The 40,402-nt window shown below is 43.4% G+C and carries 37 protein-coding genes and 3 pseudogenes; 33 read left to right on the forward strand and 7 right to left on the reverse strand.

Features of this window, described 5'->3' with window-relative positions; translation table 11 throughout:
• The first annotated feature begins 93 nt into the window (after nt 1-93).
• Entirely contained in the window at nt 94-1,956 is a 1,863-nt protein-coding gene (glmS, locus tag ACY2VT_RS09585; RefSeq protein ID WP_461879757.1) for a glutamine--fructose-6-phosphate transaminase (isomerizing), read from the forward strand.
• A gap of 77 nt (nt 1,957-2,033) precedes the next feature.
• Here the strand turns inward: glmS and ACY2VT_RS09590 are convergent, their stop codons facing one another.
• Complete coding sequence (locus ACY2VT_RS09590; protein ID WP_461879726.1) at nt 2,034-3,431, reverse strand: ATP-binding protein; 1,398 nt, start codon at nt 3,429-3,431, stop codon at nt 2,034-2,036.
• A 385-nt stretch (nt 3,432-3,816) separates the two neighbouring features.
• On the opposite strand from ACY2VT_RS09590, the gene ACY2VT_RS09595 reads away from it, so the two are divergent.
• The gene (locus ACY2VT_RS09595; protein WP_461879727.1) at nt 3,817-5,403 is read left to right on the forward strand and encodes an AAA family ATPase; all 1,587 of its coding nucleotides are present in this window, start codon (nt 3,817-3,819) and stop codon (nt 5,401-5,403) included.
• A 51-nt stretch (nt 5,404-5,454) separates the two neighbouring features.
• Here the strand turns inward: ACY2VT_RS09595 and glf are convergent, their stop codons facing one another.
• Complete coding sequence (glf, locus tag ACY2VT_RS09600; RefSeq protein ID WP_461879728.1) at nt 5,455-6,567, reverse strand: UDP-galactopyranose mutase; 1,113 nt, start codon at nt 6,565-6,567, stop codon at nt 5,455-5,457.
• Nucleotides 6,568-7,014: 447 nt separating this feature from the next.
• Between glf and ACY2VT_RS09605 the strand changes: the two genes are divergently transcribed.
• The 5 genes from ACY2VT_RS09605 (at nt 7,015) to ACY2VT_RS09625 (ending at nt 12,295) form a co-directional block, all read left to right on the forward strand.
• Nucleotides 7,015-8,601, forward strand: a complete 1,587-nt coding sequence (locus ACY2VT_RS09605) for an AAA family ATPase (RefSeq protein WP_461879729.1) — start codon at nt 7,015-7,017, stop codon at nt 8,599-8,601.
• A 79-nt stretch (nt 8,602-8,680) separates the two neighbouring features.
• Nucleotides 8,681-10,117, forward strand: coding sequence for a lipopolysaccharide biosynthesis protein (locus ACY2VT_RS09610; protein ID WP_461879730.1), 1,437 nt, complete (start codon nt 8,681-8,683; stop codon nt 10,115-10,117).
• A gap of 137 nt (nt 10,118-10,254) precedes the next feature.
• Entirely contained in the window at nt 10,255-11,436 is a 1,182-nt protein-coding gene (locus ACY2VT_RS09615; protein ID WP_461879731.1) for an ATP-binding protein, read from the forward strand.
• A 14-nt stretch (nt 11,437-11,450) separates the two neighbouring features.
• Nucleotides 11,451-11,705: a helix-turn-helix domain-containing protein gene (locus tag ACY2VT_RS09620; protein ID WP_117804762.1), complete on the forward strand. Its 255-nt coding sequence runs from the start codon at nt 11,451-11,453 to the stop codon at nt 11,703-11,705.
• A 5-nt stretch (nt 11,706-11,710) separates the two neighbouring features.
• On the forward strand, nt 11,711-12,295 hold the full coding sequence (locus tag ACY2VT_RS09625) for a VanZ family protein (protein WP_461879732.1): 585 nt from the start codon (nt 11,711-11,713) through the stop codon (nt 12,293-12,295).
• A 77-nt stretch (nt 12,296-12,372) separates the two neighbouring features.
• Here the strand turns inward: ACY2VT_RS09625 and ACY2VT_RS09630 are convergent, their stop codons facing one another.
• Nucleotides 12,373-13,260, reverse strand: a complete 888-nt coding sequence (locus ACY2VT_RS09630; protein WP_461879733.1) for a DegV family protein — start codon at nt 13,258-13,260, stop codon at nt 12,373-12,375.
• A 214-nt stretch (nt 13,261-13,474) separates the two neighbouring features.
• On the opposite strand from ACY2VT_RS09630, the gene udp reads away from it, so the two are divergent.
• Nucleotides 13,475-14,251: a uridine phosphorylase gene (gene udp / locus ACY2VT_RS09635; protein ID WP_055220432.1), complete on the forward strand. Its 777-nt coding sequence runs from the start codon at nt 13,475-13,477 to the stop codon at nt 14,249-14,251.
• Between the two features lie 41 nt (nt 14,252-14,292).
• Nucleotides 14,293-14,724: a cytidine deaminase gene (locus tag ACY2VT_RS09640; protein ID WP_461873361.1), complete on the forward strand. Its 432-nt coding sequence runs from the start codon at nt 14,293-14,295 to the stop codon at nt 14,722-14,724.
• Between the two features lie 85 nt (nt 14,725-14,809).
• On the opposite strand, the gene ACY2VT_RS09645 is transcribed toward ACY2VT_RS09640, so the two are convergent.
• A complete protein-coding gene (locus ACY2VT_RS09645; RefSeq protein WP_461879734.1) occupies nt 14,810-16,270 on the reverse strand; it encodes a DUF1846 domain-containing protein in 1,461 nt (486 codons plus the stop codon).
• Between the two features lie 578 nt (nt 16,271-16,848).
• Here ACY2VT_RS09645 and ACY2VT_RS09650 point away from each other — a divergent pair.
• From ACY2VT_RS09650 to ACY2VT_RS09675, 6 genes and pseudogenes are all read left to right on the forward strand, one after another.
• Complete coding sequence (locus ACY2VT_RS09650; RefSeq protein WP_461879735.1) at nt 16,849-17,460, forward strand: DedA family protein; 612 nt, start codon at nt 16,849-16,851, stop codon at nt 17,458-17,460.
• A gap of 319 nt (nt 17,461-17,779) precedes the next feature.
• On the forward strand, nt 17,780-18,199 hold the full coding sequence (locus ACY2VT_RS09655; protein ID WP_461879736.1) for a hypothetical protein: 420 nt from the start codon (nt 17,780-17,782) through the stop codon (nt 18,197-18,199).
• A 206-nt stretch (nt 18,200-18,405) separates the two neighbouring features.
• Complete coding sequence (gene tsaA, locus ACY2VT_RS09660) at nt 18,406-19,101, forward strand: tRNA (N6-threonylcarbamoyladenosine(37)-N6)-methyltransferase TrmO (RefSeq protein ID WP_461879737.1); 696 nt, start codon at nt 18,406-18,408, stop codon at nt 19,099-19,101.
• A 188-nt stretch (nt 19,102-19,289) separates the two neighbouring features.
• Nucleotides 19,290-19,358: pseudogene (locus ACY2VT_RS09665) on the forward strand (hypothetical protein); the annotation flags it as partial.
• A 58-nt stretch (nt 19,359-19,416) separates the two neighbouring features.
• Nucleotides 19,417-19,566: pseudogene (locus tag ACY2VT_RS09670) on the forward strand (glycoside hydrolase family 2 TIM barrel-domain containing protein); the annotation flags it as partial.
• A 20-nt stretch (nt 19,567-19,586) separates the two neighbouring features.
• Entirely contained in the window at nt 19,587-20,246 is a 660-nt protein-coding gene (locus ACY2VT_RS09675; protein ID WP_461873367.1) for a YkgJ family cysteine cluster protein, read from the forward strand.
• A 104-nt stretch (nt 20,247-20,350) separates the two neighbouring features.
• Here ACY2VT_RS09675 and ACY2VT_RS09680 read toward each other — a convergent pair whose 3' ends face one another.
• Entirely contained in the window at nt 20,351-20,749 is a 399-nt protein-coding gene (locus ACY2VT_RS09680; RefSeq protein ID WP_461879738.1) for a LytTR family DNA-binding domain-containing protein, read from the reverse strand.
• 375 nt (nt 20,750-21,124) lie between these two features.
• Here ACY2VT_RS09680 and ACY2VT_RS09685 point away from each other — a divergent pair, with 375 nt between their 5' ends.
• The 7 genes and pseudogenes from ACY2VT_RS09685 (at nt 21,125) to ACY2VT_RS09715 (ending at nt 28,000) form a co-directional block, all read left to right on the forward strand.
• Nucleotides 21,125-21,577 carry a hypothetical protein gene (locus ACY2VT_RS09685; protein ID WP_461879739.1) on the forward strand — a complete coding sequence of 151 codons (453 nt, stop codon included), beginning with the start codon at nt 21,125-21,127 and terminating at the stop codon, nt 21,575-21,577.
• Nucleotides 21,578-21,639: 62 nt separating this feature from the next.
• Nucleotides 21,640-22,719, forward strand: a pseudogene (locus ACY2VT_RS09690) (UDP-N-acetylglucosamine 4,6-dehydratase family protein); the annotation flags it as partial.
• Nucleotides 22,716-23,504 (forward strand): tyrosine-protein phosphatase, encoded by a 789-nt coding sequence (locus ACY2VT_RS09695; protein ID WP_461879740.1) that lies wholly within the window; start codon nt 22,716-22,718, stop codon nt 23,502-23,504. The pseudogene ACY2VT_RS09690 and the gene ACY2VT_RS09695, both read left to right, overlap by 4 nt.
• A 45-nt stretch (nt 23,505-23,549) precedes the next feature.
• Complete coding sequence (locus tag ACY2VT_RS09700; RefSeq protein ID WP_461873370.1) at nt 23,550-24,425, forward strand: hypothetical protein; 876 nt, start codon at nt 23,550-23,552, stop codon at nt 24,423-24,425.
• Nucleotides 24,426-24,436: 11 nt separating this feature from the next.
• On the forward strand, nt 24,437-25,840 hold the full coding sequence (locus ACY2VT_RS09705) for a polysaccharide biosynthesis tyrosine autokinase (RefSeq protein WP_461873371.1): 1,404 nt from the start codon (nt 24,437-24,439) through the stop codon (nt 25,838-25,840).
• A 15-nt stretch (nt 25,841-25,855) separates the two neighbouring features.
• Nucleotides 25,856-27,337: a polysaccharide biosynthesis tyrosine autokinase gene (locus tag ACY2VT_RS09710; protein ID WP_461879741.1), complete on the forward strand. Its 1,482-nt coding sequence runs from the start codon at nt 25,856-25,858 to the stop codon at nt 27,335-27,337.
• A 12-nt stretch (nt 27,338-27,349) separates the two neighbouring features.
• Nucleotides 27,350-28,000 carry a sugar transferase gene (locus ACY2VT_RS09715; protein ID WP_461879742.1) on the forward strand — a complete coding sequence of 217 codons (651 nt, stop codon included), beginning with the start codon at nt 27,350-27,352 and terminating at the stop codon, nt 27,998-28,000.
• Nucleotides 28,001-28,202: 202 nt separating this feature from the next.
• Here the strand turns inward: ACY2VT_RS09715 and ACY2VT_RS09720 are convergent, their stop codons facing one another.
• Both ACY2VT_RS09720 and ACY2VT_RS09725 read right to left on the reverse strand, forming a co-directional pair.
• Complete coding sequence (locus ACY2VT_RS09720) at nt 28,203-28,733, reverse strand: IS630 family transposase (RefSeq protein ID WP_461879743.1); 531 nt, start codon at nt 28,731-28,733, stop codon at nt 28,203-28,205.
• Nucleotides 28,714-29,130: a helix-turn-helix domain-containing protein gene (locus tag ACY2VT_RS09725; RefSeq protein ID WP_461879744.1), complete on the reverse strand. Its 417-nt coding sequence runs from the start codon at nt 29,128-29,130 to the stop codon at nt 28,714-28,716. Before ACY2VT_RS09725 ends, ACY2VT_RS09720 begins: the two co-directional genes overlap by 20 nt.
• 189 nt (nt 29,131-29,319) lie before the next feature.
• Between ACY2VT_RS09725 and ACY2VT_RS09730 the strand changes: the two genes are divergently transcribed.
• From ACY2VT_RS09730 to ACY2VT_RS09780, 11 genes are all read left to right on the forward strand, one after another.
• Entirely contained in the window at nt 29,320-30,465 is a 1,146-nt protein-coding gene (locus ACY2VT_RS09730) for an EpsG family protein (protein WP_461879745.1), read from the forward strand.
• Complete coding sequence (locus tag ACY2VT_RS09735; RefSeq protein ID WP_461879746.1) at nt 30,462-31,301, forward strand: glycosyltransferase; 840 nt, start codon at nt 30,462-30,464, stop codon at nt 31,299-31,301. Before ACY2VT_RS09730 ends, ACY2VT_RS09735 begins: the two co-directional genes overlap by 4 nt.
• Nucleotides 31,294-32,436 carry a glycosyltransferase gene (locus ACY2VT_RS09740; protein WP_461879747.1) on the forward strand — a complete coding sequence of 381 codons (1,143 nt, stop codon included), beginning with the start codon at nt 31,294-31,296 and terminating at the stop codon, nt 32,434-32,436. The genes ACY2VT_RS09735 and ACY2VT_RS09740 overlap by 8 nt, the downstream gene beginning before the upstream one ends.
• Nucleotides 32,429-33,541 (forward strand): glycosyltransferase, encoded by a 1,113-nt coding sequence (locus ACY2VT_RS09745; RefSeq protein ID WP_461879748.1) that lies wholly within the window; start codon nt 32,429-32,431, stop codon nt 33,539-33,541. The genes ACY2VT_RS09740 and ACY2VT_RS09745 overlap by 8 nt, the downstream gene beginning before the upstream one ends.
• A gap of 104 nt (nt 33,542-33,645) precedes the next feature.
• Nucleotides 33,646-34,629 carry a glycosyltransferase family 2 protein gene (locus tag ACY2VT_RS09750; RefSeq protein WP_461879749.1) on the forward strand — a complete coding sequence of 328 codons (984 nt, stop codon included), beginning with the start codon at nt 33,646-33,648 and terminating at the stop codon, nt 34,627-34,629.
• 12 nt (nt 34,630-34,641) lie between these two features.
• The gene (locus ACY2VT_RS09755) at nt 34,642-34,827 is read left to right on the forward strand and encodes a hypothetical protein (protein WP_461879750.1); all 186 of its coding nucleotides are present in this window, start codon (nt 34,642-34,644) and stop codon (nt 34,825-34,827) included.
• Nucleotides 34,809-35,783, forward strand: a complete 975-nt coding sequence (locus tag ACY2VT_RS09760) for a glycosyltransferase (RefSeq protein WP_461879752.1) — start codon at nt 34,809-34,811, stop codon at nt 35,781-35,783. Before ACY2VT_RS09755 ends, ACY2VT_RS09760 begins: the two co-directional genes overlap by 19 nt.
• Nucleotides 35,784-35,929: 146 nt before the next feature.
• Nucleotides 35,930-36,898 carry a glycosyltransferase family 2 protein gene (locus ACY2VT_RS09765; RefSeq protein ID WP_461879753.1) on the forward strand — a complete coding sequence of 323 codons (969 nt, stop codon included), beginning with the start codon at nt 35,930-35,932 and terminating at the stop codon, nt 36,896-36,898.
• Nucleotides 36,898-37,914 (forward strand): glycosyltransferase family 2 protein, encoded by a 1,017-nt coding sequence (locus tag ACY2VT_RS09770; protein ID WP_461879754.1) that lies wholly within the window; start codon nt 36,898-36,900, stop codon nt 37,912-37,914. Before ACY2VT_RS09765 ends, ACY2VT_RS09770 begins: the two co-directional genes overlap by 1 nt.
• Nucleotides 37,899-38,537 carry a DUF1919 domain-containing protein gene (locus tag ACY2VT_RS09775; RefSeq protein WP_461879755.1) on the forward strand — a complete coding sequence of 213 codons (639 nt, stop codon included), beginning with the start codon at nt 37,899-37,901 and terminating at the stop codon, nt 38,535-38,537. Before ACY2VT_RS09770 ends, ACY2VT_RS09775 begins: the two co-directional genes overlap by 16 nt.
• A gap of 21 nt (nt 38,538-38,558) precedes the next feature.
• Nucleotides 38,559-40,160 carry an asparagine synthase-related protein gene (locus tag ACY2VT_RS09780; protein ID WP_461879756.1) on the forward strand — a complete coding sequence of 534 codons (1,602 nt, stop codon included), beginning with the start codon at nt 38,559-38,561 and terminating at the stop codon, nt 40,158-40,160.
• Nucleotides 40,161-40,402 lie beyond the last annotated feature (242 nt).

A 40,402-nucleotide genomic window follows, 5' to 3' on the forward strand; every position in this document is an offset into this window, starting at 1 on the left:
TGCAAGCTTAACCGCCTGTACTTTGTACTCGTGATCGTATTTACGTTGACTTCGTGCCATAGTTGGGCACCTCCTTATTCTCTTGATTATACTATGAAATCCTTGAGAATAGGCTGTCAACTTTATTTATACACCATCATGGATGGATTGGCTAAACTGGAATACAGAGGATATGATTCGGCAGGCCTTGCTGTCCGTGATGGAGAAAAGCTTGCTGAAGTTGTAAAATCCAAGGGACGGCTGAGCAATTTAATTGAAAAAACGGATTCGGGAAAAGCTTTAAAGGGAACCTGCGGTATTGGACATACCCGCTGGGCAACGCATGGTGAGCCAAGCCAGACAAATGCACATCCGCATGTCTCCGGAAATTGCAGCAGATCCGGATCTGGTGCTGTAGAGTCCGAAGTGGTCGGTGTACATAATGGTATCATTGAAAACTATACAGAGCTGAAAGAAAAGCTTTTAAAACATGGATATACATTTTACAGTCAGACAGATACTGAGGTTGTCATTAAGCTGGTAGATTATTATTACAAAAAATATAAACTTGGACCGATCGATGCGATTGCAAAAACAATGGTGCGTGTCCGTGGATCGTATGCTCTGGAACTGATGTTCCGTGATTATCCGGGTGAAATCTGGGTGGCACGAAAAGACAGTCCAATGATTATTGGTATCGCAGATGGTGAAACTTATGTAGCATCCGATGTACCGGCAATTCTGAAGTATACAAGAAATGTATATTATATTGGAAATCTGGAATTTGCCAAATTAACACCGGGGGAAGCACATTTCTACAATCTTGATGGTGATGAAATTGAAAAACAGACTACTGAGATTAAATGGGATGCAGAGGCTGCAGAAAAAGCTGGTTTTGAGCATTTCATGATGAAAGAAATCCATGAACAGCCAAAAGCAGTTCAGGATACTCTGAATTCTGTGATTAAAGACGGAGCAATTGATCTTTCAGCAGTAGAAATTACAGAGGAAGAGATTCAGAATTTTGAGCAGATTTATATTGTGGCCTGTGGTTCCGCATGGCATGTAGGGATGGCTGCGCAGTATGTTCTGGAAGATCTGGCAGATATTCCGGTAAGGGTAGCGCTGGCATCGGAATTCCGTTATCGAAAAATGCCATTGAATCAGAAAGCTCTTGTCATTGTAGTAAGCCAGTCGGGTGAAACGGCAGATACTTTAGCTGCGCTGCGTCTTGCGAAAGAAAAGAATATTACTACGATGGCGATTGTAAACGTGGTGGGAAGCAGTATTGCCCGCGAAGCGGATAAAGTATTCTACACCCTTGCCGGACCGGAAATTTCTGTTGCTACGACAAAAGCATACAGCGCACAGCTTGTTGCTATGTACTGCATTGCAGTTCAGTTTGCAAAGGTGAGAGAAAAAATTACAGAGGAACAATACCATTACTATATTTCTGAAATGCTGACACTTCCGGAAAAAATTCAGAAAATCCTGGAGGATAAAGAACGGATCCAGTGGTTTGCAGCAAAATATGCGAATGCACATGATGTGTTCTTTGTAGGACGCGGAATCGACTACGCTGTCTGCCTGGAAGGAAGTCTGAAACTGAAAGAAATTTCTTATATCCATTCCGAGGCGTATGCAGCCGGAGAACTGAAACACGGCACGATCAGTCTGATTGAGCAGGGAACACTTGTGATCGGATCCCTTACGCAGAGTGAGCTTTACGAAAAAACAGTCAGCAACATGCTCGAGTGCAAGAGCCGTGGAGCGTATCTGATGGGCCTGACGACGTATGGAAATTATGAGATTGAAGATCAGGTGAATTTCGCAGTGTATGTGCCGAAGGTCGATGAATATTTTGTCGGAAGCCTTGCGGTGATTCCGCTGCAACTGATGGGTTATTATGTTTCTGTAGCAAAAGGTCTGGACGTGGACAAACCGAGAAATCTGGCAAAGAGTGTTACGGTAGAATAAAAAATATCGGAGAATGCCGTTTCAAAACGGACGGCATTCTCCGAACACTTTAATTGCCTGTTCAGGCAGTTCATGATTTAGCAGTAGAGCTCCTCCAAAGTGATCAGATGAACCTCTCCCTGCTCCTGTGCCTGAAGAAGTCCTTCTGTAAATCCACCTTTGGAAAAGATATAGTAGTGATAACGATTTCCATTTCCAAACACGGATGCATAATTTTTAATCAGCTCAAGCTCGTCCACGCCAATCTTCTCATTTCTATATTTGCACGAACCAATGATATATTCCTTTCCCTCTACCGGTGTTCCGACAATATCTATCTGTATCTGCTTTTTCTCTTTTGGATCGGTGCCCCACCACTGCCCGATCTCACTCAGCTCAATCGGTAAATCATCACAATAATAAAGCAGGTAATCCTGACACATCTTTTCAAAAATAAGTCCCATATAATCATGCAGATGCTGCTTCACAGCATGCGGATACGTCTTTGCAATTCTGCCGGAATCGATCGCACTTACGTTAGCTGGTACAAAGCGATACCAGAAGCGGAAAAAATGATCCGCTAACAGGTAAATCGTTTTTTTGCCTGGTTTTTCTGTAATTGGTGTTTCCTTTTTCACAATACCAAGATCAATCAGCGTTTTCAGATATTTCGAAACAATTGAATTTTCCTCTCCGACCTTCAGCTTAATATCGTTCATACGGGAAGCGCCCTCTGCAATTGCCTTGATAATGGCATTGTAGATTGCCGGCTCTCGAAGCTCCTGTTTCAGAAGATTTCCAGGCTCCTCGTACAGATAACTGGAACGGTCGAAAAAATTGTCCAGCAGTGCTTCATCTACACTGCCTTTCACATCTAATTTATTAATATAATGAGGAACTCCGCCCGTAATTCCATAAATCAACGAATTCTCTTCTGCTGGCAGATGTGGATGGAATACCGCTGTCTCTTTGTAATCCAACGGTTCAATCTTAAACTGTGCTGTTCGTCTGCCGTACAACGGGCTTTCATTCCCAAGCACCTGATTTTCCATAAAACTCATAGACGAACCGCAAAGAATCAGATACATTTTTGATTCCGTCCACTTGTGATCGATGATATGCTGCAGCATGGCAGAAATGGCGGGCTTTGCTTTTGCAAGATACGGATACTCATCCACAACAAAAACGATTCGTTCTTCCTTGGAAAGTGTTGTTAACTCATCCAGTGCAGCATCATATGACTGAAATTCCGGTGTCGTTTCCATATCCGGCCGTTCAAAATTCATAATAGCCTTTGATAGAACTTCCAGATTTTCTTTTCCGGTCGTGTTTAATGCAGAAAAGAAAATGGTTGGTTTATCTTTGCAGAACTCATTGATCAGGGCAGTTTTTCCAACACGCCGTCTGCCGTAGATAACGATGCATTCAAATTTGTCACCTTTGTATCGCTTATTTAGTTTTCTAAGTTCCTCTTCACGACAATAAAACTGGCTCATCAATTTGCCTCCTATAAATACACTCACGAGTTAGTAACTCGTGAGTTACTTTCTTTCACGCTAGTTACCAGACCCTCTTACAATTTTCATTTGCTGGAAAATTGCTTTCATTATCCAGTTTTCTGGAATATTTGGATTGAAATAGTACTACGTTTAACCGGGAATCCTGTGCTTCTGCAATGTCCATTCTGCTCACCTAACCTCTCTTTTTACGCTATCTTAAAATTATAGCAAATATTGACGTTAACAACAAGGTATGGCAAGTAGAGTTTCTGATATTGTTTCAAAATTTTAGCAGATGAAACCACAGTGCCTTTCTATTCCCCTAAAAATATGCTAATATATAACTACCATATATGCAGAAAGGGGGCCATATAATAATATCATGGGAAGATTTGTTAATCCAGGCGGCAGCGCCTTTCAGACTGCTCTGAATTCAGAAATATACGTGGACAAGACTGGCTTGATTGAATACACCAATCGTGTGCTTGGCACAACGGATGCTTATATTTGTAATAGCCGGCCGCGCAGATTTGGAAAGTCCTATGCTGCGAATATGCTGGCTGCGTATTACAGCAAGGGTACGAGTTCGGAAGAAATGTTTTCGGATTTGGAGATTAGCAAAAACGTCGATTTTCGAAAACATCTGAATCAATATGATGTTATTCACATAGATATTCAATGGTTTCTGACAAATTGCAGGAATTCTGATCAGGTCGTAGATTTTATTACGCAGAGCATATTGAAAGAATTAAGAGAAATCTATCCGGGAGTTTTTCCAACAGAGGAAGAATCGTTACCGGAAGTGCTGTCGATTATCCGTGAAAAACTGGGATATAAGTTTGTCGTGATTATTGATGAGTGGGATATTCTGATTCGCGATGCTTCTGCTGATCCCAAAATTCAGGAGCAATATATTAAATTTCTGCGTGGTATGTTTAAGGGAACTGAGCCCACAAAATATATTCAGCTTGCATACCTTACTGGAATATTACCAATTCGAAGAGAAAAAACGCAGTCTGCGTTGAATAATTTCCGGGAATATTCTATGCTGAATGCAGGGCCGCTTGCTTCCTATATTGGTTTTACAGAGGCGGAAGTAGAGAAGCTCTGTAAACAGTATCATCAGAATTTTGCAGAAGTAAAGCGGTGGTATGATGGCTATCAGCTGGGAAATTATCATGTGTACAATCCTAATGCTGTTGTCAATGTGATGATGGAGGGAAACTTTCAGAGCTACTGGTCTGGGACGGCTTCTTACGATACCATTGTTCCGTTGATCAATCTGGATTTTGATGGATTAAAAACTGCAGTGATTGAAATGTTGTCCGGCGCTGCGATTGAAGTAGATGTGGGATCCTTTCAAAATGATGTTTCAAAAATCTACAATAAGGATGATGTCATTACCTATTTAATTCATCTGGGATATCTGGGATATTCCAGCACGTTTCGAAATGCGTTCGTGCCGAATGAAGAAATCCGCCAGGAGCTGAACCGTGCGACCAGAAGGAAAAAATGGAATGAAATGCTTCTGTTTCAGAAAGAATCCGAAGAACTGCTGAATGCAACGCTGGATATGGATGAAGAAACGGTAGCGGATCAGATCGAAAAAATTCATGAAAACTATGTTTCTGTTATTCAGTATAATAACGAAAATTCTCTCAGCAGCGTATTAGCACTGGCTTATTTGAGTGCCATGCAATATTATTTCAAACCAGTTCGTGAACTGCCGACGGGGCGCGGATTCGCAGATTTTGTATTTCTCCCGAAACCAGAGTACCGAATGGACTATCCTGCCCTGCTTGTGGAACTGAAATGGAACCAAACTGCAAGAACTGCAATAGCGCAGATCCGGGAAAAGAAATATCCTGAAACGATCGAAAGTTATACGGGAGATATTTTACTTGTTGGCATTAACTATGATAAAAAGACGAAAGAGCATCAGTGCTTGATCGAGAAGTATGAAAAATAGCAAGATACGCAGAAATCCTGAGCCTCAGAGGGGGCTCAGGATTTCTGTCTCTTATGCTAATTCTCTCTCACACATCTCCAATACAGACGCAATAACCGCATCCATATCATAATACTTATATTCTCCCAGTCTTCCACCGAAGATCACTTTAGATTCTGTCTCTGCCAGTTTCTTATACTCTGCATATAATGCACCGTTTTTCGCATCATTAACAGGATAATACGGCTCATCTCCCGGCTTCCATTCAGAGCTGTACTCGCGGCTGATAATGGTTTTCGGCAGTTCGTTGCCGTCTTCATCTTTTCCGAATTCAAACCATTTGTGCTCAATAATTCTGGTCCATGGGGTTTCACGGTCTGTGTAGTTTACTGCAGCATTTCCCTGGAAATTCGGAATGTCTAATGTTTCGTTTTCGAACTGAACAGATCTGTATTCCAGCGTTCCTGATTTGTAATCGAAATAAGCATCGATTGGACCAGTATAAACGACTTTTTCTGCCAGGGCATCTAATTCTTCTTTATGCTCCAGATAATCGGTATTCAGGCGAACTTCGATACCATCTAAGATCTTTTCTACCATTTTGGTATATCCACCCATCGGAATTCCCTGGTATAATGCATTAAAATAGTTGTTGTCGAAGGTTAATCTTACCGGCAAACGTTTGATAATAAATGCCGGGAGCTCTTTACAGTCACGTCCCCACTGTTTCTCGGTATAGCCTTTTACCAGCTTTTCGTAAATATCCCGTCCAACAAGAGAAATTGCCTGCTCTTCCAGATTCTGCGGCTCGCCGGTAATTTCTTTTTTCTGCTCCTCAATTTTTGCAGCAGCTTCTTCCGGTGTTACAACACCCCACATTTTATTAAAGGTGTACATATTGAACGGCATAGAGTATAATTCGCCTTTATAGTTTGCAACCGGTGAATTCGTAAAACGGTTGAACTCTGCGAACTGTGTGATATACTCCCATACTTTTTTATTGTTTGTGTGGAAAATATGAGCACCATATTTATGTACGTTGATGCCTTCCTGTTTCTCTGTGTAGATATTGCCTGCGATATTTGGACGTTTGTCCACTACCAATACAGATTTACCGGCTTTTTTTGCTTCGTGCGCGAAAATTGCGCCGTAGAGGCCGGAGCCGACTACTAGATAATCATACATGTTATTTTTCCCTTTCTTTACTCTTCAATTAGAGTATAATTTCAGAAATTTAAAATTAAAAAACGCCTACTGTCTTATACCTATTGTTTTATATTAACACAAAACTCAAAAGAAAAGAAGAGCATTGGTGCCAGACTCTCTTACAATTTCGGACTCACCATTTTCATTTACATTTGGAAATTATCATTTAAAAACCTCAATAATATATCAAATCTTCGAAAGACAGCAGCCATTGTCCGACCGTCAATGTCGTCCAGATTGTTCTGGTTGAAGTATATTTATAAATGATTTTTAAATGGTTGATATGGGGGAGAAAAGAAGCTATACTGAAAAGAGACGAAAAAGGGAAAATGTTGTTTGAGTTTACGGTCGCCCTCTGAGGGGCGTGAGTTGCAATATGTTACAAGTCATGTATGCAAAGCTCAAAAGAAAGGAGCCAATAATACAATGGGAAGATTCGTTAATCCAGGAAGCAGTGCATTTCAGGCAGCTTTGAATTCAGAAATTTATGTGGACAAGACAGGTCTGATTGAATATACGAATCGAGTTCTCGGCACGACGGATGCCTATATTTGCAATAGCCGCCCACGCAGATTTGGAAAGTCGTATGCTGCAAATATGCTGGCAGCGTATTATAGCAAAGGTGCAAATACAGAAGCAATGTTTTCAAAACTGGAGATCGGTAAAAGTGCCGATTTTCGAAACCATCTGAATCAGTATGATGTCATTCACATGGATATTCAGTGGTTCCTGACAAATTGCAGAGATGCAGCGCAGATTGTGACTTTTATTACGCAAAGTATATTAAAAGAACTGAGAGAACTCTATCCAGGAGTATTCCCGATGGAGGAAGAATCATTACCGGAAGCATTATCAATTATTCGAGAAAAATTGGGATATAAGTTTGTGGTGATCATTGATGAGTGGGACGTTTTAATTCGTGATGCGTCTGCCGATCAGAAAGTACAGGAACAATATATTAATTTCCTGCGTGGTATGTTTAAGGGAACGGAACCGACCAAATATATTCAGCTTGCATATCTGACAGGGATTCTTCCCATTAAGAAAGAAAAAACACAGTCAGCACTGAATAATTTTGATGAATTTACGATGCTGAGTGCAGGAAATCTGGCACCATATGTGGGTTTCACCGAAGAAGAAGTACAAAATCTTGCAGAAAAATATCATCAGGATTTTGAAAAAGTAAAGCAATGGTATGACGGTTATCTGTTAAATGACTATCAGGTGTACAATCCAAGGGCCGTTGTTGGTCTGATGAGAAGAGGGGAATTTAAGAGTTACTGGTCAGAAACAGCTTCTTATGATGCAATTGTTCCGCTGATCAATATGGATTATGATGGATTGAAAACAGCAATCATTGAAATGATCTCTGGTGCAGCAGTAAAGGTAAATACGGCAACCTTTAAAAATGATATTGTAAATATTCGGTGTAAAGACGATGTATTGACGTATATGATCCATTTAGGGTATTTGGGATACGATGAAGCCAGAAAGCTTGCATTTGTACCGAATGAAGAAATACGGCAGGAACTGACAACAGCGGTGGAGAGTAAGACATGGAATGAAATGCTTAAATTTCAGCAGCAATCGGAAGAACTGCTGAATGCGACCCTGGATATGGATGGAGCAGCTGTTGCAGAACAGATTGAAAATATTCACAATGCATATGCTTCTGCAATTCAGTATAATAATGAAAATTCACTCAGCAGCGTTCTGGCCCTTGCCTATCTGAGTGCGATGCAGTACTATTTCAAACCAGTTCGGGAACTGCCGACAGGCCGTGGATTTGCAGATTTTGTATTCCTTCCAATGCCGGAGTACAGAATGGATTATCCGGCATTAGTCGTAGAGCTGAAGTGGAACAAAAGCGTCAAAACAGCTCTGAATCAGATCAAAGAAAAGAAATATCCATCATCGATTCTGAGCTATACAGGGGATATTTTAATGGTTGGAATCAATTATGATAAAAAGAATAAAGTGCATCAATGTCAGATAGAGAAGTATGTGAAATAGTCCAGAAACCCCTCTTGCAGTCCCCACCATTTTGTGTTAACATAAGACACGCAAATAACCCAAACAGCAAGGAGTTTACATGAACATTACCTCAAAATACCGTTCTCTCTCCGTCCAGGCGAAGGCGGCGCTTTGGTTTACGATCTGCAGTTTCTTACAAAAAGGCATTTCGTTCATCACCGTTCCGATTTTCACGCGTCTGATGAGCACCGAGGAGTACGGAACCTATACGGTTTATCTGTCCTGGCTGCAGATTTTGACGATTATGACATCGCTGTATTTATTTAATGGTGTTTATGACAATGCGATGGCAAAGTACGAGAAGCAGCGGGATGAATATACATCTGCAATGCAGGGACTGACGCTTGTGATTACGGGCGCGGTTTTTGCATTGTATTGTTTTACATCGGGTTTCTGGGAGAAGATTTTAAATCTGCCGAAATCCATGATTCTGCTGATGTTTCTGGAAGCGCTGCTGAGTCCGGCGCTTTCCTACTGGTCGGGGCGGCAGCGGTTTGAGTATCGGTACCGGATTCTGGTCTGTGTGACGATTCTGCAGGCGCTGATGAACCCGATTGCGAGCCTGGTGCTGATCCGCATGAATGGCGGTACGGCCATGATGCGGATCTTAGGTATCGTCGGGGTGCAGGTCTGCATCTGTGTGCCGATTATTGTGTTCCAGTTCTGCAAAGGAAAAGAGTTTTTTTCGAAAGAATACTGGGGCTATGCGCTGCGGATCGGGATTCCGATTGTGCCGCATTATCTGTCCGGCATTATCCTGAACCAGGGCGACCGCATCATGATCGACAAGATGGTCGGAAAGACGGAGGTTGCGCTGTACGGGCTGGCGTACAGCATTGGTATGCTGGTGCAGCTTTTCATCAGCGGTATGAACAGTGCATTGACACCATGGATGTACAGCAAGATCAAAAAGGGCGACATCCGCTCGATGCGGAAGGTGCTGCAGCTGCTGAGCATTGTAGTGGTCGGCATAGCCGTGGCGCTGATGCTGATCAGTCCGGAGCTGGTGCTGATTTTTGGATCACCGAAGTACCGTGAGGCGGTATACGTCATTCCGCCGGTGGCAGCGAGTGTATTTTTTATCTTCATTTATAATATTCTTTCGATGCCGCAGTTTTATTATGAAAAAACACAGTTTCTGATGGTGGCATCCATGGCTGCGGCGGGAGCGAATGTGGTGCTGAACTTTATTTTTATCCGCCTGTTCGGTTACATCGCGGCCGGTTACACGACGCTGGCATGCTATATGCTGTATTCAGTCGGTCATTATATTGTGAGCAAACGGATTCTGGTGAACGAAGGAATCCAGGAAAATCTGATGAATCCAGGATTTCTTCTGGCGTGCTCCGCTTTTCTGATTGGAGCAAGTATCATCTGCAATCTGATTTTCCCGTACAGAATCCTGCGTTACGCGATTCTGCTCGCAAGTGCAGGGCTGGTCTTCTGGAAGAAAGAACTTCTGCTGAAGACGATGGCGGATATCCGGAAAAAATAAAAAAGTGGGGGAGGATTTGAAACGAATGTTCAGAGACTCCCCGTTTTTGTGCGTTTTTTCTTGACAGTCACAGAAAAAACGATACAATGAAAGAATGAAGAAAAGTAAGGCATTTTAATTAGAAAAGGAAAAATTACATGAGTACCAGTATTTCAATAAAAGAACTAAAAGAGCTCGATCCGTCAAGCTATCAGATCGTCGATATCCGCGATGCGGTAGAGATCTCCCACGGCGCGATTCCGGGAGCGCTTGTGATGAAGACAGAAGAAATCGAGACAAGTGATGCGATTGACCGGAGCAAAAAGACGATTATCTGCTGCAGCCGCGGCCGGTTCAGTGTCGCAGCGGCGGAAGAATTACAGGAAAAAGGCTGGGACGCTGTGAGCCTGGAGGGCGGTTACATCGCCTGGCTGATGGACGTGATGAGCGCGCCGGAGGAGCAGGACAAGGCAGCTGATGTCGAGAAGAGTCTCCGCAAGAAGTTCAAAAAGGCGATCTGGTCCAAATTTACGAAAGCGATCAATACGTACGAGCTGGTAAAACCAGGCGACAAAATTGCTGTCTGTATTTCCGGCGGAAAAGATTCGATGCTGATGGCGAAATGCTTTCAGGAGTTAAAGCTTCACAATAAATTTGATTTCGAAGTAAAATTCGTTGTCATGGATCCGGGATACAGCCCGGAGAACCGCAAAGTGATCGAGGACAACGCAAAGAGTCTCCACATTCCGATCACCATTTTCGAGACAGACATTTTCGATTCGGTCTACCATGTGGAAAATTCCCCGTGTTATCTCTGCGCGAGAATGCGCCGCGGCCATCTGTATCATTTTGCACAGCAGCTCGGCTGCAACAAGATTGCACTCGGCCATCATTACGATGATGTCATCGAGACGATCCTCATGGGAATGCTCTACGGTGCGCAGGTGCAGACGATGATGCCGAAGCTTCACAGCATCCACTTCGAGGGCATGGAGCTGATCCGCCCGCTGTATCTGGTGCGTGAGGATGACATCAAGGCATGGAGAGATTACAATGGTCTGCATTTCATCCAGTGTGCCTGCAAGTTTACGGACACCTGCACGACCTGCAATAACGAAGAGAACCGCTCGAAACGTGTGGAAATCAAGGAACTGATTAAGAATCTGAAAAAGGTGAATCCGTTTGTCGAGAGCAATATTTTCCGCAGTGTGGAGAATGTCAATATTGATACGGTGGTCGGCTATAAGCAGCACGGCATCCGCCACAACTTCCTGGAAGGATACGACGACAATCCGGGCTATGTGCCGGAGGCAGAAAAAGCGGCGGCGGAGACGGAATAAAAAGAAGGAACTCTATGCACAGAAAAATAGAAGAAACGCCGGAGCGGGAGAAAATGCTGATCCGGCTGAAAGAGCTCCGTCTGGAACGCGGTTATTCGATGACACAGGCGGCGCGGAAGATTTTCAGTCACCCGGACACCTACAACCGGTATGAAAAAGGCATCCGTGAGATCCCGCTGGATTCGCTGATGCTGCTGGCGAAGACGTACGACTGCAGTCTTGACTATCTGGCAGGTGTTTCAGACCGGCCGCGAAAATATGGAAGGTGATGCAGATGGCAATTCCTCTTTATCTGACAACGATTGAACAGGATATTTTTGATACATTCCGGTATCTGCCGCATGCCGTTGCGGTTGGTGTCGGCTTTGTGACGGTTGCGGCGGCGTGGAAAAATCAGCAGATCCAGAAGAAGCGGAAACGGCTGGAGCAGTACCACGCCATTCATGGTGCCCAGCTTCTGCTGTGGTTTCTGGTAGCAGTTTATTTTGCGATGATGCTTTCGATTACACTGCTTTCCAGAGAGCCGGGTTCAAGAACGGGCGTGGATCTGAAACTGTTTGAAACCTGGGGAAGCCAGAGACTGCCGGACCGGTATTTTGTGGAAAATATTCTGCTGTTTCTGCCATTCGGTGCATTGCTGCCGGCGGCAGTGCCGTTTCTTCGGAGATGGTGGTGTTGCGTGTACGCAGCATTTGCCACAAGTATGATGCTGGAAACCGTGCAGCTTTTAACAGAACGCGGTTTCTGCCAGCTGGATGACGTTGTGACGAATACGCTCGGAGCGGCCATGGGATATCTGGTGTTTGCGCTGGTGTGCAGATGGTGGAGAAACAGAGAAAACGGAAAAAAGATTTTATAAATGGATAGTAAAAAGGCTCTGCCCATTTTGGACAGAGCTTTTTCGTTTCCTGTTTTTTGCATAGAAATGCAAGAGGGTTAATCCACCCGTTCTTTCCCCCAGAAAAACAGCGCGACTGTTCCAGGCCCGGTGTGGCTGCCGATGGTGGTTCCGATGTTGTTGATCTCGACTTTTCCGTTCAGATGCGGGAAGCGTTCCTCGACAAGATCTGCAACGGCCCGCGCATCGTCATAGCAGGCGGACTGGGAAATGTAGCATTTGCCGGAGTAGGAGAGGCCGCCCTCGGCGTTTTCTTCCATCTGGTCGACGATTTTTTTGATGACTTTTTTCTTGGTACGGATTTTAAACCGCGGAATCAGACGGCCTTCGTTGTCCATGTTGAGCAGCGGGCAGATGCCGAGGAGGCCGCCGATTGCGCCGGAGGCTTTGGAGATGCGGCCGCCGCGCACGTAGAAGGTGAGGTCCGTGGAGAAGAACCAGTGATGGACTTTGAGGCGGTTTTTCATCGCGAAATCGAAAACCTCTTCCAGCGGTTTTCCTTCATCGCGCAGGTCGGCAAGGCGGTCCATCAGAAGACCGTAGCCGGAGGAAGCGCCGAGGGAATCCACGATGAGGATTTTCCGTTCCGGGTAGCGCTCTTCAAGGTCGGCTTTGGCGATCATCGCAGAATTCAGGACACCGGAAATGCCGGAGGAGAGGCAGACGTGGAGAATGTCTTTGCCGTCCTGCAGGAATGTTTCAAAATAGGCCTCAAACTCATCGGCATTCACCTGGGATGTTTTTGTGGAAGCGCCGGCGGCCATGGCGGCATAGAACTGATCGAACGGCATGGATTTGCCGAGATCGTCCGCGTACTCGGTGTCATTTAATTTGTAATGGAAACAGATGTATGAGATTTCTCTTTTGGAAAAATGTTCTTCGGTAAGATCTGCCGTAGAGCAGCAGCTGATGACATAGGAACTCATAAAATAATCCCTCCTCGTAAAGATGAAAGTAAGAACTCTGGTTTCTGTGCCTATTGTAGCATCCCGAATGGGAAAAGGCAACCGCGAAACGTGATTATATCCGTAATGAAAGGGGCGGTGAAATGGTGTCAAGCCTTGTATTTGCGGTGCGGCCTGTGGTAGAATAGAACTATGAGAATACGAAAATACAAAAATGCAAAGGAGGTTTTTGCATATGCAGAATTATTCAGGAGAAGAAGGGCTGCAGTATCATCTGCAGATCCGAAAAGGCGATGTGGGACGGTACGTGATTCTGCCGGGAGATCCCAAACGGTGTAAAAAAATTGCAGCTTACTTTGAGAACCCGGTGCTCGTCGCAGACAGCCGGGAATTTGTGACTTATACGGGTACTTTGGACGGTGTAAAGGTTTCCGTTACATCTACCGGCATCGGCGGTCCGTCGGCTTCCATCGCGATGGAAGAGCTGATCCAGTGCGGCGCCGATACGTTTATCCGCGTCGGAACATGCGGCGGTATGGCACTCGATGTAGAGGGCGGCGATATCGTGGTGGCAACGGGAGCGATCCGTGCGGAGGGAACGTCAAAGGAATACGCACCGATCGAGTTCCCGGCGGTAGCAGACCTTACCGTGACGAATGCGCTGGTGCAGGCGGCAAAGAATCTGGGGAAAAAATGGCATGCGGGCGTGGTACAGTGCAAAGATTCCTTCTACGGCCAGCACGATCCGGAGCAGATGCCGGTCGGTGATGAGCTGCTGAAAAAATGGGATGCATGGATGAAGCTTGGATGCAAAGCGTCAGAGATGGAATCGGCGGCACTCTTTATCGTGGCAAGTGCCCGCGGCGTCCGTGCCGGATCGGATTTTCTTGTGATGGGAAATCAGGAGAGAGTGAAACGCGGCATGGAGAACCATATTACGCACGATACGGAAGGTGCGATTCAGGTAGCCATCGAGGCGCTGCGGATTCTGATCCGGGAAGACCAGAAATAAGAAAGAAAAAATAAGGGGATACTGGAAAGGGGATGCTGGATATGAAACAGGAAATCAGCACAGAAATAAAACAGGAGCTGGTAAAACAGGCTCTGGCGGCGCGGAAATTTGCGTATGTGCCGTATTCGAAATTCCGCGTAGGTGCGGCGGTTCTGGCAAAGAATGGAACGATTTATACCGGTTGCAACATTGAAAATGCGGCGTATACACCGACAAACTGCGCGGAGCGCACCGCGGTCTTCAAAGCCGTATCCGAGGGCATAACGGAATTTGACGCGATCGCCGTCTGCGGCGGCCCGGGAGAGGCAGAGCCGGAGGATTTCTGTACACCGTGCGGTGTCTGCCGTCAGGTTCTGCGGGAATTCGTTGATCCGAACGAATTTCTCGTCCTTCTCTGCAAGGGCGACGGTTCCTGGAAAGAAATGACACTCGAGGAGCTGCTGCCGATGGGATTCGGAAAAGAAAATTTATAAACAGAAGCCGGACAGAAAAAATCCAGGGCAGGTACGGAAAGTACCGTATGCCCTGGATTTTTTCTGTCCAAGATATAAAAATTATTTACTGAAGTTTCGGCTCACAGGTCAGATCGCATCCCAGACGCTGGAACATTTTGCGGTCCACATCGGAGAGCATAACGCTGGAGTGTACCTGGCAGCCCTTTAACTGCGGCAGGCAGGACAGCGCTTTCTGTGCATCCTCGCTCTGTGCAGCAGTAGCGGACAGCGCGATCAGAACCTCGTCGGTATGAAGACGCGGGTTCTTGCTTCCGAGGTACTTGGTTTTCAGGGTCTGGATCGGAGCGATGGATTCCGGTGAGAGAACATGTACGTCATGGTCGATGCCGGAGAGCTCTTTTAACACATTCAGCAGAAGCGCTGCACTCGATCCAAGCAGATCGCCGGTCTTTCCGGTGATGACGCGTCCGTCCGGCAGTTCCATGGCAGCAGCCGGTGCGCCGGTCGCCTCGGCACGGACGAGAGCCGGGGAAACGGTGGTGCGGTCTGCGGCAACGATGTTTTCCTGTTTCATCAGAAGCTCAATCTTGTAAGCCTCGGTCTCGGAACGGGAACCGTCTGCGATGCCGTCGACAGCGGTGTAGTAGCGGCGGATGATCTCCTGACGGGAAGCCTCGCGGCATGCCTCATCATCAATGATACAGTTTCCGGCCATATTGACACCCATGTCGGTCGGGGATTTGTACGGGCTCTCGCCGAAGATCTGCTGGAAGATCGCACGCAGAACCGGGAAAATCTCGACATCACGGTTGTAGTTGACGGTTGTCACGCCGTATGCCTCGAGGTGGAACGGGTCGATCATGTTGACATCGTTCAGATCGGCGGTAGCAGCCTCGTAAGCCAGGTTGACCGGGTGCTTCAGCGGCAGATTCCAGATCGGGAAGGTCTCATATTTTGCATAGCCGGCGTTTACACCGCGTTTGTGCTCATGGTAAAGCTGGGAAAGGCAGGTTGCCATCTTTCCGCTTCCCGGTCCCGGTGCGGTAACGACAACGAGCGGGCGGGTTGTCTCGATGTACTCGTTCTTTCCGTATCCCTCATCGCTCACGATCAGCGGCACATTGTGCGGATAGCCCGGAATCGTGTAGTGAATGTAAACCGGGATGCCGAGCTTCTGCAGTCTCTTCTTGAACGCGTCTGCACTGTGCTGTCCGGAATACTGCGTGATGACAACACTGCCGACATAGAGGCCGCGTCCGCGGAACTCGTCGATCAGACGGAGCACGTCGCTGTCATAGGTGATGCCGAGGTCGCCGCGGATTTTGTTTTTCTCAATATCGGCTGCGGAAATTGCCATTACAATCTCTGCCTGGTCGGAGAGCTGCATCAGCATGCGCAGTTTGGCATCCGGTGCAAAGCCCGGAAGAACGCGGGATGCGTGGAAATCATCGAACAGCTTTCCGCCGAATTCCAGATACAGCTTGTTGTCAAACTGGTTGATGCGGTCGCGGATATGCTCAGACTGCATTTTCAGGTACTTTTCATTGTCAAATCCAATTTTCATGGTATTTTTCTCCCTTTTTTATCCATGGTGTCTGTTAAAAAACAACTATTTTTATTCTACTATACGGGAAAGTCACGTGCAAGAAAAAATTATCGTGGGAACTTTAGAAAATTAAGGAAAAAAAGAGCTGAAAATAAAAAAATCTCCTAAAAAGGAGAGAGGCCGGGACTTGTCAGGGTCCCGGCGGTATGAAAAAGAAATCTATCTATTAGAAAGGTTGGCATTGGAGACATGCTTCCAAGGGTGCTTTGCTGTCTCCTGGTTAAAATTTATAGAAAAACGATGGAGGTTTGTGTTTGTTTCCTTCGTTGTTGATGAGATTAGTATACGGAAAAATTGTGACCAGAATGTGTACATGAGATAAAGCTTTTCTGAAGAGAAGATGAAAACAAAACAAAGAAAATCTGACGGAATCGTAAACAGAGGAAAGTTTTGGCGGAAAAAGGGGTCATGCAGAGGGGCGGCGGTGCATAGAATGCAGGGGAAGAAGGAAAAAGCAGCGATTCCGTGACGCGGAGCAGAGACGGGAAAACGCCGCAGGTCTCAAAACGGTGCGGAGCTGCTGGAACGGAGAAAGCTTGCAGAATGTAATTCTGGATATGGTCAACCGCTTTGGATATGTCGGCGTCCTGATTCTGATTGCCGTGGAAAATGTCTTTCCGCCGATCCCCTCCGAGGTGATTCTGACGTTCGGCGGTTTTCTGACGACATGCACCCGTCTGCATCCGGCGGGCGTTGTGCTGTCATCCACGGCAGGATCGCTTCTCGGGGCGCTGGTTCTCTATGGAGCGGGAACGCTTGTCAGCACGGAGAGCCTTAGTGAACTGCTCGACAGCCGCCCGATGAAGCTTCTCGGATTTCACGCGGAGGATGCCTGGAAAACGATTACATGGTTTCAGAAGAAAGGCCAGCGGGCCGTTCTGTTCGGCCGGTGCATTCCCATCATCCGAAGCCTCATTTCCGTCCCCGCCGGGATGGCACGGATGGAGATGCCGAAATTTCTGCTGTTTACAATCATCGGAAGCACGGTGTGGAACGTTCTTCTCGTCGGAATCGGTGCTGCGGTCGGTGCGGCGTGGGAGCAGGCGGCTGGATATGTGAAGATGTATGCAGATATCGTTTTTCTTGTGCTGGCAGTCGGAGCGGTATGCTTTCCGGCGGTGCATTTATATAGGAAGAAACACAAATGAAAAAACGTAAGTTGCATGAAATGAGGGACAAAATGCAAAAAATATACTTGCAATTCGACAGGAAGTGTGCTAATATACACATCAACAAGTAAAAGGGAGTAGCGAAACGCCGCGGGAAACAAAAACGCATCCCGGGTGGGTTTGAAATCGTCAGCCGATGTCGAGAGACGTCCGTATCAAATGAGAACGCAAGACTTTTATTGTGGCAGTCGTCATGATAGGAGTCTTTTTTTATACTCCTGAATACCAAAGACAACATGAACTGCCGGAGCAATCCAAACCGTTGCCAGCGGAACAAAAGTGGCGGAAAGAGGAATGTATGAGCAGCGAGAGAGTGAAAAAAGAATTATATGAAACAGCAATGACCGGAGAAAAGGCGCTGACCAGTCTGATGTATGTACAGATGACATTGTATGCAGCCAAAAGCCAGAGAACGTACGCAAAGGTACGCGGCGAGGGCAGAGCGATGATGCGCCACACAGGGATCCACATGAATCAGTATCTGAGGGCTGCAGGGAATGACCTGGAAAGCTTTCGGAACCGCTTAAAGGAAACGCATCTGCCGGAGGAGCTTCAGCCGAAGGCCGGAGCGTTTCTGGTCCAGACGGTACATGTACTGGATACGGAAAAGAAAAATCAGATGTACCGCCAGGAACTGCTGGGACTGGAAGCGAAAGTAAAAGAAATAGCAGAACAGATCGAAGGCCTGCTGAAAGGCATGCGGGAACTTGGAGCATAAAGAGGAGAGAACAGGAATCGGAACAGCAAAACGGTTCCTGTTCTTTTTTTCGGTCATAGGATAGAAAAATGGATTTGCAAATTATGAGAAATCCGTCCTTTTCTGACACTTTTCCACCAACCGCCGGCTGGCAGGTGGACTTTTTTCCGGCAAAATGTTAGAATAAACCTATTCAGAGTCTGGTAAGGATAAAGGAGAAAACCGTTTTGGCAGAAGAAATTGCAGTGAAAGTGATTGCCCGGATCCACACGGATTTCCCGGAAAAGTTCGGGATTCCGCGGCAGAGCGGGCTGATTGAAGAATTAAAGAGTACGATCGTCTTTGAACCGGAGTTCCGCGATGCGAATGCGCTGCGCGGCATCGAGGAATATTCCCATCTCTGGCTGATCTGGGAGTTTTCCGAGGCTGTGCGCGACACCTGGTCGCCGATGGTGCGGCCGCCGCGGCTTGGCGGAAATAAGCGGGTCGGTGTATTTGCAACGCGCTCCCCGTTCCGGCCCAATCCGATCGGTCTTTCTTCGGTAAAGCTGGAGCGTGTGGAGCAGCATCCGGCACTCGGGCCGGTGCTTCATCTGTCGGGGGCAGATCTGATGGACGGCACGCCGATTCTGGACATCAAACCGTATCTGCCGCATGTAGACAGCCATGCGGAGGCACTTGGCAGTTTTACGGAAAGGACGAAGGAATACTTTATTCCCGTTGAAATTCCGGATGAGCTGCTGGAAAAAATTCCGGCGGACCGCCGGGAGGCACTGAAAAAAGTGCTGGAGCAGGACCCGCGCCCGTCGTATCAGAACAGTGAAGAGCGCATTTACGGGCTTTCCTTTGCGGGAATGGAAATCAAATTCCAGGTAAAGAACCAGGTGCTGCATGTCGTGGGGGCAGAGCGCGCCGGAACGTAAACCGGCAGGAAAAACAGGGGGACATACAAGAAAAATGGTATGAAAAGCCGCTGGCAGAGCCGCTTTCCATGCCGGTTCCGTCATCCTGCAACGATCTGACGGAGAGCATTGCAGACCGCGGGCACTACGGATGGGTCTTTTAGCAGAAGAAATTTTCCGTTCCGTCCTTTGTAAAGGGACAGCGCGTGGTGCTCCGGTGTGATGCCGTGACACATCATGCACGTATCTATCTGAATGGGGAACTTCTTGCGACCCATGAGTGCGGATTTCTGCCGTTTGAAGTGGAGCTGACCGAAAAACTGCAGCCGGGGGAAAAACTTCGCAGACTTTGCGACGAGCCAGAGCCTCCTGCGTGTACAGGGCAACAAAAAGGGAATCTTCACCCGCGAACGCAAGCCGAAACTGGCGGCACATTATTTCCGGGAGAGATGGCATCAGATTCCGGATTTTGAGTATAAAAAATAAAAAACAGACAGGAAGAAAGTATGGAACGTAACGTAGATATAGACAAGATTTCAGACGGAAAACGATATGGAGCGAATGATATGGTAAAAGTGGGCTGCGACGACTGCCGCGGATGCTCCGCCTGCTGCCATGGGATGGGCGACTCGATTGTGCTCGATCCGATGGATCTGTACCGGCTGGAGAGGAAGCTCGGCAAAACGATGGAGGAGATTCTGACGGCGGGATACATTTCGCTCCGCGTAGTGGACGGCGTGATTCTGCCGCATCTGAAGATGACAGAGCAGTCAGACCAGTGCAGTTTCTTAAATAATGAGGGCCGGTGCAGCATTCACGATGCGCGGCCGGGCTTCTGCCGGATGTTTCCGCTGGGACGGCTGTATGAGAACGGAACGTTTTCCTATTTTCTTCAGGTCAGCGAATGTCCGAAGGAGAATAAGACAAAAGTCAAAGTCCGCCGCTGGCTCGACACGCCGGAGCTCGGAAAGTATGAAGCGTTTACGAATGAATGGCATTACTATCTGAAAGAAAAACAGAACGAGGCGCGCCGGATAGAGGATGATGCGCTGCGGCAGCAGATCAGCATGGGGATTCTGAAGCTGTTTTATCTGCTTCCGTATGACATAAAGAACGATTTCTACGCGCAGTTTGCGGCGCGGATGGAAGCGGCAGGGAAAAAATGAAAAATAAACAGAAACAGGGCAGCAGCCGTTGGTTCAAAAACAGAACCAGCGGCTGCTGTTCTTTGTATCGATGGATCAAAGGCTGCAGGACATAGAAAATCATATTATAAGCGGCGGGACGGTGTTCTGGCATAAGCGAGGAAGGCTTCGCGGGTTTCACGCTTCCGTCTGCGGCTGCAGAAGACGGTCTGTCCGTTTTTCAGCAGAACCTCGCCGGTTGCCTGTACGAGTGCAACGTGGGAGAAATTGATCAGCAGACCTTTTCCGTTGCAGAAAAAACGGCCGGTTGGGGCAAGACATACCGTCAGGCCGGCAAATGTGCACCGGGTTGTAAAATCCCCATGAATTGTGTGGAGAATCAGTCGGTGCTGGCAGGCCTCAACGTAAATCAGGTCGTCCAGCGCCAGCTGACATTTTTGGGAGACACCCTGTGAAATAATGACTGGAATTTCGAGCAGAACAGAACTGTTCGGATTGAGTGGAAAAATTAATTTGGAATACAAGAAAAACACCTCCTGACATGATAGGGTACAAAATAAAAGCAGGAGGGGTGCATTACGGCAAACATCATAAAAATACAAAGTGTAGTTTAGCACAGTGACAGGATCTCATTCAAGCCGAATTGCCGCACTTCTGTTAAAATCGTTCGACAGAAAACGACACCATAGGGCGGAAAGGGGCGAAAAAAGTAAAAAAAGATAAAAAAAAGGAATCATAGACAGAAAAAACAGTAGAAAAAAACAGGTAAATCGAAAGAAAATCGAAAGAAAAGAAGGCGGAGAAGATTGACGATGGGAGATTGATTTGGTATAATATTCCAAAAATAATTATTGCATATAACATTACTGTAAAAGAATAAATATCATATGGAGAGAAATATGAACATAGAAGTAGAAATAATCAGAGAAAAAGTACATACAACAGCAGATGCAGCATTATTTTTATGCTTTCAGGAAGTGAAAGGGAGCCATTCCAAAGGAGTGATCCGGCTGCCGTTGCTTCATTATGACATTCCGTTTGAGGGATACGGGGAAATGCTGCTTCGGATGAACCGCATTTATGACTTGCTTGGCATGCCGGATGCAGGAAGCTGCATGCGGAGCCTTTCGGAAGGGGAAAAAGAAGAGTGGGAATTTACAGATGAAATGAAGAACAATCAGGATACAACGCTTCCAGCCGGAACCGAGCGTATGGTCAGTATTCAGATTCAGTTCCGACAGCACTGTAGTCTGCAGGGATTTTTGACCTGTGGAAAACAGAAAGCAGGTTTTCGTTCAGCACTTGAAATGCTGTATTTGCTGGAGGATTGCCTGCAGGAACAGGATAACTGAATACGGGAGAAAAACGCAATAGAGTGAGAGTGGGAGCTATGAAGGAAGAAAAAAAGATCAGAAAGAAAATAAAAATTGAGGATTTGCTGCCAAGAGATCCCATCCAGGTGGATCTCGATGCAATCCTTGGCTATGTGAAAGGGAAGACAATCCTGGTAACAGGCGGAGGCGGTTCGATCGGAAGTGAGATCTGCCGCCAGCTGGCCGGACACGACGTCGGGCATCTGATCATTTTTGACATTTACGAAAACAATGCGTACCAGATCCAGAAATCTCTGGAGTGGGAGTTCCCAGATCTCAATTTGACAGTACTGATTGGTTCTGTGCGCGATGAACGGCGGCTGCAGTCGATTTTTTCGAAGTACCGGCCGGACATCGTCTTTCACGCAGCAGCCCACAAGCATGTGCCGCTGATGGAGGACAGTCCGAATGAAGCGATTAAAAACAATGTTATCGGAACCTTAAAAACGGCGCGCACAGCAAGCCATTATCAGGTAAAGAAGTTTATCCTGATATCAACAGACAAGGCAGTCAACCCGACCAACATCATGGGAGCGAGCAAGCGGCTCTGTGAGATGGTGATTCAGCTGATCGGAAGACACAGCACGACAGAGTTTGCAGCGGTGCGTTTTGGAAATGTACTGGGAAGCAACGGAAGTGTCATTCCGCTGTTCCGCCGTCAGATCGAACACGGAGGTCCGGTGACGGTTACGCATCCGGATATCATTCGGTATTTTATGACGATTCCGGAGGCAGTCAGCCTGGTACTTGAGGCAGGTGCCTATGCGAAAAACGGTCAGATCTTTGTCCTGAATATGGGAGATCCGGTCAGAATCGTAGATCTGGCAAAAAATATGATCCGCCTTTTCGGGTATGAGCCGGAAAAAGAAATCAAGATCAAATATATTGGCCTGCGGCCTGGCGAAAAGCTGTATGAGGAGCTTCTGATGAATGAAGAGGGCATGCAGACTACAGAAAACAGCCGGATTTTTATCGGCAGACAGATTGCATTTGATGAGAAAGTATTCCGGGAGCAGATCAAGGAACTCGCAAAGGAAGCGGAAAACGAATGTCCGGACATCTGTTATCTGGTAAAGAAAATGGTGCCGGAATACCAGTACGAAGGAGAAAAACAGGGATGACGGACCTTCATGTACATATTCTGCCGGGAGTGGACGACGGATCCCCGAATTTGTCCACCTCCCTTGAAATGGCAGAAATGGCGGCACAAAGCGGGGTGCGTATCCTCGCGGTGACGCCGCATGCAAACCAGACGGGAATCGAAGGCGTGGAAGATGGATATGTCAACTACGAATCCGAACAGTTAGAAGAGCAGTTCTACCGTCTGGAGAGGGAAATCAACAGAGAACACATTCCCATCAGCCTGGTGCGCGGCATGGAAATCATGAGCATCGGACCGCTGGGGAAAAAAATCAGAGAGAGAAAGCTGATACCGCTCCATGAGAGCCGCTATTATCTGATCGAGGTGCCGTTTGATATGGCGCCGGACGGAATCAGAAAGCGGCTGCTGGAATTTCCGGCGATGGGAAAAATCCCGGTGCTGGCGCATCCGGAGCGGTATTTCTGCGTGCAGGATACACCGGAGCTTCTGTACGAATTCCGGGAAATGGGCGCGGTTTTGCAGATCAACAAAGGAAGCGTGTTTGGAAGATTTGGAGAAGAGGCGGAGCGGACAGCGAGGTTTTTGCTGGACAACCGCCTTGCAGGCTGTGTGGCAAGCGATGCCCATGGAGCTGATTACCGGACCACGGACATGCGGCCGGTCCGGCAGTTTCTGGAGGAGCGGTATGGAGAAGCGTATGCACAGCTTTTATTGAAAGTGAATCCGAGAAGAATCCTGGAGGACCGTCAGATTTTCTATGAACCGTCCCAGGAGCGAAAACGGAAAAGACGCTGGTTCCTCTAAAAACAGGAAGAATAGCGTTACAGAAACGAAAGGAGCATCTTTGATATGCACAAAACGAGAGCGGCAGTTCTCATTCTGTTTCTGGCTTCCACACTTGCCTTTGGCGGGTGTCTGGTGCGGCAGCAGACGGGAAAAGACGGAAAAGGGCCGGAAATTACGATGGACAACAGTGAGATTTCTGCCAGCATCCATGCAGAGGAGTCAGAACTTCTGGCCGGAGTAACTGCTTACGATAAAAAAGACGGCGATGTGACGAGTTCTCTTGCTGTGGAACATATTTCGAATTTTGTGGAAAAGGGGCGGCGGAAAATCAGTATCGTCGCCTTTGATTCCGATAACCACGTTACGCATACGGAGCGGGAACTGGTGTATAACGATTACACCTCACCGGTTTTTTCCCTGGATCGCCCGCTGCGGTTCAGCCTGAATGCGGATGACCTGACAGAGGGACTTTCCGCGGAGGATTGCCTGGACGGAACGATTACCGACCGCATCCGGATTTCCTATGAGGATGAGATCAGCAGTACACCGGGACTGTACCACGTGACATATTCGGTTGCAAACCGTGCCGGAGATGTGACAAGCCTTCCGGTGACAGTAGAACTCTACGATCCGGCAGAGGAGAACGGAAAGCCGCAGATTACCCTGAGTGATTATTTGATTCATCTGGACCTGCAGCAGCCATTTGACCCGCAGGCATATCTGGAAAGCGTGAGTGTGGATCAGATGCTGTATGAAAAGAGAGAAGACGGTGCGCTTCATGCAGCTTCGTATGAAGAAGAGCTCCTGGGAGAAAATCAGTTTTCCATTGACAATCCGGTCGATACCGGCAGTGCGGGTGTTTATGAAGTGACATACACTGCGACAGCGGCGGATGGGCAGACAAGCTCCGTTCGCCTGATCGTCTGTGTAAACGAATAGGGGGGATCCAGATGGGAGAATACGACAGAACAGGAAACGGGCAGAACAGCAAAACAGACTGGGATCTCCGAAGTATCCTGTGCGACATTGCAAAAAACTGGTGGGTCATCCTTCTGATTGCCTGTTCGGCGGCGATGATAACCTATACCGTATTGACGACCGTACATAAAGACCGGTATACGGTAAAAACAACATTTGCCGTTATGGGGCGCGGCGTGGATGCAAATGCAGCATCGAGCCTGTCGGCCACATATGAGATGGCACAGAAATTTGAAGCAATCCTGGAAAATACGATTCTGAAGAAAAAAGTGATGGAGGAGCTTAACCTGTCCTCCTTTCCGGCAAAAATGAATGCTTCCATTGTGCCGGAATCCAATCTGATGGAACTGTCAGTGACCGCAGATTCGCCGGAAATGGCATTTCGGATTTTAAAGTCGGTGCTGAACAATTATACGAGCATTTCCGACTATATTATTCCGAATGTAGTGTTGGAGACACTGCAGCAGCCGCAGGTATCCGGCGTGCCATCGAACCAGATTCCGATCAAAAAATACGCCGCGACCGCATTTCTTGCAGCAGCCCTTGCTATGGCGGCACTCATCGGACTCTTCTCCTTTCTGCGGGATACCGTCAAAAATGAGGCAGAATTCACCCGCAAAATTGATGCGGATCTGCTGGGCGTTGTGTATCACGAAAAGAAGAAGAAAAACAGCTCCATGCTGATTACCAATCCGGCGCGGAGCTTTCCGTATGTAGAATCCTTAAAGCGTATTGCATCGCGTGTGCGGGGACGCCTGGATCGAAAAGGCGGAAAAGTGCTGCTGGTGACCAGTGTAGCGGAAAATGAAGGAAAATCGACCCTTGCGGCAAATCTGGCGCTTGCCCTTGCAGAAGAGCAGAACCGTGTACTTCTGCTGGACTGCGATTTCCGTCAGCCGGCGTTACATAAAATCTTTGAAATTCCGGAAAAAGACGGAAAGGATTTCGGAAAGGTCGTCCTCGGAAAAGAGTCGGCATCCGGCGTTTTTGAGAAATATAAGGATACCAACGTGTATACCGGAATCTGCCGCAATCGTCTGGACGAGCCGTCGCTTGCAATCGGCGGTGAGATTTTCCGTCGGATTCTGGAGAAATGCCGGACCAATATGGACTACACTATTCTGGATACGCCGCCGATGGGAATGGCTGCGGACGCAGAAGAGCTTGCCGAGTATGCCGATGCGGCGGTTCTTTCCGTGCGGCAGGACGGCGTACTGACGAGAGATATCAACGATGCGATTGATGCATTAAACCAGAAAGAGGAAAAAGTAATCGGCTGTGTATTTGACAATGTTTACCCGGGATTCGGTGAGCGGATCGGCAACAGCTACGGTTACGGATATGGATACGGCACCTACAGCAGGGCAGAACGATAAGAGGGAGCAAAGAGCATGAGCAGAGAAACGTATGAAACCTATTCGGCGGAACCGGAGAAAATCGATCTGATCGCCTTTCTGGCAGAATATTTCCAGGCGTTCCGAAAATTCTTTTTGGGCGTGCTGATTCTTGTGATCCTCATGGGAGGCGGCTCCTTTCTGACGGCAAAGCTGCGGTATCAGCCCATGTATGAGGCATACACCTCATTTGTGGTCGGATCAAACCGCGCGGTCGGCTATTCCTATTATGACAATGTGACGGCGCAGCAGCTTGGAAAAACCTTCCCTTATATCGTAACAAGCGGTGTATTAAAGGATGTAGTAGCGCGGGATCTTCAGGTGGGAGCAGTGACATCCCAAATTGAGGCGAGCGTGATGGAAAACACCAACCTGTTCACAATTCGCGTCAAAGATTCTTCACCGGATACGGCGTACCGCGTACTTCAGTCCGTCATAACCAATTATCCGGAGGTGGCGGAGTATATTATCGGTGCGACAACGCTGACAGTGGTAGACGACAGTGGCGTACCGGTATCCCCGATTAACAGCCAGGATGCGGTACATGCCGGAATGATCGGAGCAGCGGCGGGACTTGCTGTTGCACTGCTTTTGATCTTCATCTATGTGAGAACAAGAAAAACAATTCGCCAGGCAGAGGATGTGAAAAAGCTGACGAACGCAACGTTCCTTGGAAATCTGCCGGAGGCGAAAATCAAGAAACGAAGCAACGTAAAAGAACAGACCATCACGATCTGTAACCCCAAAGTGCCGGATTCCTTCAAAGAAGCGATGCAGCTGGTCCGGACAAGAACAGAGGACGGGCTTGGAAAAGCCGACTGCCCGGTTCTGCTTGTGACAAGCTCTGTGCCGGGAGAAGGAAAGACAACCGTTGCCGTGAATCTCGCAGAAGCATTCGCAAAGAAGAAATACCGCGTAGTGCTGATGGACGGAGATCTGCGAAATCCGTCGGTGCTGAAATGTATCGGACTTTCCGAGCGGAAAGGACGTGGAATCATAGGAGTGCTGAAGGGACAGATCAGCCTGGATGAGGCACTTACCGATTATCGGGATCTGTCACTGAAAATCCTGCCGGGCGTCGGAAGTACACAGAATCCGGCGGGTCTGCTGCGTTCCGCACGGATGAGAACGCTGATTGAAAACCTGAAAGAAGATGCGGATCTTCTGATTATTGATACGCCGCCATGCGGAGTGCTGTCGGATGCATCCCTTTTTGGCGGAATCGCAGATTCTGCAGTTCTTGTCGTACATCAGGGAACCACAAAGGACCGTGAAGTACAGCGGGCACTGGAATTCTTCGAGGATTCGCGAATTCCGGTCTGCGGCTATGTACTGAACGGCGTGCCGGAGGGTGCGACAGGTTATGGATACAGCAGCCATGGTGGTTATGGCTACGGAAAATATGGTTATGGTTACGGAAAATACGGCTATGGAAAAGAAAAAGAAGGCCGGAGAAGTAACCAGTCGGTGAAAGAATAGGGGGAAGAAAACATGAGGGAATCTGGAATTTATCAAATGTATCTGAAAAATCTGCTGGACCGGCTGCTTGCATTGGTTGGAACGGCTGCACTGTCGTGGCTGCTGATTCTGCTCGGCATAGCCATCCATCTCGACTCGCCGGGACCGATTTTTTTCCGGCAGAAGCGGGCAGGAAAGAACGGCACATATTTCTACATATATAAATTCCGCACGATGCGTATCGATACCCCACATGATATGCCGACCCATATGCTGAACAATCCCGATCTTTTCATCACAAGAGTCGGACGTTTTCTCCGGAAAACATCCCTCGATGAGCTGCCGCAGCTCTTCAATATCCTGAAGGGCGATATGGCACTGGTTGGCCCGCGTCCGGCGCTCTGGAATCAGGATGACCTCCTTGCGGAGCGTGAGCGGTACGGCGCAAACAGCGTCCGTCCGGGTCTTACCGGCTGGGCACAGATCCATGGACGCGATGAGCTGCCGATCCGGCAAAAAGCGGAGCTGGATGGATATTATGTGCATCATATCCAGCTCAAAATGGATCTGGAATGTCTCTGGAAAACAGCAGGAGCTGTACTGCGACAGGATGGAATTCACGAAGGAAGACTAGAAAAACAGCAGATGCAAGGGGCAAAAGAGGCTGTGAAGGTTGGAAAATAGAAGAAAATAGGAAAAGACGGGGCAGGATGCTTTTGAGGATAAAAGCATGTTGCCCTGTTTTAGTGTGAGGTGTGGAAGATAACAGTCTGATTCATCTTATTGTGATATATGGAAATAACAGGTATGGGAATTGCAATTATAGATCAGGAGTGTTCTTTTTTAGAAGTTTGGGCAGGATAGGAAATTATAGCAATTCCATAAATTAGTGCATATATCCACACGCATGGAACCATCCCTCACAATCCGTATGCCTTATCATTTCCAGAGCTTTTTTTACAGCTTCAGGCAGCTCAGAAGCGACACGTACTTTTTGTTTTCTAAGAATCGCTTTCATTTTTGACCACATTTTCTCTATTGGGTTCAGGTCTGGACTGTACGGTGGTAGATAAGCATAGTGAATTCCTGCTTTATCCAGATATTCTGTCACTGTTTTGGCATGATGGGAACGCATATTATCCATAACTACAAGGTCTTCCTTTTTGAGACTTGGAACTAGCTGATTTTCTATGTATTCACGGAATCGCGCTGCTGTTGTGCCACCCTGATAGGTGGTAAATATAGTTGTACCATCCTGACGGATGGATGAAAGGACAGTTGTTGCTGTTGGTGTATTTAATGGTGCAGCGTCAACCGCCCGTTTCCAGTGCAATGCATGTGCATAGAGTCTTGTGAGATTTGTATTAATACCACTTTCATCAAGAAATACCAAGTGTTCAGCATTTATGCCAGACATAGTCCCGTTCCATGAGCGGCGTTTCTCCTGTAGATCGGGGACGCTCCTGTTCGGAGGCATGAAGGGATTTCTTTTTATAAGAATATCCCAGTTTTATTAATGCTTTTCTGACAGTTTCGATGCAGATTTTTAGCTGAAGGGTATCTATAATTTCCTGGAGTGTAATATCGGGTTTTTGTTGTACAAGTTCTTGTATTTTTTGCAGGTCAGCCTCTTTGAGAGAAGATTTACGCCCCCTGAGACTTGTCTTGACAGAAACAGAACCTTCCCGTTTCATTTGTTCAACCAGACGGTATACGGTACTGACATCAACAGAAAAACATTCTGCTACTTCTTTTGCGTTGTGTGTTTTGTTATAAGCTTGAATTAAAAGATTTCTGGTTTCGTTGTGTAACATATCTATCACCTCTTAGCTTAAGCATATCACTTTAGTCAAGAGTTGCAGTAATTTATGGAATTGCTATAGTCAATGAAAAATGTGATGGAGGAAAAAAGGTAAGAATATAACAGTGTTTGGCAAAGGAAAAAGCATAGAAAATAATGAGAAAAATAATTGCATGAAACTCAAGAAATGGTATAATCTAAAATGAAAAGTAATAAAAAAGGTAATGATAAGGAGAAAGAAATGACATTATCAAATTATTGGTATATGTACATATGGATTTTTCTGATTGGCATATTCGGAAAATTTATGCCACAGGAGACGGTGAAAAAGAAAAATAGTATATATAAAAAATGGGGAATGATATCTGTATTAATTTCCATCATTCCACTTATTGTATGGGCTGCTTTTCGTTCCAGTGCATGGGGGGATACGGGAGCATATCGAACAATGTTCTATCGTGCACCGGAAAGGTTGAGTGAACTTTCATCCTACATGAATACGGTAACAAAAGACAAGGGATTTACCATACTTGTGGTTTTGTTAAAGATAATACAAGGAAGAACACCGGGCTTCTGCTTCTTTGTCATCGCGGCAATTCAAATGACCAGTTTGGCAATTATCTATAGAAAGTATTCCTGTGACTATTGGTTTGCACTCTTTGTGTTTGTTGCGAGTACAGATTATATGTCATGGTGTCACAATGGAGTAAGGCAGTTTCTGGCAGTTACCATTATTTTTGCAGTTTCTAAATGGATTTTTGAAAAAAAATATGTGCCACTTATTATTGTGATTCTGCTGGCATCAACAATACATGGATCAGCATTGTTGATGATTCCGATTATTTTTATTGTACAAGGAAAAGCGGCAAATAAAAAAACTTTGTTATGTATCGCAGCTGCACTGTGCGCATTAATTTTTGTGGGGCAATTTACCAATATGCTGGATGGTTTACTTGCGGATACACAGTATACAAACGTAGTTACAGACTGGACAACAGGTAAAGATGATGGAATGAATCCAGTTCGAGTTTTGGTATATGCAGTCCCAACGATACTGGCTTTTGCTGGAAGAAAATACATCAATGCAGCAAATGATAATGTGGTAAATGTGTGCACAAATATGAGTATTGTCAGTACAGCATTATCAGTAGTAGCAATGGGAACATCAGGGATTTTTATTGGCAGACTTCCTATTTATTGCAGTCTATATGCAAATGGAATTTTACTTCCGTGGGAAATAAAAAATATGTTTGAGGAAAAATCCTCAAAAATAGTGATAAGTCTGGCTGTTGTTTTGTATTCGTTATTTTTTTACTATCAGATGCATTATACCTGGGGATTGTTATGATGAAAAAGAAATTAAATTATGCAGAAGTCAATGTAATTATGGGTATTTACAATTGTGAGGATACATTAGAAGAAGCAGTAAATTGTATTGTGGCGCAAACCTTCCAGGATTGGATTCTAATCTTATGTGATGATGGATCGACGGATCGTACAACACAAATTGCAGAAAAAATAAGAGATACATATCCAGATAAGATTGTCTTGCTTAAAAATCGAGAAAACAGGGGTTTGAACTTTACACTCAATCGGTGTTTAACATATGCTAACTGTAAATATATTGCAAGAATGGATGGAGATGATAGATGCGTTCCGGAAAGATTTCAAATGGAAATTGAAGTGTTGGATCAAGAACCAGATATTGCAATTGTCAGTTCGGATATGTCGTATTTTGACGAGAAAGGTTCTTGGGGAAGAATTAGTCATCCAGAGTATCCATGCAGACAGGACTTTATCGCTGGATCGCCATTTTGCCATGCACCGTGTATGGTACGAAAAGAAGCATTTGATACTGTGGGAGGATACAGTGAATCAAAATATTTGTTAAGGGTAGAAGATTATCATTTGTGGATGAAAATGTATTTGAATGGATTTAAAGGAAAAAATATTCATCAAGTTTTGTACGAAATGCGTGATGATAGAAATGCATATCATCGAAGAAAATTCAGATATCGAATCAATGAGGCATATGTAAAAAAAATGGTGGTGAAAAATTTTAAATTATCTCCTATTTATTATTGCGCCATGTTAAGGCCGATTTTGGTAGGGGCTTTGCCAAAATTTATTTATGATTGGTTGCATAAATGGAGACTTCAAAAAGGAATAATGGATAATGAATAAATTACTGATTATAGCAAATGTATCCAGAGAGCATATTCGAAAATTTCATATACCTTTTATTTTATTTATGAAAAAAAAAGGCTGGATCGTAGATGTTGCCTGTAGATTGGATGCGGATATTCCAGAAGCGGATCATGAATTTGATCTGCCATGTGATAGAAATCCATTTTCAGGCGGAATGAAAAAAAGTATTGCGATATTGAAAAAAATAATAAATGAAAATCATTATGATGTCGTTCATTGTAATACGATTACCGGGGGTATGATTGCGCGAGTAGCAGCTCGTACTGCGCGCAGAAAAGGAACAAGAGTGTTTTATACCAATCATGGGCTTCACTATTTTAAGGGGGCGGGTTTGAAACGTTGGGTGATGGGATATCCGATGGAATGGATTCTTGCTCCACTCACGGACGTTTTTATTACCATAAATCAAGCTGATTATGAGATGGTGAGGAAAAGTTTACCTGTTTCGGGAAATATAGAGAGAATTCATGGCATTGGGGTAGAATTGGAACGATTTCGAGCAAAAAGAAACCCGTATCAAATTGCGCAGGTACGAAAAAAATTGAAAATCGAAAAAAATGAATTTGTACTTATTTATGTGGCTGAAATAACAGAGAATAAAAATCAGATAGCATTGCTAGAGGTGATGGAAGAAATATCTAGAAAGTATTCAGACATTGTATTGGTATTAGCAGGTCCGGATCATACCAAGGGAAATCTGCAAAGAATAGTAGAAAAAAAAGATTTGGCAAAAAGAGTAAGATTTTTGGGGTGGCGTGATGACATACCAGAACTACTTGCAATGTCAAATGTATATGTTGCATCGAGTAAATCAGAAGGACTGGGATTAAATATTATAGAAGCGATGGCGAGTGGACTTCCAGTTGTCGCTTTGAAAAATCGTGGACATAATGAATTGATTCAGGATGGTGTGAATGGATTTTTAATAGAGCAAAATGATATACAGAAATTTACGGAAAGAATTATAGAGCTTTATGAGGATGAGCAGCGAAGAATGGAAATAGTAAAAAATGCGCAAAAGTCAATTGAACGGTATGAAACAGAAAATGTGCTGAACGAGTTATGGAACATTTATCAGAAATTTGGAGCAAAGGATGCGGCAAATGATTAAAGTTTTGTTTTTGATTCATGATCTTGGGCAAGGTGGGGCTGAGAAAGTTCTTGTGAACTTAGTCAATCATCTAGACAAAAAGAGGTTTGATGTAACCCTGGTTACACTTTTTGCAGGCGGCGTGAATGAACAATTTTTAGATGAAACAATACATTACTATTCTGTACTAAAAAAAATTGTCCCTGGAAATAGCAAAATTATGAAACTATTCTCGCCTGAAAAGTTACATTCCATTTGTATAAAAGAAAAATATGATATAGAAATCTCTTTTCTTGAAGGGCCATCGGCAAGAATCATCAGTGGATGTACAGAAAAAAATACAAAATTGATTTCATGGATTCACTGTGAGCAGGCAACAAAAAAACAGATAGCAGCAGCATTTCGCAATTTTTCAGAAGCAGAAAGATGCTATAGAAAATTTGACAAAAATGTATTTGTAGCAGAAGGTCTGAGAAAAGTATTTTGTGAGTGGGTGAACGTAAAGAATAAAAGCTGTGTTCTCTATAATGCAATAGATACTGAAAAGATCAGAAAACTGAAAGATGAAGAGATAGGAATACCTTTGAAAAGAACATTTTCTATGATTGCAGTTGGAAGTTTAAAGAAAATAAAGGGATATGATCGGCTGTTAAAAATTGCGAAAAGACTGTATGATGAAAAAAGATTGTTTCATTTGTACATTCTTGGAATTGGTCCGATGGAAAAGGAGATTCGATCATTTATTTCGAGAGAAGAGCTGAATGAATATGTAAGTTTGTTGGGATATGATACAAACCCTTATAAATATATTGCAAGAAGTGATGTGTTTGTTTGTTCAAGCTATTCGGAAGGATTTTCAACAGCAACGATTGAGGCTTTGATTACCGGGACACCGGTTTGCACCGTAGAAGTTGCCGGAATGAAGGAGATCCTTGGAAATGGTGAATATGGACTAATTACGAAAAATACAGAAGAGGAACTCTATAAAGGGATAAAGAAACTAATGGATGACGAAGAACAGTTGGAATTTTATCGCGAGAAAGCGACAGAGAGAGGAAAACAGTTTTCATTAGAAAAGAGTGTAGGGGCGGTAGAGCAATTTTTGGAGGAGTGTGAAAAAGAATAGTGGAAGTAGCATTACAGGTGTGTGCTCAAAAATATATGGTAATTAGAGGAGAAAAGGGTAGATGAAAAAGTTTGAAATTCTTACTCTTAGAGGAGCTTCGAATTATGGATAATAAAATATCAATTATAGTGCCTGTATATAATATTCAAAATTATGTTGAACGTTGTGTGAAAAGTATTTTAAGACAAACATATAAAAAAATTGAAGTGATCATCGTAAATGACGGTTCAACTGATGACGGTTGGAATATAATTCAAAAACTTTCAGAGATAGATACTCGCATTGTTTTGGTGAATAAGGAAAACGGCGGTGCGACATCTGCCAGATTAGCTGGAATTGAGAAGGCAACGGGAGAATGGATTGGATTTGTAGATGGTGATGACGAGATTGAGCCTGATATGTACGAGTTACTTATTGACAATGCTGTGAAATATCATGCAGATATCTCACATTGTGGTTATCAGATGATTTTTGATGACGGGCGTGTGAATTTTTTTCATAATACAGGCTGTCTTGTAAAGCAAGATAAAATGACAGGTTTAAAAGAACTGTTAGAGGGTTCTCGCGTCGAACCGGGTCTTTGTAATAAACTTTTTCGTAAAAACTTGTTACAAAACGTGTTGCACAGTGGCATAATGCCACAAGATATTAAAATAAATGAAGATTTATTAATGAATTATTTTCTTTTTTCCCAGGCTAAATTATCTGTATTTGAGGATGTATGCAAATACCATTATATTGTAAGAAAAGATTCGGCATCTAGAGCTAAGCTGAATGAACATAGAATTTTCGACCCGATTAAAGTGAAACGAATTATTTTGAATCAGGCAGAGTCTGAGATGCTGCAGTTTGCACGAAAGGCTTACATTAGTACATGCATTAATGTATATAATGAGTTAGTGCTGGAAAAAGGTTATACAGATGAAAAAAAAGTGGTTAGAAAATATATTTGCGACAATAAAGAATGGCATAACTTGTTGAGTAGAAAACAACGTTTGCTGGCAAATTTGGTATGCAGAATACCGATGTTGTATCCATTTTTATATGGAATTTACGCTCGCTTTTTTCAGCAGAAACGATATTGTTAAAGGAAATAGAATATGAAAAAGATTATGTATATGCATACGGGAAGTGCAAATCATGGTTGTGAAGCGTTGGTGCGGACATCAGCGCAAGTATTAGACGGTCCGGAAGATATTATACTATGGTCATTTGCAAAACAGGAAGATGAATATTATGGATCGGCAAAGAAAGTAGAGAGAAAATTATGGAACACTTACCTTTAATCAGTGTGATTGTACCTGTTTATAAGGCTGAACTGTATCTTGATCAATGTGTACAGTCTATTGTCAATCAAACTTTTAAAAATCTTGAGATTTTACTTGTTGATGACGGTTCACCAGATAAATGTTCTGAAATATGTGATATTTGGTCAAAAAAAGATGGCCGTATCAAGGTGATTCATCAAGTGAATAGTGGAAGTGGAGCTGCTAGAAATGTAGCGTTGGATAAGGCCAAAGGTGATATAGTTTCGTTTGTAGATAGTGATGACTATATAGCCCCTGAAATGTATGAACATTTAGTTAGGCTAATGGTTGAAGATGTAGATATAGTTGAATGTGCATATGTATATACTTGGGGAGATAAAGAAACATTTGATATTTCAAGTTGCGATGTACAATATTATTCTGTGGGAGATGCTATGAAAGAACATATCCAGGATCATTTTTTTCAGCAGGTAATATGGAATAAATTATATCGTCGCAGTGCAATAGGAGACATTAGATTTCCGATTGGAAAAAGAATAGATGATGAATTTTGGACATATCGTGTGCTTGCAAGGGCGAGAAAATTGGCAAGGACATCTTGTAGTATGTATGCATATCGTCAGCAATCGGAATCGGTAATGCATAATACATTTACTTTAGCGAGGTTACAAGCAGTAGAGGCTAAATGTCAACGCTTGGAATTTATAGAAAAACAGTTTTCGAATCTAAGTTCGTTGGCACGCATTAATTTATGGTATACTTATTTGTATTTGGGACAGATGTCGTTGAAATATATGGATATAAGTGAACAAACGAAGGCATTTGAAATATTAAATAAAGCGTGGAATGAGCATCATATTGTAGTTGAGGATATACGAAACGTCTCTAAAATACAACAAATATGGGCGCTACTTACAAAGATTTCTATAAAAAATACTTGCAGATTGCGAAATTGTCTAAAAATAGGTATGTGAGTAAAAATATTGTTATTGTGCAATAAGATTATAAATCATGAAGAAAAATTGTTTTGGTAGGCATTAGTACTATTGGTATGCCAACCATAGTTTCTTTTGAAAAAATTAGAATTTAAAGACATGAATAAGAAAAGAGGATAGATAAAATGCCAAAAATCAGTGTTATTGTGCCAGTTTATAAAGTAGAAAAGTTCATAAATAAGTGTGTAGATAGTATTCTTGCACAATCGTTTACTGATTTTGAATTGTGGTTAGTTGATGATGGTTCACCAGATAACTGTGGCGTAATATGTGACGAATATGCGCAAAAGGATAACCGAGTAAAAGTCATTCATAAAGAAAATGGTGGGCTTTCTGATGCAAGAAATACAGCATTGGACGTAATGCAAGGTGAATACGTTTTTTTTGTGGATAGCGATGATTGGATCGCTAAAGATACTTTTGAAAGCATGTATGCTGCAGTAAAGAGAACAGGAGCAAAAGTTGCTACTGGGAACATGATTTCTGTAAATGAAGATGGAAAAGAAAGAGAACTTTATTCACCCACACAGGAAGAAAAAATTTTGAAAGGTGAGGAAATGTTGACGACATTGCTTCGACCTAATGCATGTAACAGATTATATAAAGCTGAAATATTCCAGGATTTGAGATTCCCTGTGGGTAGATTATATGAAGATGTATTTGTATATCATAAAATTTTGACTCAGATTGACAGTATGGTTCTTACGGGGAAGAATACTTATTATTATTTGGTCAGAGATGGAAGTATCATGAATAGTGAGTATAATATTAAATTTACAGATATTGTAGATGCTGTTTATGAACGTGCTAAATGGTTAGATAGCATAGGACAGAAGAATCTTGCTGATGAGACAAGATTGTTTGTGTATTCTCAGGTGGCAGTTGCTTATGCGCATCTGGATAAAAGGAATTGTGAACATTTTGAAAGATTAAATCAGATCAAGTTATTATATGATGAATGCTATGAAAAAATGATTAAAGCAAAACAAATTGGATGGAAACAAAAAATTCGTCTGTTTGTTTTGAAAAATAGCCCTTCGTTACATACAGCATTGTGGGGAAGAAAAATGGCTATTAATTTAGGAGGGCAATAATGCCAAAAATAAGTGTGATAATACCAGTTTTTAATATGAAAAAATTTGTAGGAGCCTGTTTGGATTCTGTTTTAGCGCAGACACTTACCGATATAGAAGTAATTGTAATTAATGATGGTTCAACGGATAATTCTTTGGAAATAATTCGAGAATATCAAAAAAGAGATAGTAGAATAGTTGTTATTGATAAAAACAATGCTGGAGTTGGTGCAGCAAGAAATGATGGAATCAGGGTGGCAACTGGAGAATTTCTGGCGTTTATGGATCCGGATGATATGTATGCTAGTGATGAGGCTTTGGCTCATTGTTATGAAGCAGCTATCAGAGAAGGTGTATCGATAGCAGGGGGAAGAAATGTTCTTTTGTATGAAGATGGAACAACAAGGGAAGAAGTTGAGAAGAAAATAGGTGATATTGTAGTTTCAGCGAATGGCCTAACTGAATATAAAGAATATCAGTATGATTACGGGTATCTTTGTTTTATTTATAAAAGGAAACTTATTATTGATAATCAAATATTTTTCCCATTGTACAGTCGATTTCAGGATCCACCATTCTTTGTGAAAGCAATGATAAAAGCAGAGCGATTTTATGCATTAGAAGAACCCGTTTATTTATATAGACAGCTTCCAGGAGCTGCAAAAATGACACCGATAAAAACATTGGATTGTTTACAAGGTATTATAGATAATTTACAGATTTCGAAGGAAAATAATTTGGTTCAGTTACATTATATTTCAGCAGAAAGATTAAATAGAGAGGGATCTTACATGGCTTTGCATAACTTGGAAAGTGCTGAAGCCAAGAAAATACTTTATAAGTTCATTCAAGCAACTGCGATGATAGATGTAGAATGGTTGAAAAAAGAAGGATTTGTGCCATCAGATTATTTCTTACCAGAAGTTTTCGATTATGTATTATCAACATCAGTAAAATATGAAAGGCTAAGGAAAAATGTGTTTTTGCGAACAGCATTGGGCATATTTTCACGTGTGACTAAATGGATAAAGAAATGAATATGTTATTAGATTTTATAGTACGAGCAGAACATAAAATTTACATTACAATAAAAAGAATGCGTTTGAAAAACAAAACAATGACAGTGTTTTCGAGCAACTGTAACGGTGGCTATATGTTACATGATTTAGGATGTCCATTTAATTCACCAACAGTCAATATAGGGTTTTATCCGGAACAATATTTTAAATTCTTGAATAATCCGAAAAAATATTTATCCGCTGAGTTAGAGGATACACAAATGATGGATGGACAATTTTGGGTTGGACGGTTAAATGATATTACAGTACGCGTAGGGCACTACAGTTCTTTTAGTGAAGCACAAGAAGCATGGAAAAGACGTGCTAAACGAGTAAATATGGATAATGTTTACATTGTAATGACCGACAAAGACGGTTGTACTTACGAGCATATAAAACAATTTGATGAATTACCGTATAAAAACAAGGTGATTTTTACACATAAAAAGTATTACGAATTTTCTTCCTCTTATTACATACCTGGTTTTGAAGAGGATGGCGAGGTTGGCATTTTATCAGATTGGAAACCACAGTTCTTTAGACGTAGATGGCTGGATGACTTTGACTATGTAAGTTTTTTTAATAAAAATAGAGACAATTGAAAGGATAGTAGGGAATTTGGTATGAAGCAATTATGCGGTATATTTGATTTGCAAACTAATCAATACTGTAACAAATCGAAAGATATTCGTAAATATGCTAATGAAGAATGTGAAGTATACTTTTACGGAAAAGTTAAATTGGATCAAAACGATATAGATGAAGTGTTGATTTTGGATAGCTATAAAAAATACGGTGATACGCTCACGGAACACATAACAGGAATCTATATTCTGATAGTATATGATAAAACTGAAAAAAAACTTCAAGTATTTCAAGATAGGACAACCTCGTCATTGACACTTTATTATACTTTGCATAATAACAAAGTATATTTAGGTACGTCATTAAAATGGTTATTAAGGGAGTCTGAAATTGAAAGAAAATTCAATGATAAAGTTTTGGAAGAATTCTTTGTGAATGGTTTTATTTATGGAAAAGAAACCTTGATGAAAAATGTTTATAAAATAAGAGCGTTTACAAGCCTTGTGATTCGAGAAAACAAAGTTGAAGAGATTCCTGTAAAATACTTTATGAATTATATGTCTAAAGGTGAGGCAATAGATAAATGGGATGCGACATTATCAAATATAGTCAACCAGTGTCTTGCGGATAAATCAGAAATTAATATCCCTTTATCTAGTGGCTATGATTCAAATTATATTGCATATATAGCAAGCACAAAATGTAAGCGACCAATTAATGCTTATTCTGTTGGGGGAAAATTTGGAAAGAATGAAGTGCCTGTTGTCGAAGAAAATGTGTCTGCGTATGATAATATGAAGCTTAATACATCTTTGACAGATGAGTTTACATTGTCTAATTTTCCTGATATTGTATGGCGTTTAGAAGGTGCTGTATATGAAGTGGGGATATTTCTTCAATATGAACTTGCAAAGTTGGTGTTTGAAAGTAAAAAAAACAGTTTAATTTGCGGAGAATGTGCTGATCAAGTGATGAATCAGTATTATTTAGATGAAGAACGTATTTTTATACCAGAAGAAAAAGGAACGCCTGTATATTATGAGTTTTCAGAGTATCCATATATTTTTGGTAGCTATTTAATTCTTAAGAAGAATGGAATCATCTCTAATTCTTTCGGGATTGAAACGGAATATCCATATTTAGACGAGGAGTTTGTATCGATTGCATATTCACTTAAAAATATAAATGAAAAGGATAAAAGAATACATAAGGCAATTTGTCAAGAGCATTTGCCAGATATAGTTTTAAAAAATATAGCTAAAATAGGTGGCTCTACAGATTTTCATTCATTATTTGCTGGTAAAGACGAAATTAGTAGATTTTTATCTCAAGTTGAAAAAAGCGATTTTTATCAAAAGTATATTCATATGATAAAAAAACTAAGTTATGTGGAGAAAGAAAGACAGACGGGTATCAAAAAGTTCAAAACAAAGATCAGAAATGTAATTTTGGATACATGTCATATAAATGAAGCAGAAAGAAAACAATCAGCATATTATTTTGAAGAAATAAAATTAAAAGAATATATGTGTTGTGTGTATTTGATGTTATTTGATAAGTTGTTCATTTCGGGTGAATACGATGATAGATTAGATTGTGAAGGTATCGATATTAATTTGAATGATATTATCTATCATTAATACTTAGTGGATATACTTTGGATATCAAAATAGTAGGGTTATCTGCAGCTGAATTAGCGTCATGCAAGATGGTTTGCATAAAAATTATAAAAATAGAAAGAAGCTTCCTGTATAATAAAAAATGTGGATGTTGAAAATTGAAAATACCTCAGAGTACAATAAGACTACTGACTGGCAGGTTAGTAAAAATCTTATTATACAGAGAGGTATCTACAATGAAGTCTAACACACAGAACGCAAAA

The organism is Fusicatenibacter sp. (assembly GCF_050872605.1).
Taxonomy (GTDB): domain Bacteria; phylum Bacillota; class Clostridia; order Lachnospirales; family Lachnospiraceae; genus Fusicatenibacter.

Excerpts from the sequence above, each read along its gene's own strand:
- glmS (WP_461879757.1), top strand. The coding sequence starts at position 94 with ATGAAATCCTTGAGAATAGGCTGTCAACTTTATTTATACACCATCATG.
- ACY2VT_RS09590 (WP_461879726.1), bottom strand. The coding sequence starts at position 3,431 with ATGAGCCAGTTTTATTGTCGTGAAGAGGAACTTAGAAAACTAAATAAG.
- ACY2VT_RS09595 (WP_461879727.1), top strand. The coding sequence starts at position 3,817 with ATGGGAAGATTTGTTAATCCAGGCGGCAGCGCCTTTCAGACTGCTCTG.
- glf (WP_461879728.1), bottom strand. The coding sequence starts at position 6,567 with ATGTATGATTATCTAGTAGTCGGCTCCGGCCTCTACGGCGCAATTTTC.
- ACY2VT_RS09605 (WP_461879729.1), top strand. The coding sequence starts at position 7,015 with ATGGGAAGATTCGTTAATCCAGGAAGCAGTGCATTTCAGGCAGCTTTG.
- ACY2VT_RS09610 (WP_461879730.1), top strand. The coding sequence starts at position 8,681 with ATGAACATTACCTCAAAATACCGTTCTCTCTCCGTCCAGGCGAAGGCG.
- ACY2VT_RS09615 (WP_461879731.1), top strand. The coding sequence starts at position 10,255 with ATGAGTACCAGTATTTCAATAAAAGAACTAAAAGAGCTCGATCCGTCA.
- ACY2VT_RS09620 (WP_117804762.1), top strand. The coding sequence starts at position 11,451 with ATGCACAGAAAAATAGAAGAAACGCCGGAGCGGGAGAAAATGCTGATC.
- ACY2VT_RS09625 (WP_461879732.1), top strand. The coding sequence starts at position 11,711 with ATGGCAATTCCTCTTTATCTGACAACGATTGAACAGGATATTTTTGAT.
- ACY2VT_RS09630 (WP_461879733.1), bottom strand. The coding sequence starts at position 13,260 with ATGAGTTCCTATGTCATCAGCTGCTGCTCTACGGCAGATCTTACCGAA.
- udp (WP_055220432.1), top strand. The coding sequence starts at position 13,475 with ATGCAGAATTATTCAGGAGAAGAAGGGCTGCAGTATCATCTGCAGATC.
- ACY2VT_RS09640 (WP_461873361.1), top strand. The coding sequence starts at position 14,293 with ATGAAACAGGAAATCAGCACAGAAATAAAACAGGAGCTGGTAAAACAG.
- ACY2VT_RS09645 (WP_461879734.1), bottom strand. The coding sequence starts at position 16,270 with ATGAAAATTGGATTTGACAATGAAAAGTACCTGAAAATGCAGTCTGAG.
- ACY2VT_RS09655 (WP_461879736.1), top strand. The coding sequence starts at position 17,780 with ATGAGCAGCGAGAGAGTGAAAAAAGAATTATATGAAACAGCAATGACC.
- ACY2VT_RS09675 (WP_461873367.1), top strand. The coding sequence starts at position 19,587 with ATGGAACGTAACGTAGATATAGACAAGATTTCAGACGGAAAACGATAT.
- ACY2VT_RS09685 (WP_461879739.1), top strand. The coding sequence starts at position 21,125 with ATGAACATAGAAGTAGAAATAATCAGAGAAAAAGTACATACAACAGCA.
- ACY2VT_RS09695 (WP_461879740.1), top strand. The coding sequence starts at position 22,716 with ATGACGGACCTTCATGTACATATTCTGCCGGGAGTGGACGACGGATCC.
- ACY2VT_RS09700 (WP_461873370.1), top strand. The coding sequence starts at position 23,550 with ATGCACAAAACGAGAGCGGCAGTTCTCATTCTGTTTCTGGCTTCCACA.
- ACY2VT_RS09705 (WP_461873371.1), top strand. The coding sequence starts at position 24,437 with ATGGGAGAATACGACAGAACAGGAAACGGGCAGAACAGCAAAACAGAC.
- ACY2VT_RS09710 (WP_461879741.1), top strand. The coding sequence starts at position 25,856 with ATGAGCAGAGAAACGTATGAAACCTATTCGGCGGAACCGGAGAAAATC.
- ACY2VT_RS09715 (WP_461879742.1), top strand. The coding sequence starts at position 27,350 with ATGAGGGAATCTGGAATTTATCAAATGTATCTGAAAAATCTGCTGGAC.
- ACY2VT_RS09720 (WP_461879743.1), bottom strand. The coding sequence starts at position 28,733 with ATGTCTGGCATAAATGCTGAACACTTGGTATTTCTTGATGAAAGTGGT.
- ACY2VT_RS09725 (WP_461879744.1), bottom strand. The coding sequence starts at position 29,130 with ATGTTACACAACGAAACCAGAAATCTTTTAATTCAAGCTTATAACAAA.
- ACY2VT_RS09730 (WP_461879745.1), top strand. The coding sequence starts at position 29,320 with ATGAAAAGTAATAAAAAAGGTAATGATAAGGAGAAAGAAATGACATTA.
- ACY2VT_RS09735 (WP_461879746.1), top strand. The coding sequence starts at position 30,462 with ATGATGAAAAAGAAATTAAATTATGCAGAAGTCAATGTAATTATGGGT.
- ACY2VT_RS09740 (WP_461879747.1), top strand. The coding sequence starts at position 31,294 with ATGAATAAATTACTGATTATAGCAAATGTATCCAGAGAGCATATTCGA.
- ACY2VT_RS09745 (WP_461879748.1), top strand. The coding sequence starts at position 32,429 with ATGATTAAAGTTTTGTTTTTGATTCATGATCTTGGGCAAGGTGGGGCT.
- ACY2VT_RS09750 (WP_461879749.1), top strand. The coding sequence starts at position 33,646 with ATGGATAATAAAATATCAATTATAGTGCCTGTATATAATATTCAAAAT.
- ACY2VT_RS09755 (WP_461879750.1), top strand. The coding sequence starts at position 34,642 with ATGAAAAAGATTATGTATATGCATACGGGAAGTGCAAATCATGGTTGT.
- ACY2VT_RS09760 (WP_461879752.1), top strand. The coding sequence starts at position 34,809 with ATGGAACACTTACCTTTAATCAGTGTGATTGTACCTGTTTATAAGGCT.
- ACY2VT_RS09765 (WP_461879753.1), top strand. The coding sequence starts at position 35,930 with ATGCCAAAAATCAGTGTTATTGTGCCAGTTTATAAAGTAGAAAAGTTC.
- ACY2VT_RS09770 (WP_461879754.1), top strand. The coding sequence starts at position 36,898 with ATGCCAAAAATAAGTGTGATAATACCAGTTTTTAATATGAAAAAATTT.
- ACY2VT_RS09775 (WP_461879755.1), top strand. The coding sequence starts at position 37,899 with ATGGATAAAGAAATGAATATGTTATTAGATTTTATAGTACGAGCAGAA.
- ACY2VT_RS09780 (WP_461879756.1), top strand. The coding sequence starts at position 38,559 with ATGAAGCAATTATGCGGTATATTTGATTTGCAAACTAATCAATACTGT.